General features: G+C 61.0%; 34 protein-coding genes. 14 read left to right on the top strand and 20 right to left on the bottom strand.

Going from position 1 to position 53,441, the window contains the following annotated elements; genetic code table 11:
- From B3I26_RS25025 to B3I26_RS24995, 7 genes are all read right to left on the bottom strand, one after another.
- On the bottom strand, positions 1-1,686 hold a 1,686-nt coding region (locus B3I26_RS25025; RefSeq protein WP_296261740.1), incomplete at its 3' end, for a condensation domain-containing protein.
- Positions 1,686-11,432, bottom strand: a complete 9,747-nt coding sequence (locus tag B3I26_RS25020) for a non-ribosomal peptide synthetase (protein ID WP_296261737.1) — start codon at positions 11,430-11,432, stop codon at positions 1,686-1,688. The genes B3I26_RS25025 and B3I26_RS25020, both read right to left, overlap by 1 nt.
- A 145-nt stretch (positions 11,433-11,577) precedes the next feature.
- Positions 11,578-12,906 carry a lysine N(6)-hydroxylase/L-ornithine N(5)-oxygenase family protein gene (locus B3I26_RS25015; protein ID WP_296261736.1) on the bottom strand — a complete coding sequence of 443 codons (1,329 nt, stop codon included), beginning with the start codon at positions 12,904-12,906 and terminating at the stop codon, positions 11,578-11,580.
- 161 nt (positions 12,907-13,067) lie between these two features.
- Complete coding sequence (locus B3I26_RS25010) at positions 13,068-14,762, bottom strand: multidrug ABC transporter permease/ATP-binding protein (protein ID WP_296261734.1); 1,695 nt, start codon at positions 14,760-14,762, stop codon at positions 13,068-13,070.
- 47 nt (positions 14,763-14,809) lie between these two features.
- The gene (locus B3I26_RS25005) at positions 14,810-15,379 is read right to left on the bottom strand and encodes a sigma-70 family RNA polymerase sigma factor (protein ID WP_296261732.1); all 570 of its coding nucleotides are present in this window, start codon (positions 15,377-15,379) and stop codon (positions 14,810-14,812) included.
- 163 nt (positions 15,380-15,542) lie between these two features.
- Positions 15,543-15,905: a hypothetical protein gene (locus tag B3I26_RS25000; RefSeq protein WP_296261731.1), complete on the bottom strand. Its 363-nt coding sequence runs from the start codon at positions 15,903-15,905 to the stop codon at positions 15,543-15,545.
- A 198-nt stretch (positions 15,906-16,103) separates the two neighbouring features.
- On the bottom strand, positions 16,104-17,027 hold the full coding sequence (locus tag B3I26_RS24995) for a Gfo/Idh/MocA family protein (protein WP_296261728.1): 924 nt from the start codon (positions 17,025-17,027) through the stop codon (positions 16,104-16,106).
- 287 nt (positions 17,028-17,314) lie between these two features.
- Between B3I26_RS24995 and B3I26_RS24990 the strand changes: the two genes are divergently transcribed.
- Positions 17,315-17,758, top strand: a complete 444-nt coding sequence (locus B3I26_RS24990; protein ID WP_296261726.1) for a hypothetical protein — start codon at positions 17,315-17,317, stop codon at positions 17,756-17,758.
- A gap of 67 nt (positions 17,759-17,825) precedes the next feature.
- On the opposite strand, the gene dusA is transcribed toward B3I26_RS24990, so the two are convergent.
- The gene (gene dusA / locus B3I26_RS24985) at positions 17,826-18,827 is read right to left on the bottom strand and encodes a tRNA dihydrouridine(20/20a) synthase DusA (protein ID WP_296261725.1); all 1,002 of its coding nucleotides are present in this window, start codon (positions 18,825-18,827) and stop codon (positions 17,826-17,828) included.
- Between the two features lie 462 nt (positions 18,828-19,289).
- Between dusA and tal the strand changes: the two genes are divergently transcribed.
- Complete coding sequence (gene tal, locus B3I26_RS24980) at positions 19,290-20,216, top strand: transaldolase (protein ID WP_296261722.1); 927 nt, start codon at positions 19,290-19,292, stop codon at positions 20,214-20,216.
- Between the two features lie 77 nt (positions 20,217-20,293).
- On the opposite strand, the gene rssC is transcribed toward tal, so the two are convergent.
- Entirely contained in the window at positions 20,294-20,776 is a 483-nt protein-coding gene (rssC, locus tag B3I26_RS24975) for an anti-sigma factor antagonist RssC (RefSeq protein WP_296261720.1), read from the bottom strand.
- Positions 20,776-21,957, bottom strand: coding sequence for a two-component system response regulator RssB (rssB, locus tag B3I26_RS24970; RefSeq protein ID WP_296261718.1), 1,182 nt, complete (start codon positions 21,955-21,957; stop codon positions 20,776-20,778). Before rssB ends, rssC begins: the two co-directional genes overlap by 1 nt.
- Positions 21,958-22,225: 268 nt before the next feature.
- On the opposite strand from rssB, the gene B3I26_RS24965 reads away from it, so the two are divergent.
- Positions 22,226-22,525 (top strand): PilZ domain-containing protein, encoded by a 300-nt coding sequence (locus tag B3I26_RS24965; protein ID WP_296261716.1) that lies wholly within the window; start codon positions 22,226-22,228, stop codon positions 22,523-22,525.
- A gap of 98 nt (positions 22,526-22,623) precedes the next feature.
- On the opposite strand, the gene B3I26_RS24960 is transcribed toward B3I26_RS24965, so the two are convergent.
- Positions 22,624-23,325, bottom strand: a complete 702-nt coding sequence (locus B3I26_RS24960) for an MlaA family lipoprotein (RefSeq protein ID WP_296261712.1) — start codon at positions 23,323-23,325, stop codon at positions 22,624-22,626.
- Positions 23,326-23,540: 215 nt separating this feature from the next.
- Between B3I26_RS24960 and B3I26_RS24955 the strand changes: the two genes are divergently transcribed.
- The 3 genes from B3I26_RS24955 (at position 23,541) to B3I26_RS24945 (ending at position 25,627) form a co-directional block, all read left to right on the top strand.
- Positions 23,541-24,176 carry an HAD family phosphatase gene (locus tag B3I26_RS24955; protein ID WP_296261710.1) on the top strand — a complete coding sequence of 212 codons (636 nt, stop codon included), beginning with the start codon at positions 23,541-23,543 and terminating at the stop codon, positions 24,174-24,176.
- A 108-nt stretch (positions 24,177-24,284) separates the two neighbouring features.
- Entirely contained in the window at positions 24,285-24,548 is a 264-nt protein-coding gene (locus B3I26_RS24950) for a DUF4404 family protein (RefSeq protein ID WP_296261709.1), read from the top strand.
- Between the two features lie 230 nt (positions 24,549-24,778).
- The gene (locus B3I26_RS24945; RefSeq protein ID WP_296261707.1) at positions 24,779-25,627 is read left to right on the top strand and encodes a glycosyltransferase; all 849 of its coding nucleotides are present in this window, start codon (positions 24,779-24,781) and stop codon (positions 25,625-25,627) included.
- A 437-nt stretch (positions 25,628-26,064) separates the two neighbouring features.
- Here B3I26_RS24945 and queF read toward each other — a convergent pair whose 3' ends face one another.
- The gene (gene queF, locus B3I26_RS24940; RefSeq protein WP_296261705.1) at positions 26,065-26,895 is read right to left on the bottom strand and encodes an NADPH-dependent 7-cyano-7-deazaguanine reductase QueF; all 831 of its coding nucleotides are present in this window, start codon (positions 26,893-26,895) and stop codon (positions 26,065-26,067) included.
- A gap of 83 nt (positions 26,896-26,978) precedes the next feature.
- Complete coding sequence (locus B3I26_RS24935) at positions 26,979-27,497, bottom strand: cupredoxin domain-containing protein (protein WP_409522073.1); 519 nt, start codon at positions 27,495-27,497, stop codon at positions 26,979-26,981.
- Positions 27,498-27,661: 164 nt separating this feature from the next.
- Here B3I26_RS24935 and B3I26_RS24930 point away from each other — a divergent pair, with 164 nt between their 5' ends.
- Together B3I26_RS24930 and B3I26_RS24925 are read left to right on the top strand one after the other, a co-directional pair.
- Positions 27,662-28,342, top strand: a complete 681-nt coding sequence (locus B3I26_RS24930) for a heavy metal response regulator transcription factor (protein WP_296261699.1) — start codon at positions 27,662-27,664, stop codon at positions 28,340-28,342.
- Entirely contained in the window at positions 28,342-29,703 is a 1,362-nt protein-coding gene (locus tag B3I26_RS24925) for a heavy metal sensor histidine kinase (RefSeq protein WP_296261697.1), read from the top strand. Before B3I26_RS24930 ends, B3I26_RS24925 begins: the two co-directional genes overlap by 1 nt.
- Before the next feature lie 118 nt (positions 29,704-29,821).
- Here the strand turns inward: B3I26_RS24925 and B3I26_RS24920 are convergent, their stop codons facing one another.
- The 3 genes from B3I26_RS24920 to B3I26_RS24910 form a co-directional block, all read right to left on the bottom strand.
- Positions 29,822-31,066 carry a lipoprotein-releasing ABC transporter permease subunit gene (locus tag B3I26_RS24920; protein WP_296261695.1) on the bottom strand — a complete coding sequence of 415 codons (1,245 nt, stop codon included), beginning with the start codon at positions 31,064-31,066 and terminating at the stop codon, positions 29,822-29,824.
- An 86-nt stretch (positions 31,067-31,152) separates the two neighbouring features.
- Entirely contained in the window at positions 31,153-31,836 is a 684-nt protein-coding gene (gene lolD, locus B3I26_RS24915; RefSeq protein ID WP_296261694.1) for a lipoprotein-releasing ABC transporter ATP-binding protein LolD, read from the bottom strand.
- 7 nt (positions 31,837-31,843) lie between these two features.
- Complete coding sequence (locus B3I26_RS24910; protein ID WP_296261691.1) at positions 31,844-33,094, bottom strand: lipoprotein-releasing ABC transporter permease subunit; 1,251 nt, start codon at positions 33,092-33,094, stop codon at positions 31,844-31,846.
- Between the two features lie 127 nt (positions 33,095-33,221).
- Here B3I26_RS24910 and B3I26_RS24905 point away from each other — a divergent pair, with 127 nt between their 5' ends.
- Both B3I26_RS24905 and B3I26_RS24900 read left to right on the top strand, forming a co-directional pair.
- Positions 33,222-33,809, top strand: a complete 588-nt coding sequence (locus B3I26_RS24905) for a PilZ domain-containing protein (RefSeq protein ID WP_296261674.1) — start codon at positions 33,222-33,224, stop codon at positions 33,807-33,809.
- Positions 33,810-33,844: 35 nt separating this feature from the next.
- Positions 33,845-34,567 carry a glycerophosphodiester phosphodiesterase gene (locus B3I26_RS24900; RefSeq protein ID WP_296261672.1) on the top strand — a complete coding sequence of 241 codons (723 nt, stop codon included), beginning with the start codon at positions 33,845-33,847 and terminating at the stop codon, positions 34,565-34,567.
- A 42-nt stretch (positions 34,568-34,609) separates the two neighbouring features.
- Here B3I26_RS24900 and sthA read toward each other — a convergent pair whose 3' ends face one another.
- A complete protein-coding gene (gene sthA / locus B3I26_RS24895; protein ID WP_296261670.1) occupies positions 34,610-36,004 on the bottom strand; it encodes a Si-specific NAD(P)(+) transhydrogenase in 1,395 nt (464 codons plus the stop codon).
- A gap of 374 nt (positions 36,005-36,378) precedes the next feature.
- A complete protein-coding gene (locus B3I26_RS24890; RefSeq protein ID WP_296261668.1) occupies positions 36,379-40,692 on the bottom strand; it encodes a dermonecrotic toxin domain-containing protein in 4,314 nt (1,437 codons plus the stop codon).
- A gap of 292 nt (positions 40,693-40,984) precedes the next feature.
- On the opposite strand from B3I26_RS24890, the gene B3I26_RS24885 reads away from it, so the two are divergent.
- Positions 40,985-42,271 (top strand): MFS transporter, encoded by a 1,287-nt coding sequence (locus B3I26_RS24885; RefSeq protein ID WP_296261666.1) that lies wholly within the window; start codon positions 40,985-40,987, stop codon positions 42,269-42,271.
- A gap of 196 nt (positions 42,272-42,467) precedes the next feature.
- Here the strand turns inward: B3I26_RS24885 and B3I26_RS24880 are convergent, their stop codons facing one another.
- Complete coding sequence (locus B3I26_RS24880; protein ID WP_296261664.1) at positions 42,468-43,931, bottom strand: glyceraldehyde-3-phosphate dehydrogenase; 1,464 nt, start codon at positions 43,929-43,931, stop codon at positions 42,468-42,470.
- A 169-nt stretch (positions 43,932-44,100) separates the two neighbouring features.
- On the opposite strand from B3I26_RS24880, the gene mfd reads away from it, so the two are divergent.
- From mfd to B3I26_RS24865, 3 genes are read left to right on the top strand one after another with little or no spacing between them, the layout of a single operon-like run.
- Positions 44,101-47,565, top strand: coding sequence for a transcription-repair coupling factor (mfd, locus tag B3I26_RS24875; RefSeq protein ID WP_296261662.1), 3,465 nt, complete (start codon positions 44,101-44,103; stop codon positions 47,563-47,565).
- Between the two features lie 9 nt (positions 47,566-47,574).
- Positions 47,575-48,111, top strand: a complete 537-nt coding sequence (locus tag B3I26_RS24870; protein WP_296261661.1) for a CsiV family protein — start codon at positions 47,575-47,577, stop codon at positions 48,109-48,111.
- 13 nt (positions 48,112-48,124) lie between these two features.
- Complete coding sequence (locus B3I26_RS24865; RefSeq protein WP_296261659.1) at positions 48,125-50,836, top strand: DEAD/DEAH box helicase; 2,712 nt, start codon at positions 48,125-48,127, stop codon at positions 50,834-50,836.
- A gap of 429 nt (positions 50,837-51,265) precedes the next feature.
- Here B3I26_RS24865 and B3I26_RS24860 read toward each other — a convergent pair whose 3' ends face one another.
- The gene (locus B3I26_RS24860) at positions 51,266-53,014 is read right to left on the bottom strand and encodes a VRR-NUC domain-containing protein (RefSeq protein WP_296261658.1); all 1,749 of its coding nucleotides are present in this window, start codon (positions 53,012-53,014) and stop codon (positions 51,266-51,268) included.
- Positions 53,015-53,441: the final 427 nt, after the last annotated feature.

Here is a 53,441-nt window from a genome sequence, read left to right as displayed (position 1 = left end):
CACGCCCTGCCGGCGCAAGTAATGCGCCAACTGATTGGCCCGTTGATCCAGTTGCCGATACGTCAGCACCTGATCGCCACAACGCAAGGCTTCACGCTCGGGATGCAACTGCGCCAGACGCTCGAAATGACGATGCACAACGGGCTCATGTCCGTCTGCAAAAGAGCCCGCCCAATCCCGAGCGGTGTCATTCACCTGAATCAACTGCGCACGGTCCTGCGAATCGAGCAGCTCTACATCACCCACCGCTGCGTCTGGCCGTTCCAGCATCTGCGCGAACAGCTGCACGAAACGCGCATGCAGCCTCTCGACACTGCTGGCGTCAAACAGATCGGTAGCATAGTTCCAGTTGCCCGCCAGTTCGCCCGCTGCGTTCTCCCAGGTGTGCAGGGCCAGGTCGAACTGCGCGCTGCCGCTGTCCAGCGGCATCAGGGTGGCGTTCAGGCCGGGCATCAAGTGCAGCGCTTCGTCCTGACGCTGCTGATGGTTGTAGAGCACCTGGAACAGCGGGTTGTGGCTCAGGCTGCGCTCGGGTGCCAGGGCATCCACCAGTTGCTCGAACGGCAGGTCCTGATTGGCCTGGGCACCTTGTGAGGCCAGACGCACGTTGTCGATGATCTGATTGAAACTGGCGTCGGCATGGACCTCGCCACGCAGGATCTGGGTGTTGACGAAAAAGCCGATCAGGCCTTCGGTCTCAGCGCGCTGACGCCCGGCAATCGGCACGCCGATGCGCAGATCGTTCTGCCCGCTCAGGCGCTGCAGCAATACCTGATAAGCAGCCAGCATCACGGTGAACAGGGTCACGCCTCGTTGTTGGGCCAGTTCACGCAGGCGACCGGACAACGCTGCGTCGAAGCTAAATGGCAGTCGCGCACCGCGGAAACTCTGGCGCGCCGGACGCGGACGATCGACTGGCAATTCCAGCACAGGCGGTTCATCGCCCAACTGCTGCTTCCAGTATTCCAGCTGCCGGTCAGCCTCACCCGCTTGCAGGCACGCGCGCTGCCACAGGGCAACGTCGGCGTAGGTCAGCGGCAAGGACGGCAGCACGCTGCGGTCGCCTTCAAGTGACGCGCGATAAGCCTGCACCACATCCAGCAACAGCACCTGAATCGACCAGCCGTCGGCGATGATGTGATGCAGGCAGACCAGCAGCACATGCTCGTCCTCGGCCAGCCTGACCAACGCCACGCGCCACAGCGGGCCCCGTGCCAGATCGAACGGGCGCCGGGCGAACGCGTCAGCCAGCCCTTGCAGCTCGGTCTCGTCACCCGCCGCCAACTGCTCGAACGGCACCGGCTGCGATGGCTGAATCACCTGCTCGGGCGCGCCGTCTTCGGCGCTGTCGAACACCGTGCGCAGACTGGCGTGACGCTCGGCCACACGCTCGAACGCCAATTGCAGAGCGGCGACATCCAGCGCCCCCTTCAGACGCAGAGCGCCCGGCAGGTGATAGGTGCTATTGCCCGGTTCGAGCTGTTCAAGGAACCACAGGCGCTGCTGGGAGAACGAGGTCGGACTGCGCTCGCCTGCCACGCCGGACGGAATCGGCAGCGCCGAGGCATCCAGCCCCTGCTCGCGCAACTTGCCCAGAAACACCCGGCGCTGCGCTGCGCCAAGGCTGAGGAAACGGGTGGCCAACGCCAGCAGCTTGCTTTGCGAAGTCATGCTCGGTTGCGACATCAGTTGCTTTCCTCCAGCTCATTCATTAACTCGTCCAGGGCATCGAGCCGGTCGAGCGTCAGGGTCTGCCCCTGCAAGGTGTCGATCAGGGCCGCCTGTGCAGCGACAGTGGTGGCTTCGAAGGCCTGCGCCAGCGGAATGCTCACCCCCAGGCGCTCGCGGATCCGCGACAACAGACGCGTTGCCAGCAGCGAATGCCCACCCAATTCAAAGAAGTTGTCGTCGCGTCCGACCTGCTCGATGTTCAGCAGGCTCTGCCAGAGCTCGGCGAGAATCTGTTCACGCTCGCCCCGGGGCGCTTCGAAGCTGCGCTCATGCCACGTCGGTGAAGGCAGCGCCTTGCGATCAAGCTTGCCGTTAGCGGTGCGCGGCAGGCGTTCGAGCAGCATCACGTGCGCCGGCACCATGAACCCTGGCAACTCGTGAGCCAGTGCAGTTTTCAATAACGTGGCGAGCACGTCTGCGCTGAGCGCTGGTCGAGATTCAGCGACCACATAGGCCACCAGTTGCGGGCCGTGCGGCGTCGGTTGCGCACTGACCACGGCGTCACGCACGGCAGGCTGAGCCAGCAACAGGTTTTCGATTTCGCCCAGTTCGATCCGCTGGCCGCGGATCTTCACCTGAAAGTCAGCGCGACCGACGTATTCCAGCACCCCGTCAGCGTTCCAGCGCGCCAGATCGCCGCTGCGATACAACCGCGCCCCCGCCTCGCCGAACGGATCGGGCAAGAAGCGCTCGGCGGTCAGGCCCGGACGCGCGGCATAACCGCGTCCCACGCCCACGCCGCCGATGTACAACTCGCCCACCACGCCGGGGGCCGCCAGTTGCAGGCTCGAATCGAGCACGTACAACCGGTTGTTGTCGGTCGGGCGACCAATCGGCATGTGGACGTTGCCGGCCGGCGCGGCGGTCAGGGTGTGCAACGCCACATCGTCGGCGCACTCGGCCGGTCCGTAAGCGTTAACCAGCGGCACGTTCGGATAACGGGAGAACCAACGAGCGGCCAGATCCACGGTCAGCGCCTCGCCGGTGGGCAGCAGCCAGCGCAGGGCTTGGAGCGTGTGCGGCGCCACGGCGAGCATGCCGTCGATCACCGCCGGCACGCACTCCAGCACGCTGACCCCATTGGCCGCCACAGCTTCCAGAAGGCGCTGCGGATCGTGGACCACCAAGTCCGGCAGAATTTCCACGCGCCCGCCGAACAGCGGCGCGGTAAGGAACTGCCACACCGAAATATCAAAACCGGTGGCGGCGGTCTGCGCGATCACGTCGCCCTCGCCCAGCCGCAGATAGGGCAGCTTGGACATCTGGTTGTTGAGCATGCCGCGCTGATTGACCATTACCCCTTTCGGCTCGCCGGTGGAACCTGAGGTGTAAATCACATAGGCCAGTTGCTCTGCGCTGGCGTAACGGCCTGGGTTGCTGTCGCCATTGGTGTCCAGCAAGTCTTCGAGAATCAGCAGCCGAGGCTTGGCCTCGGCCAGTTGCAGAATCGCCTCGACCTGGGCCAGGCACTCCCGAGGGGTCAGCAACACCGGCGCGGCGCTGCTGCCCAACATGCGTGCGCTACGCCCCGCCGGATGGCGGTCGTCCAGGGCCAGATAGGCGCCACCGGCCTTGAATGCACCGACGATCATGCTCAGCAGCGGCAGGCCACGGGGAGCGAACAACGCCACCACGTCATCACCCTGCACACCGGCAGCGATCAGCCCGTGACCGATGCGGTTGGCCGCGCGGTTGAGTTGCTCGTAGCTCAGGCTTTGCCCCTGGCAGCGCGCCACTTCCAGCGCCGGGTGGGCCTGCACCCGAGATTCGAAACGCTCCAGGTAGCTGATGTCATACCAGTGCTTTTGCAGCAGTCCCTGACCCTGTTGCAGCAGCTGTTCGCGCTCGGTCTGTTGCAGGACCTGCAGTTGGCTCAACGTCTGCTGCGGGTTGTCGATCAGTTGCGTCAAGAGTCGACGCAAATGTGCGACCAGCGAGTTCATGTCCACATCGTTAAAGTGACGGGTGTCATAGGTCAGCTGCAATTGCAGTGACTCGCCCGGCAGCAAAACCACGGTCAACGGATAGTTGGTATGGGTCCGGTTAGCCAGCGGATTGATTCGGTATTCGTTCACGGCCTGCTGAACCTCGGCGCCCAACGGAACGTTTTCAAAGACGAACAGGCTGTCGAACAGCGGCTGGCCGCGCGGGGTGTCGGCCAACAGCTGAATGTCGGCCAGCGACAGGTGCTCGTGCTGGCGCATCTGGGCGTTCTGCGCCTGCAACGCGTTGAGCAGCTCCAGTGCCGAGGCGCCCATGCCCGAGCGTTTGATGCGCAGCGGCAAGGTGTTGATGAACAGCCCGAGCGCGCCTTCGATGCCCTCAAGCTCAGTCGGACGACCGGCCACGGTGACCCCGAACAAAACTTCTTCGCGGTCAGCGTGATGCATCAACACCAGCGCCCAGGCGGCTTGCACGAAGGTGTTGGCGGTCAGCCGATGCTGACGGGCCTGGTCGGCGAGTTTCGCGGTCTGGGCGTTGCCCAGGGCCAGCGTCACATCGCGCATCTGCGGCTCGCCTTGCGGGCTGTGGCGATAAGGCAGCGGCGTGACGTCGGTGAACCCGGCCAGCGCCTGGCGCCAGTACTGGCGGCTCACCGCTTCGTCCTGTTCGGCGAGCCAGGCCAAAAAGTCGCGATAAGGGCGCGCGGCCGGCAGACTCACGCGGCGACCCTCGAGGAAAGCGCGGTAATGGGCAAAGAACTCAGTGAGCATCAGGCCCCGGCACCACGCGTCGATCAGCGCGTGATGGTGGCTTTGGACGATGCGCAAATCCGCCTCGCCAAACTTGACCAGACGCAGGCGCAGCAACGGCGCACGGGCGAAGTCGAAGCCCTGCTCGCGCTCGGCGGCGAGGACCTCTTCCAGCTCGGCCTCGGCGGCGTCCCTAGACAGGTGACTGAGGTCGATCAGTTGCGCCGGTGACGGTACGCGGCGCATCACCACCTGGCGCTGCACGCCGCTTTCCAGCCCATGGAAAGCCGTACGCAATGCCGGATGACGCTGCACCACTTGCTGCCAGGCAAACGTGAAGGCTTGGAAATCCACCTCGCTGCCGACTTCGTACTGATCCTGCATCAGGTAGATGCCATTGCCCTGCTCCAGCAGGCTGTGCAGCAGAATCCCCTGTTGCATCGGCGCCAGCGGCAGGATGTCTTCAATGTCCCGCGCCGGAATCGCCAGGGTGTCCAGTTGCGCTTGATTGAGGCCAGCCAGCGGGAAGTCCGACGGGGTCAGACCGGCGTTGCGTTCGTCGCTGCAGTGGGCGATCAGGTGCAGCAATTGCTCGCGGTACGACGCCACCAGTCGCTCGATGGTCTGGCGGCTGAAACGCTCGCGGCTGAAGGTCCAATCCAGATGCAGCTGACCGTCGCGCACCTGACCGTCGACGGCCAAGGCGCTGGCCAGCGGGCCTTGGGGATCGCGCTGATGGGCAGGCGTAACGCTCGACAGGGCGAACAGCGCACCTTCGGAGCCCTCGAAGCGGTCATCGAAACGCCCGAGGTAGTTGAAAGTCACACCCTGCCCTGTCAGCTCCGGCAGATCAGTGCCTGCCAGGTATTTGAGCACCCCATAACCCAAACCCTTATCCGGCACGGCGCGCAGCGCTTCCTTGACGGCCTTGAGGGTGGCAACGGCGTCGCGGCCGGTCTCCAGCGCCAGCGGATAGAGGTTGGTGAACCAGCCGACGCTGCGGCTCAGGTCAAGCGTGCCGTCTTCGCGGCCATGGCCTTCAAGGCTGATGATGTGGCGATCGCGACCGGTCCACTGCGACAAGGCTTGCGCAAGCGCTGCCAGCAACAGGTCGTCGATGCGCGTGCGATAGGCGGCCGGGGCTTCGCTGAGCAAGCGCCGGGTGGCCTGTGCGTCGAGGGTCAGGCTGACCGTTTCGCCATCGCCCACCTTGCTCTGGAGGGAGGTGTCCCCCGGCAGGCAGGCGTCGGCCAACGCCAATCCCTGCCAATACGGCAGCTGCATGACCAGTTCCGGGCTGCGCGCCAGGTTCTGCAGGGAGTGCGACCAGCTTTGGAAGCTGGCGGTTTTCTCCGCCAGGGTGGCCGTTTGGCCAGCAACCAGACGGCTGTAGGCGTGCTGCAGGTCCTCCAGTAGCACGCGCCACGACACGCCATCGACCGCCAGGTGATGAATCGCCATGAGCAAGCGACCCTCGCCCGATGGCAAGCGCGCATGAACCACACGCAGCAAAGGTCCGGTTTCGATGTTCAGGCTGCGCTGAGCCTCGTCGCCCAGTGAAGCGAGGTCTTCCTGGCGAGTCAGCTCGCAGGTCCACAGCAGGCGCTCGGCGTTTTCGCTGTCGCGATAGCGTTGTTGCCAATGACCGTCGTCACCCTGATGGAAGCTCAGGCGCAGGCTGTCGTGCTGAGCCAGTAACACCGCAAGCGACTGTTGCAGCAACACCACGTCCAGCGCCCGGGGCAGATTCAATAACAGCGACTGGTTCCAGTGTTGACGATGGGTTATCGGCAAGGCGAAAAAGCGCGCCTGGATCGGGGTCAGCGCAAAGTCCCGCGGCGCCACCGGCGTAGCCACAGGCGCGGCGGCAGGCTTGGCTTCGGACAGCACGGCCACCTGGGCCAGCTCGGCGATGGTCTGCTTTTCGAACAGCTGCTTGGGTGTCAGGCGAATTCCCTGACGGCGCGCGCGCGCGATGATCTGCAGGCTGAGAATCGAGTCGCCACCCAGGCTGAAGAAATTGTCATGACGGCCCACGGCGTCGACATTCAGCGCGTTTTCCCAGAGCGCGGCCAACGTGGCCTCGACGCCTGCATGGGGGGCTTCGAAGCTCTGGGAAACCGCTTGCGGCACTGGCAGGGCAGCTTGATCGAGCTTGCCGTTGGCCGTGACCGGGAACGCCTCAAGCGTCAGCACGTGGCTGGGGACCATGTAGTCGGGCAGGCGTTCGGCCAGTTGTGCACGCAAGGTTTCGCCGTCGATCTGCACGCCTTTGTGGATCAAGCCATAAGCGATCAGTTGTCCGCGATCGTCAACCCGAACATGGGCATCACTGACCCCGTGGAGCTGACGCAAGCGCTGGGCGACTTCACCCAATGCCACGCGGTAGCCGCGCACCTTGACCTGATCGTCGGCGCGACCGAGGAATTCAATCTGCCCGTTGGCCAACAAGCGTGCCCGATCGCCACTGCGGTACAGGCGCGCACCGGCAACGCTTGGGTGTGGAACGAACACCGCCGCCGTCATCCCCGGACGATCGTGATAACCCCGTGCCAGCCCCGGACCGCCGAGGTACAACTCGCCGATGTCGCCCTGCACCACCGGTTCGAGTTGATCGTTGAGAATCAAGGCCACGACGTTGGGCAGCGGACGACCGATGGGTGCGCTGTCGCTTGACGTCTCAACGCCTGCCGGTGCGTCCGCCAATTCGTTGCTGAGCACACCAACGGTGGTTTCGGTCGGGCCGTAATGGTTGATCACGCGGCAAGACGGTTTCAGCCGCCTGACCTGCGCCACCAGCTCCCACGGCAACGCCTCGCCGCCGAGGAACAATGCCTGTTCCGGCAGCACATCGGCGGCATTGGCCGCTTGCAGCAGGCCATTGAGATGCGTCGGTACGATCTTCAACACAGCGATCTTATGGGCCGCCATGTAGGCGGCGAAGCGGTCGGCGTCGTGGGTGCGATCGGCACCGATCAGGTGCAACGTGCGGCCCGAGCACAAGGCACCGAACAGCACGGTATGGCCGAGATCGGCACCCACGGTGGAGACCATCGCCATACTCGCGTCGGGCGTAACGTCTACACGCTTGAGCAGGCCCTGAACGTAATCGGCCAGCGCCCCGTGACTGATGACTGCCCCCTTGGGCGTGCCGCTGGTGCCCGAGGTGTAGATCAGGTACGCCGCCTGCTGCGGGTGCAGCGCCAGGTTCAGCGCCGTGGCCGGTTGCGAGCGCCATTGTGCGTCGGCAGCAACGTCGATCACTTCACCGCTGAACCCGGAGGGGGCCGACCCGTCGCTGACCAGCGACCGTGCGCCACTGTCGGCAAGGACGAACGCCTGACGTTCCGCCGGCCATTTAGGGTCCAGCGGCACGTATGCCGCGCCGGTCTTGAGGATCGCCAGCAGGCCGACGACGAACTCCACCGACCGCTCCAGCAGCACGCCCACACGGCTTTCAGCACCCACGCCGACGTGCAGAAGATGTCGGGCCAGGCGATTGGCATCGGCGTCGGTCGTGGCAAAATCGACACCCCGCTGTTCCCCTTGCAAGGCGAGACGTTGCGGCTGCGCGCTGACGCTGGCAGCCCACAGGCTCAGCACATTCGTGGCCGGGAACGACAGGGTTTCGGCGTCCAGCCGCGAAGGCACGGCGGCGACCTGAAGATCGGCCAGACGCCGCGTCGGCTGCGCGACCACCTGTGCACAGATGCGCAACAGGTCGGCGGCGAAGCCGGCGATGCGCGGCTCGTCAAACAGGTCACAGGCGTATGTGAAGACAGCCTGAATGCCGTCGGCGCTGTCGGTAATGTCCAACCCCAGATCGAAGTGCGCGGAGAAGTCGTCCAACTGGTTGACGTCCATGCGCACGCTGCCCATTTCCACGTTCTGCGGCAGCGCGAACTGCTGGGTGAACTTCACCTGACACAGCGGGTTGTGGCTGAGGTTACGCGACACGCCCAGGGCTTCCACCAGCTGCTCGAACGGCAGGTCCTGATGGTGCTGGGCGCCGAGCGCGGTGCGTTTGACCGCGTCGATCAATGCACTGAACGACTGTTGCGGCGACACCTCGGTACGTAGCACCAGGGTATTGACGAACAGGCCGATCAGCCCCTCTGCCTCGGTACAGGTACGTCCGGCGACCGGAACACCGACGCGCAGATCGGTCTGGCTGCTGTAGCGCTGCAACAGGGTTTTGTAGGCCGCCAGCATGACCATGAACAGGGTCGCGCCATGGCTGCTGGCGAGGTCGCGCAGGCCCTGGCTCAAAGTGGTGTCCAAGGCGATGGCGTAACGCGCGCCGCGATGGCTCTGTTGCGCAGGACGCGAGCGATCCGCGGGCAGGGTCAGCACTGGTTGGGTGTCGCCCAGTTGTTCACGCCAATATCCAAGCTGACGCGCGCCCTCACCGCCGGCCAGACGCTCACGCTGCCAGGCGGCAAAGTCGGCATATTGAATAGGCAACGCCGCCAGCGCTGGAATCCGGCCCGTGGCATGGGCACTGTAGAGCGCCGCGAACTCCTTGAGGATGACCTGCACCGACCAGCCATCGCAGATGATGTGGTGCAGCACCAACACCAGTTGCTGCTGGTCCTGGCCCAGCCGCACGTTAAGCACGCGCCACAACGGCCCGGTCTGCAAATCCATTGGCCGTTCGACGGCCGCCCTGGCCAATTGGCCCAGGGCTTCAAGGGGTTGGGCGTGAAGGCTCAGATCGTGTTGCTCAATGACCACCGGCTGCGCGGCGTGGATGCGTTGCACCAGCACCTCATGGGCATCGATGGCAAAGGTGGTGCGCAAGCTTTCGTGGCGCGCAGCCAAGTCATCGAAACTGCGTTGCAGGGCGAGGTCATCGATGGCGCCTTTGAGGCTCAACTGGCCACAGAGGTGATAGGCAGCACTGTCCGGCTCCAGTTGCGCAAGGAACCATAGCCGTTGCTGAGCGAAGGATTGCTCGGGCGCGCTATCGCGGCCAATGCGCACGACTGCCGGCGCACGTTCGGCGCCGCGATCTTGCCGGGAGACGTGGGCGTTGAAAGCGCCAAGGGTCGGGTGTTCGAACAGGTGCGCAGGTTCGAGTTTCAGGCCCAATTCGCGGTTCAGGCGCGCCAGCACCTGCACCACGCCGACCGAGTCGCCGCCACGGGCGAAGAAGTGATCGCCAGCCGTCAGATCGTCCTTACCCAGCACCTCGCACCACGCAGCTAGCACCTCTGGCAGCAAAGGCTGGGCATCGGCTGCGCCCTCTTGACCCGGCGCATCCAGCAAGCGGCCGTCCTGCCAGAGGGCAAAACTGTCCAGGCTGCCGTTCTGCCAACCCACACGGCAGGCAGCGCGTTGCAATTTGCCGCTGGTGGTGCGTGGCAAGGCACCCGGTTCCAGCAGCACGATGACTTTCGGCGCTACCAGAAACAGCCCGCAAACAGCATCGCGCACCGCTTCGCAGATCATCTGCGGCTTCATCAGGCGCCGCACGTTGCGGCTGATTTCCAGTGTCAGCCCGACGCCTTCGACACCCTGCCCGTCGGTCACCGCAAAAGCGGCAATGCGCCCACGACGCAGCAACTCTACGTTCTTCTCCAGCGCCTGCTCGATGTCCTGCGGGTACAGGTTCTGGCCGTTGAGAATGATCAAATCCTTCAGGCGACCAGTGATAAACAGTTCGCCACCGCTGGCGATGCCGAGGTCGCCACTGCGCAACCAGCGATTGCCCTCTTGCTGCAAGAACGTCTGGGCGGTCGCTTCAGCGTTTTGCCAGTAACCCTGGGCAACACTCGGACCGGCAATCCAGATTTCGCCAACCTGCCCTTCAGGCAAGACCTGCTGCGTGGCAGGGTCGACGATGCGTATGTCGTGATCGTTGCGACACCAGCCACAGCCTGGCAGACGGCTGGTGGAGCTCCGGTTGGCGAACAGCGCTTCGTCGGCATCGCCCGCGGCCAGTTGGCTGCCATCGAAACGCTTGACGCCGAATGGCGCAGCGCGATGGGCAGCACTGACGAACAACGTGGCCTCGGCCAGACCATAACTGGGCGTCAGCGCACGGCGGTCAAAACCACCAGCGGCAAAATGCTCGCTGAAGGCGTCCAGGGTGGCGATACGAATCGGCTCGGAGCCGGAAAATGCCAGGCTCCAGTTGTCCAGCCTCAGACCCTTCACGGCATTGGGCTTGATGCGCTCCACGCACAGGCGGTAGGCGAAATCCGGGCCGCCGGAAAAAGTACCGTTGTATTGGCTCATCACCTCCAGCCAGCGCGCCGGACGGCCGAGAAAATAGTTCGGTGACATCAGCGTCAGGGTGCCGCCGTAATACAGCGGCAGCAGCAGGCCACACATCAGGCCCATGTCGTGATAAAGCGGCAGCCAGCTGACCCAGCTCTCGGTACAAGCGTCGGTGACGAAATGCCGGGCCATGGCGATTTCGTTGGCCATCAGGTTGTCGTGGGAGACCATCACCCCCTTCGGCGCGCTGGTCGACCCGGAGGTGTATTGCAGGAATGCCAGCGTCGAGGTGTCGATCAGCGAGGGCTGGAACGTGCCCTGCCCGTCGTGAACATCCTCGATGGCGATAAAGCGCCCGGCTGGCGGCATGAAGGGTTGCAACAGCGGTTGAAATTTATCCAGATCTTCGCGGCGGCCCAGCACCACGCCTGGCGCGGCGTCCTGAAGAATCCCGGTGAGCCTGTCCAGGTGCGTCTGGCGGTTGTACTCGGGGGCAAAAGCCGGCACGGCGATGATGCCGGCATACAGGCAACCCAGGAACGCGGCGGCATAGTCGGCGCCGGTCGGCAGAATGAGCACGCAACGCTCGCCTGCCTGGGCGCCGAGATGATGCTGCAATATGCCGGCGATGCAGCGCGCCTGCCGATCAAGCTGCGCATAGGTGGTCAGCAGCGGCTCATGGTCTTCGTGATAAACGTGTCGAAGGGCAACCCGGTCCGGCTGGCTCTGCGCATAAAAGCCCACCAGTTCGGGAAAATGCGCGGCCTGATCTCGTATGGATTTCATTCTTTCACCTATTTGTTTCGGCAAGGCTCAACCCACGGACGGCCGAACGGCCTGATCCGCAACGTTGTGAGAAAGGGTTGGGTGACCGTGAACGGCCACCGCTTTGACGGCTTGGGCCCGCCGGGCCTGAGTCAGCCGGCCTGAGTCAGCGCGCCAGCTTAAGCGCTACGCGCTCATGGGCAGGCGCCGGTCGGCTCGAACAGGGCTGCTCGTATTCGGCGAAGATCGATTCCACCACTTCCTGGGAGCGCACCGCCAAGACCGACAACAACGTGTCGCTCAGGCCGTGACTGTCTTCGCAGCACCCTTGCAGGAAGATTCCCGCTTCACTGCCGGCACGCAGCGCCAAGCGGTAATTGCGATCGACGCTCAAGCCCTGGATGCACTGTTCCAATCCCGCCAGCAGCTCCAGGTGGTAATCACGACGGTACCCGGTGGCCAGTACCACGACATCGAAGCGCTCGCTGTGCATCTGGTCATGGGGTGCGTCGCGCAGGGACAGTTCGATGCCGGCCGAAACGGCTTCAGCATGGGCCACTTCGCGATTGGTCAGCAGGCGGTGACGCTGCTCGCCACGGACCTTCTGCTGGTACATGCGCTGGAAGATGGTTTCGATGAGGTCGGTATCGACCACCGAGTAGTTGGTGTTGCGAAACTCGGCGAACAGCGCGCCACGGCGTTCTTCGCTGTGGTTGAAGATGGTGTCGGTGAACGAGGGGTTGAAGATCTGGTTGACGAAAGGACTGTCATCGGAAGGTTTCAACGCACTGCCGCGAATCACCAGGCTGGCCTCGACATTGTCGAACCGGCTGGCCAGGTCTTCGAAGATTTCCGCCGCGCTCTGGCCGCCGCCCACCACCGCCACCCGCACCGGGCCTGGGCGATTGGTCAGCAGTTTTTCAATGCCGCCGCGGTAGCCTGCCGAATGCAGGACGCGCGGGTCATCAAGCCCGTCGAACGCAGCAGGGGCCTGGGGAATGCCGCCGATGCCGAACACCAGATTGCGCGCACGGCGCCGGGAAACACCCCCGCCCGGCCCCCGGGACAGCACATCCACGGCCACAAACCGGCCGTCCTGGAAATGCGGCTCGACCGAGATCACCTCCTCGCCGTAATGCGCCTGCTCATTGAAGTGCGAAGCCGTCCAGCTCAGGTAATCGGTGTATTCCTCGCGGGTCGGGAAGAACGTCTTGAGGTTGATGAAGTCCTGCAGGCGCCCGTGCTCCTTGAGGTAGTTGACGAAGGTGAAACGGCTTGCCGGATTGCGCAGGGTTACCAGATCCTTGAGGAAGGAAATCTGCATCGTGGACCCGTCGATCAACATGCCTTCGTGCCAGTTAAACGCTGGCTTCTTCTCGAGGAAACACACCTGGGGCGCCAGACCATTGCGCAATGCATGCTCCTGGGTGGCAATTGCCAAAGCCAGGTTCGACGGGCCGAAACCAATGCCGATGTAGTCGTAGACCAGTTCCATGCTTTCCTCTCGTTAGGAGCGATGCGCGATCAGATTTGGCTAGGTGTGAGCGGTGTCACACGGGCCTTGGGGCAGTTCACGCGCATCGAAAATGAGTAAGACTGATTATCATTACAAAGACGCCTGAGCCTTTCGGCTGTTTAGTCTTTGCCGATGAAAAGCTACAAAGCCTTTGCGGTTTTCAACTCATACGCGCCACCGATTTCCTCCACGGCGTCGCGACTGGCGTTATCACGACGATCACCGTGCAACTCACTGAGTCGACCGGACTCCATCTTCACCAGTCGGTCGGCGAGGTCGAAATACTGGTCGTCGTGGCTAATGGCAAACACGGTGATCCCGGCGTTCTTGAACATCGGCAACAGCTCGCGATAGAAGAAGCGTCGGAACAGCGGATCCTGGTCGGCAGCCCACTCGTCCAGTAGCAGGATGTCGCGCTTTTCGAGTAACGCCAGCAGCAACGCCAGGCGCTTGCGCTGGCCTTGGGAGAAGCGCGTGTCGAGCAAGTGGCCGTCGCCGGTCTGCACCTTGTGCTTCATGTGCAATTGATCGAGCCAGTGATCGATCTGTACCGCGTCGGCATTTGCGCCGTCGGCCCCCAGCAGTTGCGAGAACAGGTGAAAATCAGTGAAGACACTGGCGAACAGGTGCCGGTAAGCCTGCCAGTCATCGGCGCCGATCAGTTGGCCGTCGATCAGGATCGAACCCGCCGATGGGCGATACAAACCGCTAAGCAAGCGCGCCAGACTGGACTTGCCGCTGCCATTGCCGCCCATCAAAAATACCGTTTCGCCGCGCCGCAGGGTCAGGCTGACCGGGCCGACATCGAAGCCTGGTTCATCGCCCTGTGCTGGGTAGCGGTACTCCACATCGCGCAGCTCCAGGGTCTGCCATTGGCCGGCGATGTGGCTCGGCGCGACCTCGAAGCCGTCATGATGCTCGGCCAGGGCCAGCGATTCGACCTTGTCCAGCGCCACGCGCCCGGAGATCTGCGCCGGAATCGCCGCGACCGCCAGCACCAGCGGCGTGCGCATGAACAGCACGGTCAGCGCATAGGTCGCGGCAACCTCGGTGGGCGCCCAGCCCAGGCCGTTGGCCAGGTAGAACGCCAGACCGATGGTGCCCAGCACCATGATATTGGCCCAGTTGCTTGCCAGCCCGTGATAGCGGTCCGCCAGGGTGAAATGCTGGCGATAGCGCAAGGCCGCGACGTCGAATGCCTCTTCGTACAGGCGGCGAGCGCGGTCGCGGTTGAGGGTCAGCTCCTTGCGCCCATCGATCACCCCTTGATAGCTCTGGTACAACTTGTCTTCGGACTCACGCAGCGCGCGAATATGAGCATTGAGCTTGCCCACCAACAGCCAGCCCACGCCGAGGGTAAACGTCATCCAGCACAGGGTAGTGACGAACAGCGAGGGTGACAGCCAGGCCAGGTAGCTGAACGCTGCCACGCTCAGCACCGAGCCATAGATCAGGTCTGGAAGCTGTACGAAGGCCATGGTCACGGCACGAATGTCACTGGAAAGACTGGCGAAGATCTTTGCCCCGCCAATGGCTTCGATACGTTCGATATCGGTGTCCAGCAGGCGCTTGACCATCACCCGGCGCAGGCCGTAGACGAAGCGATGACCCAACGCCGTCAGCGACAGCGATGCGCCGGATGCGAGGGCCAGCAGCAGCACCAGCATCAGGCCGAATTGCCACAGCGCTGTGCCCAGCCCCTCGTGGGTGCTGATCATGCGCTGGTTGACGAACGCAATGACGCCCACGCTCAACAGACCACTGCTGACGCTCAGCAGCAGCACCATTGCCAACGGCCAGCGGTATTGCTGGAAGACCAGGCGAACTAGTTTCATGAATGACTCCGAGCAGTGTAAGCAAAGGTAAGAAATGACTCGACGAGCTAGAGCTCACCCAGCCGCGCACGACAGTGAGACAGGGTGTCGCGCAGCAGGAAGTTGACCATGGTGGGCGACGTGCCAATGACCTTGGCCACATCACGTTGGGTGTAACCCTGGATCTGGCTGAGGTTGAAGACGATGCGCATGCGATTGGGCAGCTCGTTGAGCGCGCCGACCAGTTGGCTCAGCGACTCGCGACCTGCCAGCACGCGCTCGGGAGACATCTCGAAGCGAGGCTGCTCATCCAGCTCGGTTTCCACGCCGTGGTTGCGTTCTAGACGCTGGCGCCGCAGCCGGTCGATGGCCAGATTGCGCACCACACGGAACATGTAGCGGGCAGGCTCGATAGAGGACAGGTCGCTTTCGAGCATTTTCACGAAAGCGTCCTGCACCACATCTTCGGCACGAGCACGACAGCCGAGGAATTTTGCAGCCAGTCGCAGCAGCCCTTCACGATGGGTGTTGTAAGTCCCCATCAGCGCCTCAAGGCGAGGATCAATCGCTGCACCGGGCCCGCCCACACAGGTAGAGCCCAGGCGCAGCGGCCGGCTCGTCGCAGGACAAAAATCCATCTTGTTCGACATCCCTGGTTACAAAGGAATGCGAAGGATAACGTAAACGATTCTCATTGCAATGTAAGAAAATTTACCGACTGGTGAAACTTTCGTTATATGGAGAAGCCGCTGATCCACCGCGGAATAGCGGCCAAATACTGGCAACCCAGCTGCAGCCCGGTCATTTCAAGGCCACAGCTGTAATGACGCGCTGATGGAAACTACAAGCGTCTGGTTTGATGACGACGCGACCAATCAAAAAAATATATCGACCAGCAGACAAATCGAGCGTTGCCGAAGATCGACTTCGCCTCAACGCTAATGACCGACATGAACACATCGCCCGCTGCGCCGCCCGCTCGGGCACACAGGCTGAACCTTCCAGGACCACAAGGCTCAGTTGTTCAGAACGCACACTGACTGCCTGCACCGCAATTTTCATGGCTGTTGAGCCGGCAATGATCGGCGTCTTCACCCATCGATTGTATCGATAGCCAGTATGCACACGAGCGCCGTTCAATTTCCCTGCGCAGACCGGGATCATGGCGGCATCCATTAAGCGCGAACAAGGATTTCACCGATGTCAATCAACATGTCCATCCTGCTGATGCTGATCGTTTCCTTCTCCATTGCGTTGACAGGCGTAGGGCATCCTTGATCGGTGTCGATGATCGCTGATGCCCACGCCCCTCGCTTGCAGTGAGCTGGATTTCAGGCCAAGCGTCGTCAGCTCATCTACCGTTCACTCGTGAAACTCGGCCACTGCTCGAGTGTTCCCCACGAAAAAGCTGTCTGCCACGATCCGCAATGGCTGCAGGTCCAGATCACTTTGACGATCGGCGACCAACTGCGCGAAATACCGGTACATCGCCGGGTACTCGCCCTCCTCCGATACGCTCTGTGTCACGCCGTCGATGCTGATCGACGCGCCGCCTGCGTCCAATTGCAGCAGGCCTTGTTCGCTGTGCAGTTCGATGCGCCATAGTTCGTCGTCACCGTGATCAAAGTCGAATTCGGCCCGCACCTGAACCTGTTCACTGCGCATCTGCAGCGATGCTGAAATGGGCGACTGGCAGTTAGTCGGCACGCTCAAGGCGGCAGACTCGACGAACAGCGGACCCGGTAACAAATCAGTGACGATCGACAGCGCATTGATGCCCGGATCGAACACCCCCAGTCCGCCCGGCTGCCATATCCAGCCTTGCCCGGGGTGCCATTTGCGCACCTGCTCCTTCCATTGGACGTGCACCTGGTTCAAGGTCTTGCCCTTGAGCCAGGCCTTGGCACCGCTCACGCCGGGGGCGAAACGCGAGTGCCAGGCGAACAGACCTGTGACGCCAGCCCGGGCAACCTCATCGGCCAGTGCGATGGCCTCGCCCAGGGTCGAGCACGGCGGCTTTTCCACGAGCACGTGCTTGCCCGCCTTAAGCGCCTGCTGAACCAGCGCAAAACGCCCTTGCGGTGGCGTGCAGAAGGCGATGGCATCCACCTCGGGACTGTGAGCCAGCAGTTCGGTCAGAGAACTGAAGTTGTCGACGCCCGGACAAGGCTGCCCCAACGTCGCCACCGCCACCAGTTCGAACCGCGTATTGCCGCGGATCGCCGGAACGTGCTGGTCCTGCGCGATCTTGCCGTAACCGACCAGCCCTAAACGAATCGGATGCATCGATGACTCCTGTGATGTTTTCGTTATTGTTGAGGCGCCCCGAGACCGAACTGCCAACACCCGAGCCGCTTCACACATCCCGGCTATCATAGCGGGCGGGCCGATACGCAAGAAAGGGCCGACAATGACGGTTCTCGTCAGGGCGTCGGCCGCCGTCGAGCAGGGAGTCGCCCGGCCAGGTAAAAGCTTGTAGGATGCCCTGTGCACGCTGCATCACAGGCCCAGTATCAAGCGACCGTCGGCGGACGTTCGCCTACCATCCAGACAGGAAGTACGGAGCAATCGGCATGACACAGCAGCCCGTCATGATTGTGGCAAAACGCATCACCCTCGCCTTTCTCGTCGCCGCCATGCTCCACGGTTGCGCCTCTCAACCCACGGGGCGCCAGTGTTTCGACAATTTCCGCACCGACGGCAACATCCTGGTCGGCAAAAGCTTTACCACTTACGCCTATCTGCCCGACACCTCATACAAAAGAGCCTTCAAGAACGTCAACAGCATACTGACGACCGAAGGCTTTCAAATGAAGGTTTCCAATCCTGAAAGCGGCATCATCAACGTTTATCAACAAGTCAGCTCCAGCAAGATCGCACCGCTCAATGCGCTGGTGGAAAAAGCCGGACGTGGCTCGAAGGTCACCATGACCTTCGTCACCCAGGCCGGGCTGTACACGACTGAAGACCAAGCGCGGGAGCATTTTTGCGATTATCTGGATCGGGCGGCGAAGTGAACGGTTGATGGGGCGGATCCGGTGAGGACGAAACCTACCGTCACGGCATTCAGAGGCGACTGAAGACTCACCGCCCCTCCAGTAACTGCCCCGCCTTATCCAGCAACCCTATCGGATCGTCAGTCTTGTGAATGTCAACTGACAGCAATTGGCGGAATTTGCGCGCGCCTGGGAAACCGGTGCCCAAGCCGAGCACGTGGCGGGTGATGTGGTGCATTGCGCCACCGTCACGCAGATGGGCTTCGACATAGGGGCGCAGTTGAGCGATTGCCTCGGCGCGAGTGATCTGGGCAGCGCTGGTGCCAAACAGTTCGCGGTCGACTTCGGCCAGCAGGTACGGGTTGTGATAGGCCTCGCGACCCAGCATCACGCCGTCGAAAGTCTGCAGGTGATCCCGGCACTGCTCAAGGGTCTTGATGCCGCCGTTAAGGACGAACTCAAGGTCCGGGAAATCCTGCTTGAGCTGCGCCGCAACGTCATAGCGCAACGGCGGAACGTCACGGTTTTCCTTCGGCGACAGGCCTTCGAGAATGGCGATCCGCGCGTGCACGGTAAAACGCGTGCAGCCTGCGTCGCGTACGGTAGCGACGAATTCGCAGAGCTGTTCGTAACTGTCACGGCCATTGATGCCGATCCGGTGCTTGACGGTCACCGGGATCGACACCGCATCGCGCATGGCCTTGACGCAATCGGCAACCCGTTGCGGATGCCCCATCAATACTGCGCCGATCATATTGTTCTGCACCCGATCACTGGGGCAGCCGACGTTCAGATTGACCTCGTCATAACCTGCCGCTTGCGCCAGGCGCGCACAGGCCGCAAGGTCTGCCGGATTGCTGCCTCCCAACTGCAACGCCAGTGGATGTTCGGTCTGATCGTGGCGCAGGAAACGCTCGGCATCGCCATGCAGCAATGCACCCGTGGTAACCATTTCGGTGTACAGCAGCGCATGCCTGGACAGCAAACGCAGGAAAAACCGGCAATGGCGATCGGTCCAATCCATCATGGGGGCAACGGAAAAGCGATGGGAAGGTTCGGCGGGCGGGCTGGCGGTACGTGGAGTGGTCATGGGCAACATGTGCGATCGGCAGGTCAGGCGTGATGGGCGCGCAGTTTACCAGCTTGGACGATTGCGCTGTAGAAGATCCCTGTACACCCCGCGCCAGTGCGGGCATCAGCCGCGACGCCCGAAGCAGTAGATGCCTGCCTGCCGTCGTCGGTTATACCTGTCAGCCACTGCCGCGCTTCGCATGGCATGTCAGAGCGACGATAGATGACGGTTGCGGGAACGACTGATGCCGTCCATGCTCAAACCAGTCTGGATCGAGTATCCGCCCTCCTCGGGAACCGATGATCACGAACCCGCAAAGACTGAAAAAAATCTCATGTCGCGCCGGTTGGTGGCTGAACTGCAGGTCTGCTGTTTGCGCAAACGCAGGCGTCTAACTCAGCGTATCTGTTGCGGTTTGCGCCCTTGAGTGACCGGCGGCGCTCGGGTAATGTCGTCAAACCCACAGGATAGAGCACGCTCATGACTTCCAAGCTGGAACAACTCAAACAGTTCACTACCGTGGTCGCCGACACCGGCGATTTCGCCGCCATTGAAAAGCTCAAGCCGGTTGATGCCACTACCAACCCTTCCTTGTTGCTCAAGGCAGGCTCGAATGACAGCAACGCTGACCGCCTCAAGGAAGCCTTCAGCGGTGCAGAGGGCGATATCGATCTGGCCAGCGACCGTTTTGCCGTCGCCATTGGTCGCGAAATCCTCAAAGTGGTGCCAGGCCGTGTTTCCACCGAAGTGGATGCACGCCTCTCCTTCGACACCAAGGCCTGTATCGCGCGCGCCGAACGTCTGGTGGGCTTGTATGAAGACTTCGGCATTGGCCGTGATCGGATCCTCATCAAGCTGGCGTCGACCTGGGAAGGCATCAAGGCTGCCGAGCAACTGGAAAGGAATGGCATCCAGTGCAACCTGACCCTGCTGTTTTCCTTCGCCCAGGCACAAGCTTGCGCCGACGCTGGCGTGTTCCTGATTTCGCCATTCGTGGGTCGTATCTACGACTGGTACAAGAAGGCCGAAGGCAAGGAATACGTAGGGGCCGAGGACCCGGGCGTGAAGTCCGTGACCCGCATCTATAACTATTACAAGGCCAATGACTACAAGACTGTGGTCATGGGCGCCAGCTTCCGTAACCTGAGCCAGATCGAAGAGCTGGCAGGCTGCGATCGCTTGACCATCAGTACCGAATTGCTGCAAAAGCTTTCGGAAGACAACGGTACGCTGACTCGGAAACTCAAGCCAGGCAATGGCGGTGAACCACGCCAGAAGCTGGACGAAAGCCAGTTCCGCTGGGCGTCCAACGAAGACGCCATGGCCACCGAGAAACTGGCCGAGGGCATTCGTCAGTTCGCTCGCGACCAGGAAAAACTCGAAGCATTGCTCAGCGCCAAGAAGTAAAACGCAAAAAGGGCGGCACCTGACCGGTGCCGCCCTTTTTCATGCTCGCGATTCGTGTTGGCAGTTAACGATTTAGCTTATCGATGCTCAAGGGCGTTGACCAAATCGCGAAAGGCTTCGCGATTGGAGTCATTGAGACCCATCAGAATCTTGTGCGCTTCCAGTACCTTGGCCTTGACCACATCCTCGCACTGGTCCTGCGACGGCAGGTCGCTCAGCGTCTCCGGGCGCGGGATCGGCCGACCCACGATATTGAACACCTGATCGAAACCCATCGACTGCAATAGCCGCGTGATGTCCTCGTGGGTCGTCACGACGGTGGGCAACAGCCCGGCTTTCTGCCGCGACAGAATCGACAACTTGGCAAGCAGGCCCAAGGTGGTGCTGTCAATGCTTCGGGTTTCAGTCAGATCGATCACCACGGTCGAAAAATTCATCGAGGTGAAGATCCGTTCGATCGTCGCATCCAACGCCGAGCAAAGAGTCAGGCGCACTTCACCCACGAACTTCAGGACGAAGGTGCCATCTTGCTCGGCAAACTGGATTCTACCGGTACTCATTAAAGGTTCCTGCTCAACACTAGCAAGGCGATATCATCCGGCATCTCCCCGAGTGTGGCCAATCCAAACTTACGCCGCAGACCATCCAGGCTGCCGCCCGCCGCTTTCACCAATTCAGGCAAGTTGGCTTCTTTCTCTTTGAGTGTATCACCGGGTAACAGGTCCAGAATGCCATCAGACAGCAGGGTCAGACTGAAAGATTCGGGCAGATCAAGGACGTGGTCCGAATAAGTCGCTTCATTAAACAGCCCCACCGGCAAACCACGGCCTTCCAGATAGCGGGTTTCGCCCGGCGTATACAGCACAGGAAGCGGTAAATGCCCGCCTACGCTGTAGGTCAACTTGCCGCTCTGCTCATCGATCACCCCGCCGACCATCGTCACATGCTTGCCCAGCTTGCAGCTGATCAGACCCCGGTTGATGTGCCCCAGCACCTCGGAAGGCTTGAATTCGGGCAAGGTGCCGCCGCGCTTTGATTCGAACAGCAAGCGCGTGGTCATGAACTTCAGCAATACGGTGATGAATGCGGATGACGCCCCGTGTCCTGAAACGTCGGCAAGGTAAAACGCGACCCGACGCTCATCGACGCGGAAGTAGTCCACGAAATCACCCGAGAGATACAGCGACGGAATGATTTCGTGCTCGAATTCGAACGAATCAATAGCCCAGGGGTTGGTCGGCAGCATGTTCATCTGCACCTGACGACCGGCGTCCTGATCCTCCTGCAGCAGATGCAGGCTGGCTTCGAGCTCGCGGTTGGCGGTCTCGAGTTTCTGGCGGTACAGCTGGTTCTCCTGCAACAACCGCGCACGGTCCAGCGCTCGCTTGACCGAATGTTCGAGCACGGCGAGGTCTTCCAGCGGTTTGATCAGGTAATCGGCCGCACCAAGACGCAACGCTTCAACAGCATCGCTCATGACGCCTGCGCCCGAGACCACGATCACCGGGGTCTGCGGCGCAAGGCTGGTCACTTGACGGATAAGCTCCAAGCCGCCCACTTGAGGCATGCGCAGGTCGCAGATCACAAGATCAGGCTGTTTCTGCTCGAAGGTCTGTAGACCTTGCAGGCCATTGCTGGCCTGCAAGACGCTAAACCCACTGTCTTCCAAGTAGGCCGCAAGACTCGCGCGCACCACTTCGTCGTCATCGATAATCAGCAGCGTGGCACTGGTTTTTTGCATGTGGGCAAACGGCGCCAGATTAGGTTGGCGTATACGCCGGGATTCTGTCCGGGCTGCATACTGGATTCGCTTCTAGCCTCTCTGCGTCAAAGGTAGCGGACTTTTGGTCCAACGCTGCGCTTATCAGAGGTGCCCTTCAAGGCGCAGACGGTACTCCCATCCGCCGGGTGTTTCAAGCGTGCTCCAGCGGTCGGCCAACGTCTTTACATCACAAATCGCCCGGAGTTATAAGAACCTTTAAATCAGCAACAAAAATGAAGGATGCACCATGGGCCAGCTCGATCGCGACTACGCAGAGAAACGAGATTACATCCGCATGCGGGTCGACGCGGACATCAGCCTGATTTATGCAGGCCAGATTATCCCGGCCGTTTGCGTGGATTTATCCAGCTCGGGCATGCAAATACAGGCGCCCCGCTCGTTCAAGGTCGGCGACCGGCTGAGTGTGCGGATCGAGTCCGAACACGCCGCGCTCAAAGGGCTGGAGGCCGATACCGAAGTGGTGTGGATCGCCGATCTGGACGGCGGGGAACAGAAGCTGGGGCTGACTATTCTGACAATGAAGTGATATCCATTGGCGAATGGCTTCACGATTTTTAAGCGTGCTGAAAAAACAAAGGCGACCGGAAAGTCGCCTTTGTTGCTTCTGCGTAACGCGGCGTCGACTCAGAAATCGTCAACGACCTTGCCATCCTTGACCTTGAATTCCCGGTTCTGCAGGTAGGCGTTACGAATGAAGATGTACTTGTCGCCGTTGATAAGCTTTTCAGCCGACAGCAAGCTTGCACGGGTGTCTACCACACTCACGCCAAACGCCGTGTTGCGGGTCGGCACGTAATCGACGTAACGGTACGGCTGGGTGTAGGTGTCCGGGTACTTGGCAAAGGCGTCACGCACGGTACTTGGGCCGAAGAACGGCAGCATGACGAACGGACCGCTTTCCACGCCCCAATGGCCGAGGGTCTGGCCAAAGTCTTCGTCATTGCGCTGCAGGCCCATCTTGGTGCCGACATCGAAGAACCCCAGCAAACCGAAGGTGGTGTTGAAGATCAGGCGTGCGGTATCCACACCCGCGGCCTCAGGCTTGGCCTGCAGCACGTCGTTGGCAAAGTTGGTCACCTCGCCAATGTTCTTGAACATGTTATGAATGCCGTCTTCAAGAAACTGCGGCGTGATGAACTCATAACCTTGGGCAATGGGTTTCAACGCATAGGTGTCGACGGTGTCGTTGAAACGAAAGATGGCGCGGTTGACGCCTTCCCATGGGTCTTCTTCAGCGGCCTGAGTGGCCATTGGCACCAAGGCAAGACCGGCCCAAAAACACGTTCGAGCCAGACGATTGATAAAGCCTGCACCGGTCACGGGCATAGCTGGGACTCCCAGTCAAAGTGATGAAGCGGGCGCTACGCCCTCAAACCAAAGGCCAGAGTATAAAGCCTTCTGTAAATATTTACGTCGCTCAAAAGCGTCGCACGTTTGTCAGCGGTTAATCGTCGCTGACGATGTCACGCTTAAGTCATCGCTTTGTCATGGGATTCCCTTAGCGTCACTGGCATTGGATCAGCCGTTTGAGAGGGAATTCCATGCTCGCCCCCGTCGCCGTGCAAGCCCCGTCGTTCACTGCCGTGCTCTTTGGCCTGAGTGGCTGCCTGGTCGATTTCGGCGCACAGGTGCGTACCGTGCGCAGCAGCGATGGAAAATCATTCCTGTCCGAGGATATGCAGCGCTTTACCACGCCGACACCCGGCGCTCTCGACGCGTTAAAGAATCTGAAGCAGCGAGGTATTCCCTGCGCCTGGATAGAGGAATACCCGGTCAGCATCGCCCACCAACTGGCGATCTCGCTCGAAGGCCTGGTGGTGGGCAGCCCGGCTCCAAACAGTCGTTGGCCCGCTCCGGACGCCTGCTGGCAGGCATTGATGGGCCTGAACGTTGCCCACCTTGACGGTTGTGTATTGGTCAGCGGCGATCCTCGCCTGCTCATGGCCGGGCTGAACGCGGGTGTGTGGACGATCGGCCTGGCATCCTGTGGCCCACTGTGTGGGCGATCCCCGACGCAGTGGGAGGCACTGAGCGATCTGCAACGCGAGCGCCTGCGGGGCCGCGCGACCCTGGAGCTGTACGCTGCCGGAGCGCATTCGGTCATCGATCATCTGGCAGACCTGGAATCGTGCCTGGCGGACATTGCGCTGCGCCGCCTGAAGACCGAAAAGCCTTGATTGATCAGCATCATGCACGCTGCTCCATAGTGGATTAGTCTTACCCGATAAGGACCTTTGCCCACGCATTGCGGTCCATGTCGAGACTATCAATGAAGGAAGCACCCTATGCCCGCCAGCGAACTGCAAGCACAACTCCAGACCTTGCGCGAGCAACTGGACCAAAACCCGCCGCTGACTGAAGAAGAACGCGTGCACTTGAACGAACTGATCACCCAGATTCAAGCGCAGATCGCACTGGAGACCGCTACTCATGACACCAGCCTGGCCGACGGCGTGAATCTGGCGGTCGAACGCTTTGAGGTCGAACACCCGACCATCGCCGGGACCCTGCGCAATATCGTGCAGACACTGGGCAATATAGGGATCTAAAGAGCCCACGCTGGACAGAACGAAAAAGCCCCTCATCGTAACGGGCTTTTCTTTAGGTACTGACGACGTCTCACGAATGCGTTTGCAAATGCAAGGGCCAGGCCGGCGCCCATCAAACCCGAGCGTGCCGCAAACCCCAGGCGCTCGCTGGCGGGGCTACTGCCCCCTGCTGTGCTTGATCATACGGTTATCTCAATTTGGATGAGATGCACATCCCAGGAAGGGAACGTATGCTCTTAATCACACTGTTCGCGCTGATGTGTCTGTTTATCCTGGTCATTGTGCAGGACCTGATATTCCTGCTCTGGGCATTCAAGCTACCCGATGTTCATCACGCATCCTGCAGCACCCCAAAGATCTGCGTGTTAATCCCTTGTTTCAATGAAGATAAGGTGCTGGAGGCAACTGTTGTCGCCGTCCTTGGCTCGCGCGACGTTCATTTATCCCGGGTAATCTGCATCAACGACGGCTCGACCGACGGTACGCTGGCGCTCATGCATAAACTGAGAGAGACGTACGGCGACCCACTCCAAATTGTGACGATGGCCAATAGCGGGAAGGCGATAGCGCTGAACAAGGGACTCAAGGAGGTCGATACGCCCATATTCGCCTGCATTGATGCCGATACGGTGGTCCTCCCCGGGACGCTGTCCTCCTTGTCTAAGACATTGCTTTGCGCAGGCGCAGCGGCAGTGGCAGTGGCAGTGGCAGGGCACGTGATAGCCGGTGGAGGAACACGTGGAGGCTGGATTCATAATGCTCAGGTGACCGAATTCGAAACCACCGTCTACCTCGAGCGCCGAGTCCTCAGCGCACTGCGATGGCTGCCCGTGGTCCCGGGCTCGGCGGGCGTATTCCTGACAGAGGCGGTCCGGGCTATAGGGGGCTACAGCGATAGCACGATAACCGAGGATACCCACCTGACAATGGAACTGCTGTTGGCAGGCCATGATGTCATTCAATCGAAAGCGCCAGCCGTGACCGAAATACCCGATACGCTTACTCCTCTCTATAGACAACGGCTGCGCTGGGCCACAGGGGAAATACAAGTCGTGATCCGAACGGCTGGAGGGCGCTAAGCAAGCCAGGGAGGATGCGCGACGTTTGGGCATACATGGCGATTAATCACTGCCTGAAGCCGTTATTCTACTTTCCCGCCTATATCACGCTCATCGGATGCCTGATTGCGGCAGTCTTCTCATCCGGCGTGTCGAGCCTGGTCATCACCTTAGGGTGATCGTCCTATTGACCGGCATCCTGAACTCTCATTTGCGCCTGAGCTATGCAAAGCGATTGGAGGCGAAACAGTGGACAGGAAACACTCGCCCATACAGGCCACACAGGTGGTTGGGTGAGGCATTGATCTTGTCGACGATCGCCTGCCTGGCCACCTGGGCCGGATTGTGTCGAAGCCTGCTTCGCCTACCTCATGCATGGGCGAAAGTGCCGCGCCGTGGTGACGTGAATATGCCTGGTAGTTAGCAGGCCCCACGGCGCTGCTCGCTTCCCGGCCTGTTCACTGCCGCGCCAGGCGCCCGTTCTCCATCGTGAGTGTCTCGGTGCTGCGGTACGGATTGATGTCCAATCCGCCGCGACGCACGTAGCGCGCGTAGACCGTGAGTTTTTCCGGTTTGAGCAAGCGCTGCAAGTCCATGAAGATTCGCTCCACACACTGCTCGTGAAAATCCGAATGCTGGCGGAAGCTGACGATGTACGCCAGGAAACTCGCGTGATCCAGCGCTGCACCACGATATTGCACAGCCACGCTGCCCCAGTCAGGCTGGCTGGTCACCGGGCAGTTGGACTTGAGCAGATGACTGTGCAACGCCTCCTCCACCACCTGTGAGTGGTCGCAACGCAGCAATTCCGGCTGTGGGCGGTCGTAGCTATCGACGGTCACGTCCAGTTCGTCCACGCACACGCCCGGTACGGGCACGATGCCTTGGGCTTCAATCTCCCTTAACGAGCGAATGCGCACGCCCACAGGCTTGCCGGCAGCTGCCGACAGATCCTTTTCCAGCGTCGCGATCAATTGGGCCTGAGATGCAAAGGGCGTCTGATTCAGCGAATTGAGGTAGAGCTTGAACGACTTGGATTCGATGATGTTGGGCGAATCGGCCGGGATGCTGAACTCGCCGACCGCCACCACGGGCTTGCCCGAGGGCAGCAGCCAGGACAACTCGTAACAGTTCCAGAAATCGACGCCTTGATACGGCAAGGTCTCGGCTGTCAGCCCCAATTCGGTCCACTTGGCCGTGCGCGGGATCGGAAACAACAGGGACGGTGTGTAGATGGCGATGTATTCACTGGACTTGCCCAGCGGCGAGTGTTCGGCTGCGGGATGCATGGCGGGACCTGAAAACGGAAGAAATGGCTGATGTGAAAATCCTGACCGCCAAGTTTATAGGTTTTGCCCCGCGCTTTCAGTGATTAGTCGGCAATGGCGATCTTCCCGACCATCCCTGCCTGATAATGACCGGGAATATTGCACGCGAATTCGAGGTCGGTGGCTTTGGTAAAGGTCCAGGTCAGCTCAGCGGTCTTGCCCGGTTCCACCAGTACACTGTTGGGGTCATCGTGCTTCATGCCCATGTTGCCATGGTCCATCCCGGCCATGTCGTGCTTCATGCCGGTTGCCGTCAGCATGCCACTGGCGACCATCTTGAGCATTTCCTGCTGGTGCGCTGCGTGCATGGCCGCATCGCCCAGGTTGAACTCGTGCAGCAACGCGCCCTTGTTGACCAGCACGAAACGCACGGTTTCGCCCGCTTTGATGGTCAGCGCCTTGGGTTCGAAGTACATATCGCCCAGGGTCAGCTCGACGGTGCGCGTGGCCTGACTGGCCGTGGCTGGATGGCCGAAAGCGAAATGCTCGCCGGAAGCGGCGTAGGACGACAGGCTCACCGCCAGCGACAGGGCAGCAGCGAACAAACGAGCGGTCATGTGAATCTCCAGTCAGCGACGGTCAATCGTTGAAGGTTAAGCACTCGCCACTGGCAATCAGCTGACCGCAAGATTACAACTTTGTAAGCTTGCACCCCGCCACCCCGGTCGCGCTATAAAGTGCGACGGCAAACACAGCCGCCCAGCGTTATCAGGACTGATCGTCACCCATGAAATTACTGATCATCGAAGATCAAGCGAAAACCGGCCAATACCTGCGTCAGGGCCTGACCGAAGCGGGCTACAACACCGAACTGGTTGCCGACGGCACCAGTGGCCAGCATCTGGCGCTGACCGGCGACTACGCGTTGTTGATTCTGGACGTCATGCTGCCCGGCCGTGATGGCTGGCAGATCCTGCAGGCCCTGCGCAGCGCGGGCCTGGACACACCGGTGCTGTTTCTGACCGCGCGCGATGCGGTTGAAGACCGCGTGCGTGGGCTGGAACTGGGCGCAGACGATTATCTGGTCAAACCCTTCGCTTTCTCCGAACTGCTCGCCAGGGTGCGCAGCCTGTTGCGTCGGGGTAGCAGCGCCAGTCAGGAAACCCACCTGCAACTGGCCGACCTGCGCCTGGACCTGCTGCGCCGACGGGTCGAGCGCAGCGGTCAGCGCATCGATCTCACGGCCAAGGAGTTTGCCCTGCTGGAGTTGATGCTGCGGCGCCAAGGCGAGGTGCTGCCCAAATCGCTGATTGCCTCTCAGGTCTGGGACATGAACTTCGACAGCGACACCAATGTGATCGAGGTCGCCATCCGCCGCCTGCGGCTGAAAGTCGACGACGAATACCCCAACAAGCTGATCCACACCGTGCGCGGCATGGGTTACGTGCTCGAAGAGCGCGGCCTCTGATGCTCAAGCGAATCTCCTTGGGCAGCCGCCTGGCCTTGCTGTTCGCGGCCTGCACCGCCGTGGTTTCACTGACGGCGGGCATATTGTTCAATCGGGCCAGCGAAGCGCACTTCATGGAACTGGATCAACAACTGCTCGATGGCAAGTTACCCACGCTGCGCGCTGCGCTAATGGGCGTATCCAGTGCCGACCAACTGAACGAGCATCGGCCAACCCTGCAGGCCGAACTGGCACATTCGCCGGACCTGGCGTTGCAGGTGCGCGGTGGCGACGGCAGCATGTGGTTCGACAGCCAAGCGCCATCTACCAATCAGACCAGGCTGCACGATGGGTTGCACACCCTGACCGAGAACGGCGTCTCCTGGCGCGCCTACACCGTGGCCTTACGCCCGCAACAGCAGGACTCTCCACAACTGACGCTGCTGCTGGACATCACTCATCACCAACATTTTCTAGAACGTATGCAGCATCTGATCTGGCTGACCGTCGGCCTGTCGGCCTTGGCCACGGCGCTGCTCGGCACCTGGGCTGCACGCAGTGGATTACGACCGCTGCGCGAGATGAGCGAGATCGCTGCCAGCGTGTCGGCCAGCTCCCTGACCACGCGCCTGCCGCAGACCGCAATGCCCGCCGAACTGGCTGAGTTGACTCAGGCATTCAACGCCATGCTGGGCCGTCTTGACGACGCCTTTCAGCGTTTGTCCGCGTTTTCGGCGGATATCGCTCATGAGTTGCGCACGCCCCTGTCGAATCTGCTCACCCACACCCAGGTCACCCTCACCCGCCCGCGGGATCTGCAAGCGTATCGCGAGGCGCTGCAGGGTAATCTGGAGGAGCTGCAATGGATGGCGCAGATGGTCAACGACATGCTGTATCTGGCCAAGGCCGAGCACGGTTTGCTAAACCCGAGTCGTGAGCGCTTGCACTTGGCGGATGAGATCGACGCGCTGCTCGAGTTTTTCTTGCCCCTGGCTGAAGAGGCGCAGGTACGCCTCAGTCGCGAAGGCGAAGCAACGCTTGAGGGTGACCGGAACATGCTGCGCCGTGCGGTATCGAACCTGCTGGACAACGCCTTGCGCTTCACACCTGTCCAGGGCGAGGTTTCAGTCAGGCTGCAGGCCTTGCCCAGGCGAGTGCACATCAGCATCGAGAACCGAGGGCAGACCATTGCCGCCGAGGCATTGCCCCGGTTGTTCGACCGCTTCTACCGCGCAGACCCGGCGCGGCGCGAGGGTATCAGTGAGCATGCCGGATTGGGACTGGCGATCACTCAGTCGATCATCAAGGCTCACGGCGGGACGATCCGTTGTGAATCGCAAGATGACCAGACGCGGTTTTTGATTGAGTTGCCGACTGCGTAAGCCTTCCCAGTAGCCGTGCGCCTTGCCGACGACGGCGAATTCAAAAGCGCCGCCAGCGGCAAGCCGCACTGCTGCAGGGAAGTACTGGGTCAGAGCAGGATTGAACGCCAGCAATCAATCACTCATAGCGCAAGGCATGCGCGGGCTGAATCTGTGCCGCGCGGTACGCCGGATAGATCGTGGCCAGAAAACTCAGAATGAACCCGGCTGCGCAGATCAGCGCCACGTCGCTGCCTTCCAGCTTCGATGGCAGATTGCTGATGAAATACACGTCGGAAGTGAAAATGTGCTGCCCGGTCAGGCGCTCGACCCAGGCGACCAATTGACTGACGTTGATCGCTGCAATGACCCCCAGCACACCGCCAATGATCGTCCCGAACACGCCGATGACCGTTCCCTGCACCATGAAGATGGTCATGATCTGGCGTGGCGTGGCGCCGATGGTGCGCAGGATCGCGATATCCGCGCCCTTATCGTTCACCACCATGATCAGCGTGGCGATGATGTTAAAGGCAGCAACGGCCACGATCATCAACAACAACAGCCCGATCATGGTCTTTTCCATTTTCATGGCGCTGAACAGGCTGCCTTGGGTGTGGGTCCAGTCATCGGCCTTGTAGCCAGCACCCAAGCCGCCAGCGACGGCAGTGGAGACCTGCGGCGCTGCGTACAGGTCAGTCAGCGCCAGACGTACGCCTTGCACCTGATTCGGCTGCCAGCGTTTGATCGCCGCTGCGTCGGCGACGTTGACCAGCGCCATCGAGCCGTCCAGCTCGGCACCGACCTTGAACACGCCAACCACCGTCAGGCGCTGCAACCGCGGAGTGATGCCCCCCGGTTCGTTGCTGATCTCCGGCACGATAAGGGTCAGCTTGTCGCCGACATTCAGCCGAAACCGGCGCGCTGTGATTTCACCGATGACTACACCGAACTCACCCGCTTTTAAATCCTGAAGACGACCTTGAACAATGTGCTGGGTGACGATGGACACCCGGGATTCGAGCGCCGGGTCGACGCCGTTGATCTCGATCGGCTGCATCGAGCCTTTGTAGGACAGCATGCCGTCCATTTGCGTAAACGGCACGGCAGCGGTGACCTGCGGGTTCTTCAATGCGGCATCGGCTGCCGGTTTCCAGTCGTCCAACGGCTTGACTCCGTCGATAACCGCGTGGGGCACCATCCCCAGGATGCGCGAACTCATCTCTTGCTGGAAGCCGTTCATCACGGACAGCACCACGATCATCGCCAGAACGCCCAGCGCCAACCCGATCATCGAGGTCATCGAAATGAACGAGATGAAGTGATTGCGTCGCTTGGCCCGGGTATAGCGCGTGCCGATAAAGATGGATAACGGTCTGAACATTCGTGGAGCACCGTAGCTAAATAAGCCGCTAAAAATAAAAACTGCCGACGCCCAGGGAAGCGGGCTCCGGATGAATCAGCCCAGCCTCACGCCTCGACCAGTTGGCCTTGTTCCAGACGCCACACGCGATCCATCTGACGGGCCAGGGCCATGTCGTGGGTCACCACCAGAAACGCGGTGCGCGACGACGTGCTGAGCTCCAGCATCAGATCCTGGATGCCCTGCGCCGTATGGGAGTCGAGGTTGCCGGTCGGCTCATCGAGCATCACCAGGCCCGGCCGATTGACCAGCGCACGGGCGATCGCCACCCGTTGACGCTCACCGCCGGACAGCTCCGAGGGCTTGTGTGCCAGACGATGCTTGAGCCCTACCCGCTCCAGCAGCGCAGTGGCACGCTCGCGCGCTTCGGGAATGGCCGTCTTGCCGATCAGCAACGGCATGCAGACATTTTCCAGCGCAGTGAACTCAGGCAACAGGTGGTGGAACTGATAGACGAAGCCCAGCGACCGGTTACGCAGCAGGCCACGTGCCTTTTCGTTGAGCGCCGACAACTCTTCGCCGGCCAGCCAGACGCTGCCCTCGGTCGGGGTGTCCAGGCCGCCGAGCAGATTAAGCAAGGTACTTTTGCCCGAGCCGGAGCTGCCCACGATCGCTACGCGCTCGCCGGGGTGCAGCTCCAGTTGCAGACCCGACAGCACCACCACCGATTCCGGGCCCTCCTCGTAGGATTTGCCCAGGTTGCGGCAACTCAATACAGCTTTATCACTCATGCCCGACTCACTCATAACGAAGCGCCTCCGCCGGCTGGGTGCGCGCGGCACGCCAGGCGGGATACAGGGTGGCGAGGAAACTCAGGACCAAGGCCGCACCGCACACCAGCAGCACGTCTTCAGCCATCAATTGCGAAGGCAGATAGTCGATGAAATAGACATCCGCATTGAGAAACTTGTGGCCGATCAGGCCTTCCAGCGCCGAGATCGCGGAACTGACGTTGAGCGCCGCGAGGATACCGACGCCTGCGCCGATCAACGTACCCACCACGCCGATCACGGTGCCCTGGACCATGAAGATCGCCATGATCTGCCCAGGCGTTGCACCCAGCGTGCGCAGGATCGCAATGTCGCCGCGCTTGTCATTGACCACCATCACCAGCGTGGAAATGATGTTGAACGCCGCCACTGCCACGATCAGCAGCAACAACAGGCCGATGATGGATTTTTCCATGCCGATGGCCTGGTACAGGTTGCCGTGGGTCCGCGTCCAGTCACGGGAATAGTACTGATGCTCACCCAGGTTCTGCGCGATGTCGTAAGCGGTGCGCGGGGCCTTGAACAGATCGGTGAACTTCAGGCGCAGCCCCTGCACCTGATCGGGCTTCCAGCGGTGCAGGCGCGCCAGATCCTGCAAGTTGGTCACCCCCAGGTAGCCGTCCAGTTCGCCAGCGCCCACGTGAAAAATGCCGACTACGGTAAAGCGCTTCATGCGCGGAAACATGCCAGCCGGCGTGACCGTGACTTCGGGCGATACGAAGGTAACCTTGTCGCCGATCCCCACACCCAGCTTGGTCGCGGCCTTGTCACCAATGACCACGCCGAAGCCGCCCGCCACCAGATCGTCAAGACGACCCTGCTTCATGAAGCCGTCAATGATCGAAACCTTGCGCTCCTCAACCGGGTCAATGGCATTGAGCAGGATCTTCTGCACGTTGCCGTTGTTGGTCAGCAGACCCTGCATCTGAGTGAACGGCGCGATGGCCTCGACCTGCGGATTCTGCCTGACCCGCGCCGCGAGGCTTTGCCAGTCGCTTATCGGCTCGCCGGATTCGATGGTGGCGTGAGGCACCATGCCCAGCACGCGAGTGCGCATCTCATGATCGAAACCGTTCATGACCGATAACACGACTATCATCACCACTACGCCGAGGGCGAGACCGATCATCGACGTCAGGGAAATGAAGGAGACAAAATGATTGCGACGTTTTGCACGGGTGTAACGCGTGCCGATAAATACAAAAAGAGGTCTGAACATGTAGGGGCTTGTTCGGAGGAATGGGGAACGTCCTTGTGGCGGGCCTGGGCCTGCGGCCTTACACTCGAAACACTGATTCGCAATCGAGCGCTGTCAGTCTGACAACCGCCGCTACCATGGGTTCGCCATGTCGACATTAGATGAAGAAGAACGCCGCGAATACTACCGTATCGAGGACAGCGTCGCACTGGAAATTCAACGCATGCCGGCGGCCGGCCAGGGCGACGACCTCGCTCATCACGACACCACGACACTCTTCGACCTGCTGACCGAACTGCATGTTGCCGAGTTTGAATCCCAGCGCCTGCTGCGTCAGCTGGACGACCGCGACCGCACCACCAACAGCTTCCTGCGGACCATGAGCAAACGGATCGATCTGCTGGGTCAAGTGGTCGCCCAAACGGTATTGGGCAAGCTGGGCGCCCCGCAAAAAGTCGTCATGTCCGAAGGCGGCTTGCAATTCGAATCCCATCAGCCCTTCCCCGCCGGCAGCCTGCTATCGGTGAAGATGGTGCTGATGCCCCAGGCTTCCGGCATGATGCTGCGCGCCAGAGTGACGCAGTGCCAGGCCCTGGCTGTCGGGGGTTTTGAGATCGGCACCGAATGGATCGAACTGAGTGACGCCCAGCGTCAGTTGCTGGCCCGACACATCCTGCAACGCCAGGCCGCGTCAAGGCGGCAGGCGCGAGAGCAGGACAATCCTGATCCGAGTTGAAATTCAGCCCGTAGGCGCGTTGATAAGGAGTATTTGTGACACTGATTTATGGCCACCGCGGCGCCAAAGGCGAAGCACCTGAAAACACCCTGACCAGCTTTCAGGAATGCCTCAAACACGGGGTAAAGCGTTGCGAACTGGACTTGCATCTGTCCCGCGACGGCGAACTGATGGTGATCCACGACCCGACGCTCAAACGCACCACCGACCGCCGCGGCAAGGTAGTCGAGCATACGGCGGCGGACCTGGTCACCTACGACGCCCGCAAGGGTGGTCCTGGCTGGGTTCAGCCGTGCCCGATTCCGCGACTGGAAGAACTGTTCGAGAAGTGCGCCTTCGATCATTGGCAGCTGGAGGTGAAAAGTGCCTCGCGCACCCGCGCGGCCACCACGGTGCTGGCGATTCGGGAGTTGGCTCAGCGTCACGGACTGCTGGACAAGGTCACCATCACCTCGAGCTCACGGGAAGTCCTGCGCGCAGCCCTTGAGCTGACGCCGGATATCTCAAGGGGACTGGTGGCAGAGTACGCCTGGCTGGACCCGTTGAAAGTCGCGCAGGGCTACGGCTGTGAAATTTTGGCGCTGAACTGGACGCTGTGCACGCCCGAGCGCTTGAAGAAAGCCCAGGGTCAGGGCCTGCATGTGTCGGTGTGGACGGTCAACGAGCCTGCGCTCATGCGCAGGCTCGCCGACTTCGGCGTTGACAGCCTGATTACAGACTTTCCCGGTTTGGCCAACGCCACCCTGAGGAATAGCTGAAATCGGTCTCCCCGGCCGGCTCAGGCCACCGGCCGGAGCCGCTTAAAAAAGCCGGTTCAGACCATCATAGGCTGCTACCCGATAGGCCTCGGCCATGGTCGGGTAGTTGAATGTCGTGTTGACGAAATACTTGATGGTATTCGCCTCGCCCGACTGATTCATGATCGCCTGACCGATGTGCACGATCTCCGACGCCTGGTCGCCGAAGCAATGTACGCCGAGTACTTGCAGGGTTTCGCGGTGGAACAGGATCTTCAACATGCCGACCGGTTCGTTGGAAATCTGAGCCCTTGCCATGCCTTTGAAGAACGCCTTGCCCACTTCGTAGGGCACCTTGGCCAGCGTCAGGTCGTGTTCGTTCTGGCCGATCGAACTGATTTCCGGAATGGTGTAGATGCCGGTCGGCACGTCGTTGACGAAACGCCAGGCACCGTTGTCCACCGCGCTGCCCGAGGCTGATCGGCCCTGGTCGTATGCAGCGCTGGCCAGACTCGGCCAGCCGATCACGTCACCTGCGCCATAAATATTTGGCTTGCTGGTGCGGTAGGCTTCGTCCACTTCGATCTGGCCGCGACCGTTGGCCTTGATCCCGACGTTTTCCAGACCCAGCTTGTCGGTATTGCCGGTACGCCCGTTGCACCAGAGCAAGGCATCGGCCTTGATCTTCTTGCCGGACTTGAGGTGCAGGATCACACCGTTTTCCAGACCTTCGACGCGCTCGTAGTCTTCGTTGTGGCGAACCATCACGTTGTTGTTACTGAAGTGATAGCTCAGGCCCTGGGATATTTCCGAATCGAGGAAGCTCAGCAACTGGTCGCGGTTGTCGATCAGCTCGACCTCGACCCCCAGGCCGCTGAAGATCGACGCATACTCACAACCAATCACACCGGCACCGTAGATGATCAGTTTGCGCGGGGTATGGTTGAGGCTAAGTATGGTGTCGCTGTCATAGATGCGCTTATGACTGAAGTCGATATCAGCCGGGCGGTAGGGACGCGAGCCCGTGGCGATGATGATCTGGTTGGCCACCAGTTTCTCGACGACGCCGGTGTTGCAGACCACGTCGATGGTGCGCTCATCGGCAAAACTGCCGGTGCCGAAGAAAACGTCTACACGATTGCGTGCGTAATAGCCGGTGCGCGAAGCGACCTGCTTGTTGATGACTTTTTCAGCGTTTTTCAACACATCCGGGAACGAAAACCAGCGCGGCTCGCCAATGGCCCGGAACATTGGGTTGGTGTTGAACTGGATGATCTGCTTGACCGAGTGACGCAACGCCTTGGACGGGATCGTGCCCAGGTGGGTGCAGTTGCCGCCGACCTGCCGACGGCTGTCGACCATGGCTACCTTGCGCCCAGCCTTGGCGGCGTTCATTGCCGCGCCTTCTCCAGCTGGGCCGGAACCCAGTACCACTACGTCGTAGTTGTAGACAGCCATGCGTACTCCTTAGAACGGGCCGAGGCGCCACTCTGGCGTCTCTGGCTAACCCATGCCGCGGCCGGCGGCATGAAGAATCGAAACTCGCGGCGCAGTCTAATCGTCCAGCGTCGCGGCGAACATTAACCCTTGGTCGCGTCGCAAGCCAATGTTGTCTGCTTTACGGGGCTTTTTCCTCGCCAGACAAAGACCGGACGGGGCGGATTGCTGCGGATGATAAATGTGTTGGCGGGATGAATCACAATAAAAGGTCGAATTTTGTGGGTCGTGTCGGATCCGGCAGTGGTTTGGAGCTTTTGCAACCTGGCTCGCGCCCGACGAGCCATTGAAAAATGGCATCGGCCGCGAGCAAGGCTGCTCGACTCAACGGCAGGTCAGCGATCGGACGCTGCCACGGGGTTCAGATCGAGGAACAACCGCCGGGCTACATCCTTACCGATGTAGCTGCGATAGACGCTGATTACTTCCTTGTTGTTGCGTGCGGCTTTCAACTGGGCCTTATAGCCAACGAATCGCTGATCAGGCAGCTTCAGGTGCGCCGCCGTGAACGCATCGGCGGCAGCCCCTTCGCTGGCGTAGTGAAAATGCGCCCACCACAACACACGCATCTCGCTGTCGCGAATCAGATACTCCTGCAAAAAATCATTGCGTCGGGAGCCGGACATGTTCTTGCGCCCCTCGAAACGGGCAATGTTCACCTCGCGCTCGGCTGCCAGATAACTAAGCCGAGCGGCGGTGGGCGGCCGCGTCTTGATCATCGCGATACGCACATTGCGCCCTTCTTCTTCAAGACGAGAGGCCGCGAGGCGCAACTCACCGAGCTGGGCCTGCACCGGGGAGTCCGTCGACTTCGCCGCGGCGGATTCACCCCCCTGGGCCGCAATTTTGTCAGCCAGCTCAGTCAAGCGGCGGGCCTTCTGCACGAGGATATCCTGCATATCTGCCGGCTCGCCGCCGCGCTGGGCTTGGCGCTGAACGGTGAGGATGTCCGGTCCGACCCGCGCCAGCGCTGCGCTCGCCTCGCGCGCGAGCTCGGCCAGCGCAACCCGATGCTCATGCCCGTGGTGTGTGGCGGGGTGCACGGTTTCCACTTCCACCCAATCACCGTTTTCGTGCAGGTGATAGGTGCTGACGACCTTATCCCCCATCGATTGCGTGACATCGACCACTTCACCGGGAAAATCCGGTTCGCCCTCTCTGAGGCGCCCCACCAAGGTGCGCTGGTTGCGGGTCCTGAAGACTCGCTTGCCAGGCTGCTTGACCTTCGGCGCATATTCGAGCGCATGTTGCTGGGGCTCGGCGCTTTCACGGATCAGGTCCGACAAACGCTTCTCCGCTTGCTCCGTGACTTTTGACAAGTCATCGACGAAACGCTCGAACTGCTCGACTATCAGCAGTTCGGGTGTATTTTGCTGCGTACAGGTGGCGATGGTCAGACCGCGCTGGTACTCGCGCACTGAGCTTTCCAGCACGTCGATCTGTTCCGAAACCGTATAATCATTGGGTTTTTCCAGCTCGGCGTGGGAGCTGCACGCCGCATGCAGAGGTGCATCGATGCGTAAGGCCTTGAGCTCCGCTGCGTCAAAGGGCGCCAGAATCGACTCCTGGCGCAGGCTCAACTCCAGCAGCGACCACATACGATTGATGCGCCACTCCAGGTGCGTATATAAGTTGCAGCGCTGCATCTCCAGCACCTCATCATGCCAGTAACGCTCACCGACCTTGGGCACCGCACGCAGTTGTTCCCAGAATCCATACCTTACGCCGGACCAATGCACACCCAGGTCAGTCAACGTCAATACCTTGTTGAATAATATGAGGTAGGCATCGATATTCCCTGCATTGACGCTCGCCTCACCGTCTTCACTCAAACGCGGAAACTCCACGCGCACGTACGCCAGCAGACGTTCGAGCACCACACCCTCGAAAAAAGCGATGCGCCGGACCGTTGACTTCAAATCATCGGCGGTGGCCTTCTCCCCAAACCGATCAGCCGGGCGCAGCGATTGCTGGAGCTGCTTGTGCTCCTCGAGAATCGCAATGAGTTCGTTCAGGTCAGCTTCGACACTCTTGATCACCTCGGCGGTCAAGGGTGCGCGCGAGGCTCGGTAATCTACGTCCCATCGGGCCAATCGTTGATAAATCTCTTGACGGCGTTGCGCCAGCGCTGCACCTCGCTCCGTCACGCGTTTGAGCTTGGCAGCATTTTCCTGGGCCAGCATTCGAGCGGTACGCTTCGGACCGCCACCACGAAGCCCCAGAGACAGATCAAGGGCCCAGCCATGAGCGACCTGTCGCAGGCGCGGCCCTTCGGACAAGGGGTCCTGCGGGTCGACAATAAAGACCGCGTCATCGGAGAAACCGACTGCATAGACCCCGCTGTCCAATCGCACCCGCCACTGTTCACCCTGGCGGTATAACCCTTCTCTTCCAGGCTCAGTGGATGGCGTTCCGCAAGCCGACTCGGGTGATACCTTCAGACGCTCGAGATGCCGGGCCTGAGCTTCGGTCAAACGATGGTTGCTGTTGGACCAGGAGAAGTCCAGCAGCGAGGTGCGCGAAGGCTCGGGCTGAACGGGCACGGGGGCCGATGCTTGCGTCGCGGTGGGCACAGGCTGGCCGCCAGGCTCAGCTGGCGACGGCTGCAGCGGCACCGATCGCCCCCCGGCCTCGGCCCGTAGGGCGAAACCCTGGTGCAGCAGGATCATGGAAATCGTCAACAACAGGCCGTTCCACGCCTGGGTGGCTTCGCGCCGCGCCTTACGGCTCTCGGCCACCAACACCTGATCGACCCCGGCCATCAGTTGTACCAGCCACAGCGCCGAGCCCACCGAGCCCGAAATAAACGGCATCACCGCGTCCAGCGCCAGCCAGCCGCCGCGCTGAAGCATCGCCCAGCGGCTCTCGGCATTGGACACCGACTCACGGTCGGCAAGGTCAACCAATGCCCTGGCGTTGGCGTCGAACAGCGCGGTCAACGGGTCACCTTGCACGTGGGCAGTGGATAGCTGCGCCGGGCCAGGCGTTCGCAGCGCAGCGAAATCCGAACCCAGGCCAAAACGCACGATATGCGGCTGAGCAAAACCGCCATTGGCGTATCGCTGCCGTCCACGAGAGCTCATCCAGGTCAATACTTCGTCCTGCAACTCGCCAGGCGCGACGATGGCCTGGCGCAGACTCGTCCAGTCGGCAAACTCGGTCAGCGGCACGGCAGCGAAGGGGCGATAAAGGATCAATGGTCCGACGGCTGGATCAGCATCCGCAATCACGAACATATTGCTCACTTCATCCGCGGCCGCATCCGGTTCTGCTATCCATGCCAGGGGTCGTAATACGCTCTCGGTGCGCGGGCTGTCATTGATCCCCAGAGCCGGGGCAGAAGTCAGCAGCGAGCAGACCAGTCGATAGCCCGCCTGGGTTAGACCGCCCTGCCCGCGAATTTTCTGTTCGAGCGCCTTGAGCGGCAATTGCACACGCAATTGCTCGGCAAACAAGCCCCGACGGCGCGCCGCTTGCGCGTGATCGGTGATCAGGTAATGACGCACCCGATCGGGATAGTTGCACCCGACGTTCACCCGCCCCACCAGTTGCTTCAGGTAATCGGGGGTGAACCAGCCGGGCAAGGGGCCGCCATCGCGAATGGAAAACGTCAAGGCACCGTTGGGCAGGCTGGAGAGATTTTGCAAGGCGAAGGTGGCCACACTCATGCGCAGGTTTTCAACGCTGCCTACCGGGATGATCTGCCCGGCCAATGGCGCGGCAACCGCCACGACCTTGGCGATGTGCACGGTCACGTCATCGAGGGTCAGCCGTGTGGCCTCGGGATGGTCATGGCGCATGGCGTCCTGCATGGCCTTGCCTGCGTAATCCAAAATCGGCGGTAAGTCATCATTCCAGGCCTGGCCGGCGGCGCGCCCGGTGACTACTGCCAGCGCGGACATTCTGCGGCTGTAGTCCAGGCGATCGGCCGAAGAGGCGTTGCTCAACCAGACCGGCAGTTGCTCCAATCGCGACACCCGGGGCGCCAGCCGGGCGGATACCTCATCGTGCAACAGAGGACGAATGTCGGTGATCCGCGCCAGATAGCGCTCGATCTCGTCAAAGTCCTCCAGTCCGAAAGTAAGCACTCCCTGAATCGCTAACAGTTGGGCGTCCAGGGCTTCCAAGGCTTTGCGCTCGTAATACCCGCCCATTATTGCCGCGGGCCGGGACTGCGCACCGAGCACGGGCGGCATGCCGCTGGCGGTCGCCGGATACGCCGATGAGGGTTGGGATTCAAGGGCCTCAGCCAACCGCTTCCAGGGTGTCATGCCCTGCTGGTCAGGCCGGTCCCAGAAATCTACCAACGCGCGCATGATGGTCTCGGGAAGCGCGAGCGAAACGGTATCAACCAGAACGGCCAACTGCTCGATATCGACATCCAGCGTCTGGGCAACTGGCGCTCCCGGGTCGGCCACCAGGGTGTTCTGGCCGTGTACCCAGCGCGGCGTCTTGCCCGTGGAAAAGTTGATGCGTAGATGGTCGAACAATGTCCGGGGCGTTGCTTCCCCGGTAATCACTGCACGGTCAGGATGGATGTCCAGGGCAGGATACCGGGCCACCAGCGCTTTATGCAGCGCGTCGAGCGCCAGCGGCGACAGCGAGGGGCGGTGGGAGAATGTGTCGATCAGATCGAAATGTGTAGGCATGGGAGGATCAACTCGCAAAGTGGATTGACGACCGACCTGTCCAAAGGCCGCATCGAGCGTTCGAGCGAGTTAAAAGCCGATTCCCATTGACGGTGACATAAACATATATCGCCATTCCCGATGACATGCGCCCACACCGTAAGACGGCCGGCCCGGTTCTGATTGCCATCGGCCACTTTTACACATATCGTTACAAATCTGCGCTGTCAGGGACCGAGCCTGGACGGCGCAGCAGAGGACGCACAAATACAACGGATCCCCCTAGCTAGACAGCCTAAGTGAGTAATTCCAAATGGCCTCGAACACAGGCAAAGGCAAGGCGATTTTTCGCGTTGTCAGCGGCAATTTTCTTGAAATGTTTGACTTCATGGTTTACGGCTTTTACGCCACGGCCATCGCCAAAACCTTCTTCCCCGCCGACAGTGAGTTTGCATCGCTGATGCTTTCGCTGGCCACTTTTGGGGCTGGCTTCCTGATGCGTCCTCTGGGTGCCATCTTCCTCGGCGCTTACATTGACCACCACGGCCGCAAGAAAGGCCTGGTCATCACCCTCGCCATGATGGCTATGGGCACGGTGCTGATTGCCTGCGTGCCTGGCTATGCGACATTGGGCGTCGCCGCGCCGCTGCTGGTGCTGATCGGCCGCCTGCTGCAAGGCTTCTCCGCCGGCGTGGAACTGGGCGGTGTCTCGGTGTATCTGGCGGAAATCTCCACCCCGGGCCGTAAGGGCTTCTTCGTCAGTTGGCAGTCGGCAAGCCAGCAAGCGGCTGTGGTTTTCGCAGGCTTGCTGGGCGTTGGCCTTAACCACTGGCTGAGCCCGGAAGACATGGGGCAATGGGGCTGGCGTGTGCCGTTCCTGATCGGTTGCCTGATCGTTCCGGTGATCTTCGTCATCCGTAGCTCGCTGGAGGAGACGCCGGAATTCGAAGCCCGCGCAAAGAAACATCGTCCTACCCTGGGCGAGGTCGTGAAGTCGATCGGTCAGAACTTCGGCCTGGTCATTGCCGGCATGGCGCTGGTGGTCATGACCACCGTGTCCTTCTATCTGATCACGGCCTACACCCCGACCTTCGGCAAGAACGAGCTGCACCTGTCCGACCTGGACTCTCTGCTGGTCACGGTCTGCGTGGGTATCTCGAACTTCATCTGGCTGCCGGTGATGGGGTCGGTATCCGATAAGATCGGGCGCAAGCCCCTGCTGCTGGGCGCAACCATCCTGGCCATCCTCACGGCATACCCGGCCCTGTCCTGGCTGACAGCCAACCCGACGTTCGCCAACCTGCTGATGGTCGAATTGTGGCTGTCGTTCCTGTACGGCTCGTACAACGGCGCCATGGTGGTGGCATTAACGGAAATCATGCCGGTGGAAGTGCGTACCACCGGTTTCTCCCTGGCCTATAGCTTGGCGACGGCGACATTTGGCGGTTTCACACCGGCGGCTTGTACCTACCTGATCCACGTGCTGGACAACAAGGCAGCGCCCGGCATCTGGTTGAGCGGCGCGGCCGTGCTGGGCCTGCTCGCCACACTGGTACTGTTCCGCAAGGGTCAGACCCGCATTGAAGCAGTGACAAGCTAAAAGCTGCGAACTGCAAGAAGCAACAAAAACGCCCTGACTGTTCGGGGCGTTTTTATTTCTGGCTGATCTGTACCCTTCACCTGAGCCGTTCGGTCACCGCACAAACCCCACAAATAAAAACGCCACGACAGGCCGGAACCTGTCGTGGCGCTTTCGCTTCAGCCTGAAGCGCGTAGCGTGTCGCCCGAAGCTGCTTTTATTTCGGGAAGGCTGGCGGGTTGACCCCGGCCATGTCTTCCATCACGCGAACCACTTGGCAGCTGTAACCGAATTCGTTGTCGTACCAGACATACAGCACGACGCGGTTGTCGTTGGCGATAGTCGCTTCGGCATCGACGACGCCGGCATGACGCGAGCCGACGAAGTCGGTGGACACCACTTCCTGGGAATTCACGAAGTCGATCTGCTTGTGCAGGTCCGAATACAGCGCGGTGTCGCGCAGGTACTCGTTCACCTCTTCGCGCGTCGTGGTGGTCCCCAGATTGAGGTTGAGGATAGCCATCGACACGTTCGGCGTCGGCACGCGAATGGCGTTGCCGGTCAGCTTGCCAGCCAGCTCGGGCAGCGCCTTGGCAGCAGCAGTGGCAGCGCCGGTTTCGGTGATGACCATGTTCAGCGCGGCACTCCGCCCACGACGATCGCCTTTATGGAAGTTGTCGATCAGGTTCTGGTCGTTGGTGTACGAGTGAACTGTTTCAACGTGACCATTGACGATCCCGTACTTGTCGTTGATGGCCTTGAGGACCGGAACGATAGCGTTGGTGGTGCAGGACGCCGCAGAGATGATCTTGTCGTCGGCGGTGATCTGCTGGTGGTTGATCCCGTGAACGATGTTTTTCAGTTTGCCCTTGCCCGGCGCCGTCAGCACTACACGGTCGATGCCAGGGCACTGCAGGTGCTGGCTCAGGCCGTCGGCGTCGCGCCATACGCCAGTGTTGTCGACCAGCAGCGCGTCCTTGATGCCGTACTGGGTGTAGTCCACCTCGGTCGGAGTCTTGGCGTAGATCACCTGAATCAGGTTGCCGTTGGCAGTGATGGTGTTATTGGCTTCGTCGATGGTGATGGTGCCGTCGAACGGGCCGTGAACCGAGTCACGACGCAGCAGGCTTGCGCGCTTGACCAGATCGTTCTCGGCGCCTTTGCGCACGACGATGGCGCGTAGACGCAGGCCGTCGCCGCCACCGGTCTTCTCGATCAGGATGCGCGCCAGCAGGCGACCGATACGGCCAAAACCGTAGAGCACGACGTCAGTCCCCTTACGGGCGCCGGAGTTTTGCTGGCCGACGACTTCGGCCATTTCTTCACGGACGAACTGCTCGGCAGTGCGGCCATGGGCCTGGGTTTTGTATTTGACGGCCAGCTTGCCCAGGTCCACCGAAGCGGCACCCAGTTTAAGCTCGCTCATCGCTTTGATGAGCGGGAAAGTTTCGTGTACGGACAACTCGGTTGCGTCGGCTTGACGATGACGCGCAAAGCGGTGGGCCTTGAGAATCGCGATCACTGAACGGTTGATCAGGGTGCGGCCATAGATCGAACTCACCACATTGTTATTGCGGTAGAGCTGACCGATTAGCGGGATCATCGCCTCGGCGAGCGCTTCACGATCGATCCATTCACCAAGACACTGGTCGGGCTTCTGAGTCACGGGAACCTTCCACATGTAGGGGCTGAAAAAAGGGACTACATTATGCCCAAGCCTTTGTTTATGAGCAATCCGCTGTTTTCAGGTCACGCGGCACTACATAAATTGGCGAGCGTAAAACTGACAGCAGATTGTGGATTTAGTTACAATCCCAGGCTTTGCCGCAACGCCTGGAGCTCTATCTTCCGTGCCCGTTCTGCGCCTACCGATTCTTCCTGCCGCCGCAGGCAAACAACATTGGGGCAACCTGCCCGGTGCCGCTCAAAGCCTGGCCATCGCCGAGGCTGCAAGCGCTGCGAAACGCTTCACCCTGCTTTTGACCGCCGACAGCCAAAGCGCCGAGCGAATGGAACAGGAACTGAAGTTTTTCGCCCCCAATCTCCCGGTGCTGCATTTCCCTGACTGGGAAACCCTGCCTTACGATCTGTTCTCGCCTCATCAGGACATCATCTCCCAGCGCATCGCCAGCCTTTACCGGCTTCCAGAGCTGGAACATGGCGTGCTGGTGGTGCCGATCACTACGGCCCTGCACCGCTTGGCACCGACCAGCTTCCTGCTCGGCAGCAGTCTGGTGCTGGATGTCGGTCAGAAGCTCGATGTCGAAGCGATGCGTACGCGGCTCGAAGCCAGCGGATATCGCTACGTCGACACCGTATACGAGCATGGCGAGTTCACGGTTCGTGGCGCGCTGATCGATCTGTTTCCGATGGGCAGCAAGCTGCCGTACCGGATCGATCTGTTCGACGACGAAATCGAAACCCTGCGCACCTTCGAGCCGGAAACCCAGCGTTCGGTCGACAAGGTGGATTCGGTGCGCCTGCTGCCGGCCAAGGAGTTCCCGCTGCAGAAGGAAGCGGTGACCCGCTTCAAGGCACGCTTTCGCGAGCGTTTCGACGTCGACTTCCGCCGCAGCCCAATCTTTCAGGACTTGAACAGCGGCATCACCCCCGCCGGCATCGAGTACTACATCCCGCTGTTCTTCGAAGAAACGTCCACCCTGTTCGACTATTTGCCGCAGGACACTCAAGTGTTCTCCCTGCCCGGCATCGAAGCGGCAGCGGAAACGTTCTGGAAGGACGTGCGCAATCGTTATGAAGAGCGCCGCGTGGACCCCGATCGCCCGCTGCTTCCTCCGGCCGAGCTGTTCCTGCCGGTGGAAGACTGCTTTGCCCGCCTGAGAACCTGGCCGCGGGTGGTTGCCAGCCAGGATGACGTTGACGCTGGCATCGGGCGCGAGCGTTTTCCTGCTCAGGTATTGCCTGATCTGGCGATCGAGGCCAAGGCCAGTCAGCCATTGGCGGCGCTCTCGCGCTTTCTCGGTGAGTTCCCCGGTCGCGTGCTGTTCACCGCCGAATCCGCCGGTCGCCGCGAAGTGCTGCTTGAACTGCTCGAACGCTTGAAGCTGCGCCCGAAAACCCTCGACAGCTGGCAGGAATTCGTCGACAGCAAAGAGCGCCTGGCGATCACCATCGCGCCGCTGGACGAAGGCCTGGTGCTGGAGCAACCGGCGCTGGCGCTGGTCGCCGAAAGCCCGCTGTTCGGCCAGCGCGTCATGCAGCGTCGGCGTCGCGAAAAGCGCATGGACGGTCACTCCAGCGATGCCGTGATCAAGAACCTTGCCGAGCTGCGCGAAGGCGCGCCGGTGGTGCACATCGACCATGGCGTGGGTCGCTACCTGGGGCTGGCGACGCTGGAAGTGGAAAACCAGGTTGCCGAATTCCTCATGCTGGCCTATGCCGAGGACGCCAAGCTGTATGTCCCGGTCGCCAACCTGCACTTGATCGCGCGCTACACCGGCAGCGACGACGAACTCGCGCCGCTGCACCGCCTTGGCTCCGAAACCTGGCAGAAGGCCAAGCGCAAGGCCGCCGAACAGGTGCGCGACGTGGCTGCCGAGCTGCTGGACATCTACGCCCGGCGTGCGGCGCGCGAAGGCTATGCCTTTGCCGATCCCAAGCTGGACTACGACACCTTCAGCGCCGGGTTCCCGTTCGAGGAAACCCCGGACCAGCAGACCACCATCGAAGCAGTACGCGCCGACATGCTCGCGCCCAAGCCAATGGACCGTCTGGTGTGCGGCGACGTGGGCTTCGGCAAGACCGAAGTGGCAATGCGCGCGGCATTCATCGCCGTGCATGGCGGCAGGCAGGTGGCGATTCTGGTGCCGACCACCCTGCTCGCCCAGCAGCACTACAACAGCTTCCGCGACCGTTTCGCCGACTGGCCGGTGACGGTCGAGGTGATGAGCCGCTTCAAGTCGGCCAAGGAAATCAACGCTGCGGTGGCCGACCTGGCCGAGGGCAAGATCGACATCGTCATCGGCACCCACAAGCTGCTGCAGGATGACGTCAAGATCAAGAACCTCGGCTTGGTCATCATCGACGAAGAACACCGTTTCGGCGTGCGCCAGAAAGAACAACTCAAGGCCCTGCGCAGCGAAGTCGACATCCTGACCCTGACTGCGACGCCGATTCCGCGCACCCTGAACATGGCCGTGGCCGGCATGCGCGACCTGTCGATCATAGCCACACCGCCGGCACGGCGGCTGTCGGTACGCACTTTCGTCATGGAACAGAACAAGCCCACCGTCAAAGAGGCGCTGCTGCGTGAACTGTTGCGCGGCGGCCAGGTGTACTACCTGCACAACGATGTGAAGACCATCGAGAAATGCGCCGCCGACCTGGCCGAACTGGTGCCTGAAGCGCGAATCGGCATCGGCCACGGCCAGATGCACGAGCGCGATCTCGAACAGGTGATGAGCGACTTCTATCACAAGCGTTTCAACGTACTGATCGCCTCGACCATCATCGAGACCGGCATCGATGTGCCGAGCGCTAACACCATTATCATCGAGCGCGCCGACAAGTTCGGCCTAGCCCAGCTGCACCAGTTGCGCGGTCGGGTCGGGCGCAGTCACCACCAGGCGTATGCCTACCTGTTGACGCCACCACGCAAGCAGATTACCGGCGATGCCGAAAAACGCCTGGAGGCAATCGCCAACACTCAGGACCTCGGCGCGGGTTTCGTGCTGGCGACCAACGACCTGGAAATCCGTGGTGCGGGCGAGTTGCTCGGTGATGGCCAAAGCGGCCAGATTCAGGCCGTGGGCTTTACCCTCTACATGGAAATGCTCGAACGCGCGGTGAAGTCGATCCGCAAGGGTGAGCAGCCGAACCTGGACCAGCCGCTGGGCGGCGGGCCGGAGGTCAATCTGCGGGTGCCTGGGCTGATTCCCGAAGACTATCTGCCAGACGTGCATGCGCGGCTGATTCTTTACAAACGCATTGCTAACGCCGCCGACGAGGAAGGCCTGAAGGACCTGCAGGTGGAGATGATCGACCGCTTCGGCCTGCTGCCGGAACCGGCCAAGAATCTGGTGCGCATCACCTCGCTCAAGCTCAAGGCCGAGCAACTGGGCATCAAGAAGGTAGATGCCGGGCCTCAGGGTGGACGAATCGAGTTCGCGGCCGATACGCCGGTCGATCCGCTGACGCTGATCAAACTGATTCAGGGGCAACCGGCACGCTACAAATTCGAAGGCGCCACGCTGTTCAAGTTCATGGTGCCGATGGAGCGTCCCGAGGAGCGTTTCAATACCATCGAAGCGCTGTTCGAGCGCCTGACCCCGCTGCCCTCCAAAAAATCGGCTTAAGGACTGTCCATGCGTGTGCTTCGCTCGCTCACCCTGCTGCTGGTGCTGACCGCCCCGGCAGCGTTCGCCGACGGCACCTACCAGGTGGAGCTGATCCTGTTCAGCCAGAACGGTGAACCGGCGGCCACCAATCAACCGGCGCCGGAAGCCTGGAACGCTGGCGCGCAAATGCTGGGCGCCGATAACCAAACCTCCACCGCGCTGGACAGTCTGGTGGGCAAACTGGAATCCAGCGATGGCTACAAAGTGCTGCTGCATCGCGCCTGGCAACAGGACTTGAGCGCCACACCGCGCAAGGTCGCGATCAGCAGCGGGCAGGAGCAATTCGGTCACTATCCGATCGAAGGCACGGTGAGCCTGGGCCTGGCGCGCTTCACGGACATCGACGCCAATTTCTGGGTCAATCAGCTCGACGATCATGGCGTGCTGGTTACCAGCGAACGCATGCGTCAGGCGACCCGGGTCAGGAATGGCGAATTGACCTACATGGACAACGGAAGCCTTGCCCTGTTGATCAAGGTCTCTGCTCTTCAAGCACCGCGTTGACATAGGCCCAGACGTGTCATCCCTATTGGAAAAAGCCCTGGCCCTGCCATGGGAACCATTGTTCAAGGCGCAGAGCGTGGAACGCGGGCTCGGCTATGCCCGGCAGAAACGCGTGACCCTGCAGCACGTAAGCCAGGATCTGGTGCGCACGGTGTGCCGTGGATCAGGCATGGAACTCTACACCCAAACCCTGCAATTCAAGGACGCCGAGCGCGCCCGCCATTTCGTGGTCGGCACCTGCACTTGCCCTGTGAGGAACAATTGCAAGCACTGTGCGGCGGCGTTGTTCTATCTGCAGGACCCGGAAAACCTGCCCGGTGTCCTGACCACCGTGGATCAGCAAACCGCTGCGTCCGGGCCCAAGACCGAGGACAAACCAACGTTGCCCGAGCGGATCATCTCCGACCTCGAGCCCGAGCCGCGCCTGATCCTCGCCAGCTTCGAGTTCAGCGCCTACGAGCCGCGCAATGGCAAGATGCAGCGGCACATTCAGCATCGTGCCGCGCTGGCATTCCGCTATGAGGCGTTCTACGCCTCGGGCATGCCCAGCCCTGGGCGCTCCAGCGATATCGTGCGCCATCTGAGCGATGAAACCCTGCGTGTACGCCGTCATCTTGAGCGCGAAGGGCAATACCGCAAGCAGTTGCAGGACATCGGCTTTCGCATCGCCACACGCCAGAGCAAGGCCCTGCCTGACAGCGCCGGGGAAATGTTCGAACTGCCCAACGACAAGGCATGGCTGAGCTTCATGCTCGACGAGCTGCCGAAGTTGCGCGAGCGCGGCTGGCAGGTCGAGATGAACGACGAATTCGGCTTCGACGTGACGCCGGTGGACGACTGGTATGCGGTGGTCGAGGAGGAACCGGAACGCGACTGGTTCGACCTGGAACTGGGCATCATCGTTAACGGCGAGCGCCTGAGCCTGTTGCCGATCCTGATCAATCTGCTGCGCATTCACCCGGAGTTGATGAGCGTGGCTGGCATCGCTAAACGCCGCGACGACGAGCAGTTGCTGGTTCAGCTCAATCACTTCACCCAGCGCGGCGGCGGCCCGATTCAGGTGGCCCTGCCCTATGGCCGATTGAAAACGGTGCTGGCTACCCTCGGTGACTTTTACTGGCGCGAAGACGGCAACGACGCCATCCGCTTGAATACCGCTGACGCGGCGCGTCTGAAGCAACTCGACGACATGCCGCTGGTGTGGCAAGGCGGGGATCGGCTGCGGCAGTTTTCCGAGCGGCTGGTGAATATCAAGAACGCCACCGTCGAGGCGCCCAACGGCCTTAACGCCACGCTGCGTCCGTATCAGCTCGAGGGCCTGAGCTGGATGCAGGCCCTGCGTGAACTGGAAGTTGGCGGAGTGCTGGCCGATGACATGGGTCTGGGCAAGACCTTGCAGACCCTCGCCCATCTGCTGCTGGAGAAGCAGGCCGGACGTCTTGATCGCCCGGCGCTGGTGGTCATGCCCACCAGCCTGATTCCCAACTGGATGGACGAGGCCAAGCACTTCACGCCGCAGCTCAACGTGCTGGCGCTGTATGGCGCCAACCGTCATCAGGAATACGAAAGCCTGCAGAATTATGATGTGATCCTGACGACCTACGCACTGCTGCCACGGGATGTCGAGCGGCTAAGCAACCAACTGCTGCACGTGCTGGTGCTCGATGAAGCGCAGTACATCAAAAACCCCAGTAGCAAGGCGGCCCAGGCGGCTCGCCAGTTGAACGCACGCCAGCGCTTGTGCCTCAGTGGCACGCCGCTGGAGAACCACCTCGGCGAACTGTGGTCGCTGTTCCATTTCCTGATGCCGGGCTGGCTGGGCGATGCCAGGCAGTTCGGCAGCAACTACCGCACCCCTATCGAAAAGCTCGGTGACGAGGCGCGCCTGCAGCACCTCAATGCGCGGATCAAACCGTTTCTGCTGCGCCGGACCAAGGAACAGGTCGCCACCGAACTGCCGCCGAAGACCGAGATCGTGCATTGGGTCGAGCTCAACGATGCCCAGCGCGATGTCTACGAAACCATGCGTCTGGCCATGGACAAGAAGGTTCGCGATGAGATCACCCGCAAGGGTGTGGCGCGCAGCCAGATCATCATTCTCGAAGCCCTGCTCAAGCTGCGTCAGGTGTGTTGCGACCTGCGATTGGTCAACGGCACGCCGAGCGGCACGCGCCAGTCGAGCTCGGCCAAGCTGGAAAGCCTGATGGAGATGCTCGAGGAGTTGCTGGCGGAGAATCGCAAGATTCTGCTGTTCTCGCAGTTCACCTCGATGCTCGAACTGATCGAAGCCGAATTGTCCCAGCGCGGTATCGAATACGCCTTGCTGACGGGGCGCACCAAGGACAGGCGTACGCCGGTGCAGGATTTCCAGAGCGGCAAACGCTCGATCTTCCTGATCAGCCTCAAGGCCGGGGGGACAGGTTTGAATCTGACCGCGGCGGACACGGTGATTCATTACGACCCGTGGTGGAACCCGGCGGCGGAAAACCAGGCCACCGACCGCGCTTATCGCATCGGCCAGGAAAAGCCGGTGTTCGTTTATAAGATGATTGCCAGAGGCACGGTGGAAGAGAAAATCCAGCACCTGCAACACGAAAAGTCGGCGCTGGCGTCCGGCGTGCTGGATGGCCGTACGGCCGGAGACTGGAGGCTGCAGGACGATGACATCGAAGCACTGTTCGCCCCGCTGCCGTTACCGCCGAAGAAGGTGAAGCGGCAGACATAACGCTCAGCCATTTCCAGTTCTGCGCCATACCGGATGTTGGTGATGCACTGTGTGAGCGCGCTTTCGTTGCCGTCGTAACCTCCGGCGTCCCCCGGGTACTGAGTCGTAGCTGGATTTCGCGATCCTGTTGTAGAAGCGCGTTTGCCTGCGATGGCGGTGGGTTAGTTTAGAAAGCTGCAGCTGGCCCGGCGCTTTCGCTGCCGTCGTAACCTCCGGCGTCTCCCATGGGTACTGAGTCGTAACTGGATTAGCGATCCTGTGTAGAAGCGCGTTTGCCTGCGATGGCGGTGAGTCAGTTTAGAAAGCTGTGGCTGGCCCAGCGCTTTCGTTGCCATCGTAGCCTCCGGCATCTCCCACGGGCACTGAGTCGTAACTGGATTTCGCGATCCTGTGTAGAAGCGCGTTTGCCTGCGATGGCGGTGAGTCAGTTTAGAAAGCTGCGGCTGGCCCGGCGCTTTCGCTGCTGTCATAACCTCCGGCGTCTCCCACGGGTACTGAGTCGTAACCGGATTTCGCGATTGTCACTTCCTCAGCCCACTGCACATAACACACCACCACCGGCATCTCATGCTCGGCGCAGAAGTCCAGCCAGCGTAGTTGGTTGTCCTGTAGACGGTCCCCGGGGCCTTTGACCTCGATCATTCGATAGCTGCGCTGCTCAGGGTAAAACTGAATCAGATCGGGCATGCCCGTGCGGTTGGCCTTGATGTCCTGCAGCAGCCTGCTGAACCAGCGTTTGAGGTGCTGCGCGGGCAGGCAGTGCAGTGCCTGCTCCAGCAACGTCGGGGTAAGAGTGCCCCAGAATACGAATGGCGATTGCAGACCAAACTTGTTCACGTAGGTGCTGCGCATCACTTCCAGGTAGCGCTTATCGTCCAGTTGCGTCAGGCATTCGTCGAACAACGCCGCCCGGCGCTGATAAAAATCCGGGCTGTACAGATCACTCGGCGCGCTGTGGAAAGGATGGAAGAAAGCGCCCGGCAGCGGCGCGAACACCGCCGGCCAGCACAGCAGGCCGAACAGCGAGTTGATTAGCGCATTCTCGACGTAATGCACCTCGCTGCCCTCCTCGGCCAGATGCAGCTGGATCAATCGCTCCACGCTGTAGTCCGGCAGCGGCGTGACACTCACGTCCAGCCGCTTGACCGTGCGCGTCGATCGCTTGCGCACAGCGCCATGCCCTAACTTGCGCTGCAGCCGGGGATGAATCCGCAACAGGTGCTGGGTTTCCTCATCGTTCTCGGGCAGTGCCTGGGCCTGCTGCAATAGCGTCATCGCCTCGGCGTACTGCTCGCTTCGCTCCAGCACCCGGATCCTGCGCACGCGAGCGCCAGGGTAGCTGGACTGCGCATAGACACTCAGGGCCAAAGGCCATTGTTGCAGGCGTTCAGCCTGCTGGCCAATCCGGAACAGCAGCTTGCCCCGGCGCATCGCCAACCACGGATTATCGGTCCGAATGGCCAGTGCCCGAGACGCCAGTTCGTCCAGTTGCTCACGCTCGTTGAGGGCCTGATCCAGTGCCTCACGGCAACTGTGCAGGTGCAGGCAAATGTCGATGTCTTCACGCTGGCTGATGCCTCGGGACTCGGCGGAAAACTCAACCTTTTCATAGCGATAGATGCCTAGATCCGCGAGCACGAATTCGGACCACTCCTGATACAAGTTGCCGAAATACAACAGGCGCAAGCGGTCACACAAGGGCATGACCTGCAACGCGAAGACCACCTCGTCGAAACCTGCAAACCATTGGTCCAGCGGCTGAATGTGTTCATGAAGCGGCCGCAGGCGCTCCAGCAGATCGGCTTTTTTCTCCGCGCGTTTCACCCCATGGGTCTTGAAGCACAGGCTCAGTTCATCCTTGCGCAACAGGCCAAAGAGCGCTTGAAGGTCCAGATGTGGCTGACCATCGACCCAGCCGCACTCCAGTAACGGTACCGCCGCCTGGCGGGCATCGCCGATTTCCGCATAGGTCAGCTTGCTGGCCCGGAACAGCAGGCCCTTGCGCATGACCATTCGCACCAGCAACGCTTGCGCTGGTTGCGGCAACCGGGCGAAATCCTCAATGAAGCGGCGTTCTTCGTCGTCGAGCAAGTCATCGTAACGCTGGCCGATCCAGCTCAGCACCTGGCGGAAGTTCTCCAGGTAATAGAACGGGTTGTCGAGGGGGGAAGTGCTCACGGCGCGGTCACGTTGCGGCTGAAGGAAAGGCAGCAGGATACTGGTTATCCGTACAGATTCCAGCCCCTTTTCGTCGTGAACCGGGATCGGGCTGATCAACGGCAACCGACGTCAGCGCTACAATCGCCTCCCATTTCTTTTGAGGGACTTGCGATGCCTGCTTCCAGCAAACCGCGTATCTACCTGGCCGGCTTCGACGTCTTTCGCGCCAACGCCATCGATCAGGGGTGCTGCTACGCCCTCCGGGCATCAAATCTCTAGACAACGCCACAATCCGCTTCTGGCCGTAAGCCATAGCCATAGCCATAGCCATAGCCATAGCCATAGCCATAGCCATAGCCGCACAGCTTGCTCGCGATCTGGTGCGAAGCGGCAGCAAGCTCAGCAAATGCGGTGTGTCAGGCATACCGAGCCATCAGGCTTTACG

The sequence above is a fragment of the Pseudomonas sp. UBA5706 genome, from assembly GCF_002419965.1.
In the GTDB taxonomy this organism is placed as follows: Bacteria; Pseudomonadota; Gammaproteobacteria; order Pseudomonadales; family Pseudomonadaceae; genus Aquipseudomonas.
Note: the sequence above shows the minus strand (reverse complement) of the source record. Positions and strands in the feature narration are given on the sequence as shown.

Excerpts from the sequence above, each read along its gene's own strand:
- B3I26_RS25020 (WP_296261737.1), bottom strand. The coding sequence starts at position 11,432 with ATGAAATCCATACGAGATCAGGCCGCGCATTTTCCCGAACTGGTGGGC.
- B3I26_RS25015 (WP_296261736.1), bottom strand. The coding sequence starts at position 12,906 with ATGGAACTGGTCTACGACTACATCGGCATTGGTTTCGGCCCGTCGAAC.
- B3I26_RS25010 (WP_296261734.1), bottom strand. The coding sequence starts at position 14,762 with ATGAAACTAGTTCGCCTGGTCTTCCAGCAATACCGCTGGCCGTTGGCA.
- B3I26_RS25005 (WP_296261732.1), bottom strand. The coding sequence starts at position 15,379 with ATGGATTTTTGTCCTGCGACGAGCCGGCCGCTGCGCCTGGGCTCTACC.
- B3I26_RS25000 (WP_296261731.1), bottom strand. The coding sequence starts at position 15,905 with ATGATCCCGGTCTGCGCAGGGAAATTGAACGGCGCTCGTGTGCATACT.
- B3I26_RS24995 (WP_296261728.1), bottom strand. The coding sequence starts at position 17,027 with ATGCATCCGATTCGTTTAGGGCTGGTCGGTTACGGCAAGATCGCGCAG.
- B3I26_RS24990 (WP_296261726.1), top strand. The coding sequence starts at position 17,315 with ATGACACAGCAGCCCGTCATGATTGTGGCAAAACGCATCACCCTCGCC.
- dusA (WP_296261725.1), bottom strand. The coding sequence starts at position 18,827 with ATGACCACTCCACGTACCGCCAGCCCGCCCGCCGAACCTTCCCATCGC.
- tal (WP_296261722.1), top strand. The coding sequence starts at position 19,290 with ATGACTTCCAAGCTGGAACAACTCAAACAGTTCACTACCGTGGTCGCC.
- rssC (WP_296261720.1), bottom strand. The coding sequence starts at position 20,776 with ATGAGTACCGGTAGAATCCAGTTTGCCGAGCAAGATGGCACCTTCGTC.
- rssB (WP_296261718.1), bottom strand. The coding sequence starts at position 21,957 with ATGCAAAAAACCAGTGCCACGCTGCTGATTATCGATGACGACGAAGTG.
- B3I26_RS24965 (WP_296261716.1), top strand. The coding sequence starts at position 22,226 with ATGGGCCAGCTCGATCGCGACTACGCAGAGAAACGAGATTACATCCGC.
- B3I26_RS24960 (WP_296261712.1), bottom strand. The coding sequence starts at position 23,325 with ATGCCCGTGACCGGTGCAGGCTTTATCAATCGTCTGGCTCGAACGTGT.
- B3I26_RS24955 (WP_296261710.1), top strand. The coding sequence starts at position 23,541 with ATGCTCGCCCCCGTCGCCGTGCAAGCCCCGTCGTTCACTGCCGTGCTC.
- B3I26_RS24950 (WP_296261709.1), top strand. The coding sequence starts at position 24,285 with ATGCCCGCCAGCGAACTGCAAGCACAACTCCAGACCTTGCGCGAGCAA.
- B3I26_RS24945 (WP_296261707.1), top strand. The coding sequence starts at position 24,779 with ATGCTCTTAATCACACTGTTCGCGCTGATGTGTCTGTTTATCCTGGTC.
- queF (WP_296261705.1), bottom strand. The coding sequence starts at position 26,895 with ATGCATCCCGCAGCCGAACACTCGCCGCTGGGCAAGTCCAGTGAATAC.
- B3I26_RS24930 (WP_296261699.1), top strand. The coding sequence starts at position 27,662 with ATGAAATTACTGATCATCGAAGATCAAGCGAAAACCGGCCAATACCTG.
- B3I26_RS24925 (WP_296261697.1), top strand. The coding sequence starts at position 28,342 with ATGCTCAAGCGAATCTCCTTGGGCAGCCGCCTGGCCTTGCTGTTCGCG.
- B3I26_RS24920 (WP_296261695.1), bottom strand. The coding sequence starts at position 31,066 with ATGTTCAGACCGTTATCCATCTTTATCGGCACGCGCTATACCCGGGCC.
- lolD (WP_296261694.1), bottom strand. The coding sequence starts at position 31,836 with ATGAGTGATAAAGCTGTATTGAGTTGCCGCAACCTGGGCAAATCCTAC.
- B3I26_RS24910 (WP_296261691.1), bottom strand. The coding sequence starts at position 33,094 with ATGTTCAGACCTCTTTTTGTATTTATCGGCACGCGTTACACCCGTGCA.
- B3I26_RS24905 (WP_296261674.1), top strand. The coding sequence starts at position 33,222 with ATGTCGACATTAGATGAAGAAGAACGCCGCGAATACTACCGTATCGAG.
- sthA (WP_296261670.1), bottom strand. The coding sequence starts at position 36,004 with ATGGCTGTCTACAACTACGACGTAGTGGTACTGGGTTCCGGCCCAGCT.
- B3I26_RS24890 (WP_296261668.1), bottom strand. The coding sequence starts at position 40,692 with ATGCCTACACATTTCGATCTGATCGACACATTCTCCCACCGCCCCTCG.
- B3I26_RS24885 (WP_296261666.1), top strand. The coding sequence starts at position 40,985 with ATGGCCTCGAACACAGGCAAAGGCAAGGCGATTTTTCGCGTTGTCAGC.
- B3I26_RS24880 (WP_296261664.1), bottom strand. The coding sequence starts at position 43,931 with ATGTGGAAGGTTCCCGTGACTCAGAAGCCCGACCAGTGTCTTGGTGAA.
- B3I26_RS24870 (WP_296261661.1), top strand. The coding sequence starts at position 47,575 with ATGCGTGTGCTTCGCTCGCTCACCCTGCTGCTGGTGCTGACCGCCCCG.